This window comes from Streptomyces sp. NPDC002870 (assembly GCF_042888505.1).
GTDB lineage: Bacteria > Actinomycetota > Actinomycetes > Streptomycetales > Streptomycetaceae > Streptomyces.
This window is the reverse complement of record NZ_JBIAPW010000016.1, coordinates 70,037-127,707: the sequence shown is the minus strand read 5'-3', so window position 1 is coordinate 127,707 and position 57,671 is coordinate 70,037. Positions and strand designations below refer to the sequence as shown.

Below are 57,671 nucleotides of genomic sequence, written 5' to 3'. Positions count from 1 at the left end.
CGCTTCGTACGCCCCCTCGCCGCGCACTGGGTCATCGACGAGACCACGGCCGTAGCCCTCGCCCAGCCCACGCGGCGCGCAGCGCGCCTCGGCTTCACCGTCACCGGGCTGACGCTCTACGTCCTGTGGAACCTGACCACGCTCGGCGGGGTGCTGGGCGCCGAGGCTCTCGGCGACACCGACGCGTGGGGTCTGGACGCCGCAGGCCCCGCCGTCTTCCTCGCGCTCCTCGCGCCGATGCTCCGTACGACGACCGAGCGAGCAGTCGCCGGGCTCGCCGTGGTGCTGGGGCTCGCCTTCCTGCCGGTGCTGCCCGCCGGGGTGCCGGTGCTGGTGGCCGCGCTCGCCGCGCCCGCCGTCCTGTGGTTCAAGGGACGCTCGATCGCCCGCGGCAGCAATGCGGACCGGACGAAGGCTACGAAGGCAGACCGTGCGAAGGGTGAAGACCGTACGAAGGGTGAGGACCGTTGAGCATCTGGATCGCGATCGCGGCGACCGCCGTCGGCTGCTACCTCGTCAAACTGGCCGGCCTGCTGGTACCGGCCAACGCCCTTGAACGCCCGCTCGTCCAGCGGCTCGCTGCGCTCCTGCCCGTCGCCCTGCTGGCCGCGCTCACCGCGCAGCAGACGTTCAGCACGGACAGCTCCCTCGTCCTCGACGCACGGGCGGCAGGACTTGGGGCAGCAGCTCTCGCGCTGGTGCTGCGCGCCCCCTTCCTGGTGGTCGTCGGGGCCGCGGTGGCAGTCACGGCGGGCGTGCGCGCGCTCGGCGGCTGAGCCCGGGGACAGGCCGAGGACTGTCGGGGACTGGCGGACTGTCGGGGACAGCCGGGTACAGACCGGGCGCCTCAGGCGATCGCGCGGCCGTGCGCCCGTAGCGTACGCAGCGCCTCGACGGTCACGATCGGCCGAGCCTCCAGGGCTGTGCCGGGCGCCCATTGCCGCCAGTTGACCGGCCAGCCGCCGTCCTCACGCTGCTCGCCGGCGAGATGCTCCAGCGAGCGCGCCATCTCCTCGTCGGTGAACCAGCGGCGGGCGAGTGACTGGGGCGTACGGGCGTAGTCGTACGGGAAGTGGCGCTCGCCCGCCGCATAGCCGGGGGCGAGCGGGTACTCCTCGAGCCGGTCCGGGTCGAGGACCGCCAGGCCATGCTCGCGCACCAGTCGCCCGAGCCGGTCCGCGGCGGCCTCGGCGCGCGAGCGGTCCGGGGCCCCGTCCAGGAAGGCGACCGCGGCCTCGACCTCGTACGGATGGGACTTCTCGAGCCCTTCGACGGCGGCCCAGCAGAAGTCCGTGGCTCTGAACAGCCAGGCGTGCCACACCTGATTGCGGTGCAGCAGCCCGACCACCGGGCCCGTCGCGAGCAGCTCGCTGGGAGGGTCGTCGACGATCGGGATGAACGGCGCTGACGGATAGCCGCGCTGTGAGGGGTGGATCGCGGGCAGCGCCCCGTCGTGCGTCGACACCTCGGTGAAGTAGCGGCACATCCGCTCCACCCGCAGTCCGCCGCAGCGGCCGATGGAATCGAGAACGCGCAGGGCGTGCGCCGTGTGCAGCGGCTGGCTGACCGGGCCGCGAAGATCGGGTTCGAGGGCGTGGCCGTAGCCGCCGTCCTCATTGACGTACGCGGCCAGGGCGGTCTCGACGGTTTCCGAGCCGCCGCCCAGGAAGTGGTACTCGAACCGCCGCTGCTCCAGAACCCGGGCCGTCAGCCAGATGAACTGCTCGGCGCGGGCGAGGGGTGACGCGTGCGAGGGCGAGGGGGTTGCTCCGGTTCCAGCCATGCTTCGACCGTAGGGTGGAAAGGGCTTTCGGCGAGCGGGAGGGACAAGGCTGCACCCCAGGGGCGGGATACTGACGTCATGCGGTTGACGATTTTCTGGGAGCGGATGGCGGACCACTTCGGTCAGGCCTACGCCGACTCCTTCGCGCGCGACCATGTGATGGCCGAGCTGGGTGGCCGTACGGTGCATGAGGCGCTGGCCGCCGGCTGGGAGGCGAAGGACGTATGGCGCGGGGTCTGCGCCGCCGTGGGCGTCCCGGCCGACAAACAGTGAGACCGGTGGGCGACACTGGATCTCGTGGCCGAGACTGACAAGACCGAGCAGGAAACACCCGCTCAGGGCGTGACCCCGCCGAACGCCCCGCCTTCCGCACCGGTGGCCGGATCCCTCGGCCCGGCCCGCATGCCCCGCTGGCTGCCGCGCGCCATGGTGCTCGGGCTGGCTCTGTACGCCTGCTTCCAGCTCGGCAGCTGGGCCTTCCACCAGCTCATCGGGCTGCTGATCAATATCCTGATCGCCTTCTTCCTGGCGCTGGCGATCGAACCGGCGGTGGGCAGGATGGCGGCCCGTGGCATGCGTCGCGGCCTCGCCACCTTCATCGTCTTCCTGGGCGTGATCGCCTTTGGCGTCGGCTTCGTCGTCCTCCTCGGCTCGATGCTGGCGAGCCAGATCGTCGACATGGTCGAGGACTTTCCCAAGTACCTGGACTCGGTGATCCGCTGGATCAACAGCACCTTCAACACCGAACTCTCGCGGGTGGAGGTCCAGGACAGCCTGCTGCGCTCGGACTGGCTGCGGAGGTACGTCCAGAACAGCGCGAGCGGGGTCCTGGACATCTCCACCACCGTGCTCGGCGGACTGTTCAAACTGCTGACGATCTTCCTGTTCTCGTTCTACTTCGCCGCCGACGGGCCCCGGCTGCGCCGCACGCTCTGCTCCGTACTGCCGCCGGCCAAGCAGGCCGAGGTGCTGCGCGCCTGGGAGATCGCCGTCGACAAGACGGGCGGCTACCTCTACTCGCGCGGACTGATGGCACTGATCTCCGGCGTCGCGCACTACATCCTGCTGGAGATCCTGGGCGTCCCCTACGCCCCGGCGCTCGCTGTCTGGGTCGGTCTGGTCTCGCAGTTCATCCCGACCATCGGCACGTATCTGGCGGGCGCGCTGCCGATGCTGATCGCCTTCACCGTCGATCCCTGGTACGCGCTGTGGGTGCTCGGATTCGTCGTGGTCTACCAGCAGTTCGAGAACTATGTGCTGCAGCCCAAGCTCACGTCCAAGACGGTCGACATTCACCCCGCGGTGGCCTTCGGCTCGGTCGTCGCGGGCACGGCGCTGCTGGGGCCGGTCGGCGCGTTGATCGCGATCCCGGCGATCGCCACGCTCCAGGCGTTCCTCGGCGCGTATGTGAAGCGGTACGCCGTGACCGACGACCCGCGCGTCCACGGCCACCGGCTGCGCGACGGGGGCAAGGCGCTCGCGCGGCTGCGCGACGTGTTCCGAGCGAAACGGGACGAGGCGCCGCCCCCGGGGGACAGCGCCTGAGATGGCGGGGCGGAGTTCCGGCACCCGGTTGTGACGGAGCGCTGTAGTTGACGGGCCTCGCCAACTACAGCGCTCAGAACTCGGCTTGCTCGTCGGTCCTCGGGGGAGCGGTTCCCTTCGGCCGACGCACGAGCGTCAGTGAGCCGGAACCAGCTTGGGGTTCGGGCCGTGGCTGTTCTCGTGCGGCTTGCCTTCACTGGCCAGGAACACCAGCAGGATGATCGCGCCCACGAACGGGACCAGCGCGATGAGCAGCCACCAGCCCGACCGGTCGGTGTCGTGCAGTCGACGGACTGCGACACCGAGGCTGGGAAGGAACACGGCGAGGCTGTAGATCGACGCGATGACAGGGCTCGTGCCGGCGACAGTGTCGATGATCGTCAGCACGATGCTGACGATCACGCTGAACAGGATGAACATCCAGTACTCCTGGCGGCGTGCCCGCCCGCTGAATACCGCATATTTCTTGAGTACGTCCACATACCAGTGCACTGCGTCCCCCCAAAGGATCGCGATTTGGGCCCGTCCTCATGGACCGGCCGAGCAGAACCTATGTGGCTTGAAGTGTGCGGGTCAAACCGTTACCTAAGGACGGTCGGTGCCGGGCTGAGCGGTGCGCTTGACACCAAAATCGAACATCCATTCTCATTGGATTCCGGCCTCGGTTTCCGGGAGTTATCCACAGGCTGGATGGACGTCGGGGCCCATTGTCAGTGGCAGGGGTTAGCGTCTTTCACGTGAAGCGATCGACTCAAGCAAATCGGGTGGAACCCATGGCAGGAACCGACCGCGAGAAGGCGCTGGACGCCGCGCTCGCACAGATTGAACGGCAATTCGGCAAGGGCGCGGTGATGCGCCTGGGCGAGCGGCCGAACGAGCCCATCGAGGTCATCCCCACCGGGTCGACCGCGCTCGACGTCGCGCTCGGCGTCGGCGGCCTGCCGCGCGGCCGTGTCGTGGAGGTGTACGGACCGGAGTCCTCCGGTAAGACGACCCTCACGCTGCACGCCGTGGCGAATGCACAGAAGCTCGGCGGCTCGGTGGCGTTCATCGACGCCGAGCACGCCCTCGACCCCGAGTATGCGAAGAAGCTCGGGGTCGACATCGACAACCTGATCCTGTCCCAGCCGGACAACGGCGAGCAGGCGCTCGAGATCGTCGACATGCTCGTCCGCTCCGGCGCCCTCGACCTGATCGTCATCGACTCCGTCGCCGCCCTGGTGCCGCGAGCGGAGATCGAGGGCGAGATGGGCGACTCGCACGTCGGTCTGCAGGCGCGGCTGATGAGCCAGGCGCTCCGGAAGATCACGAGCGCGCTGAACCAGTCCAAGACCACAGCCATCTTCATCAACCAGCTTCGCGAGAAGATCGGCGTGATGTTCGGCTCGCCGGAGACCACGACCGGTGGCCGTGCGCTGAAGTTCTACGCCTCGGTGCGGCTCGACATCCGCCGTATCGAGACCCTGAAGGACGGCACCGACGCGGTCGGCAACCGCACCCGCGTCAAGGTCGTCAAGAACAAGGTCGCGCCGCCCTTCAAGCAGGCCGAGTTCGACATCCTCTACGGCCACGGCATCAGCCGAGAGGGCGGCCTCATCGACATGGGCGTGGAGAACGGCTTCGTGCGCAAGGCGGGCGCCTGGTACACCTACGAGGGCGACCAGCTGGGCCAGGGCAAGGAGAATGCCCGTAACTTCCTGAAGGACAACCCCGATCTCGCCAATGAGATCGAGAAGAAGATCTTGGAGAAGCTGGGCGTCGGCGTGAAGCCGGAGGCCTCCCTGGCGGCCGAGCCGGGCGTGGACGCAGCCGGTGCGGCGGCTCCGGCCGAGGACGCGGCGAAGTCGGCGCCCGCGCCCGCGTCCAAGGCCAAGGCGGCCAAGACGGCGGCGGCCAAGGGCTAGCACATGGCCGGGCGAACCGAATGGCCGGGCGACAGCGCCGACTCGTCGAGGTCCGAGAAGGAGCTGTCGCCCCAGGATCCGACCGAGCGGGCGCGGGCGATCTGCCTGCGGCTGCTCACCGGCACCCCGCGCACCCGCAAGCAGCTCGCGGACGCGCTGCACAAGCGTGAGATCCCCTCGGAGGTGGCCGAGGAGGTCCTCTCCCGCTTCGAGGACGTGGGGCTCATCAACGACGCGGCCTTCGCGGACGCATGGGTGGAGTCCCGGCACCACGGCCGGGGCCTCGCCCGGCGGGCGCTCGCGCGGGAACTGCGCACGAAGGGCGTGGACTCCGCCCTGATCGACGAGGCGGTCGGGCAGCTCGACTCCGAGCAGGAGGAGGAGACAGCCCGCGAGCTGGTCGCACGCAAACTCCGCTCGACCCGCGGCCTGGACCGCGACCGCCGTCTGCGTCGTCTGGCGGGAATGCTCGCCAGGAAGGGCTACCCCGAGGGCCTGGCCCTCAGGGTGGTCAAGCGCGCGCTCGAGGAAGAGGGCGAGGACACGGAGGACCTGCACGAGGACGGTGGCTTCTAGCCCTCGCCCGGGCCCGCCGTGCGAGGCCGCCCGGCTGCTGGGCAGCCGCCCGCAGCTCGCGCCGCATTGAGAGCCCGCGCGGCTGCGCATAGCCCCGGCCGCGCCGCTCCGGCGGCCTCGGGATGCCGGGCCGTCTCGCGCCGCCCCCGCCGTGTCCGCGCTCAGGGCGCGTCGCGGACTACCGTTGCACCGGCAGTCCCGCCGTCCTCCAGGCCTGGAAGCCCCCCACGAGGTCCGTCGCGCGGTGCAGGCCCAACTGCCGTAGGGACACCGCCGCCAGCGACGATGCGTAGCCCTCGTTGCAGATCACCACGACCCGCAGATCGTGGCTGACCGCCTCCGGTGCGCGGTGGCTGCCCTGGGGGTCCAGTCGCCACTCCAGCTCGTTGCGCTCCACGACCAGCGCACCCGGAATCAGGCCGTCCCGCTCGCGCAGCGCCGCGTACCGGATGTCCACCAGCAGCGCGCCGGCCCCGGCCGCCTCGAAGGCATCCTTCGGCTCGACCCGGTCCAGGTCCTCCCGTACCCGCTCCAGGAGCTCGTCGATCCCCACCCTCACCGCGCTCACTGCCAGTCCTCCGGACGCTCGACCTGCTCAAGACGGAGCACCGCGCCGGACCGGCTGAAGCGCCGGATCAGCGGCAGCGGCGGATAGTACGCATGGACCGAGACGGCATGCTCGGCGGCCGACTCGTTCAGCACTTCGTGCACATGGTGCTTCCCGAAGGCCCGGCCCTGGCCTGCCCCCAACTGCCGCTCGCGGTCGACCCCTTCGTTCAGTTCCAGGGTCTTCCAGCCGCTCGCGGGGAGCCGTACGTCGAGGGAGTACTCCTTCAACTCGCCTGCGGCCGTGGCGAACGCGCCGAACGACTCGGCGTGGTCGTGCCAGCCGGTGCCCGTGCCCGGCGGCCAGGCGATCAGCCAGGCCTCACTGCCGCCGGGCCCCTCGAGCCGTACCCACGTACGGCCCTCGGGATCGAGCGGGAGCGAGGCGATGAGGCCCTTGTCGGCGGCGGAGCGCCGCACGAAGTCGAGCAGCTCGGCGGCGGTCGGCGACGAGGCTTGCGTACGCGACGACGCTTCCGCACGCGCGGAGGCAGCAGTGACCGGGGTGGAGACAGGCTGGGACACGGAAACCGTCCTGGAAGTTCGCTGGAGGGCGCGCGGGCCCATCAGGCCACGGCACGAAGGAAAGGCGAATTCAGCAGGACGGGCGACACACGCAGCCCGCATAGCGGACGAGGTCCATATGGACCCTCCGCCACAGGCGCACATCGGTGTCGGTCACGTTCCGGAGTACACCATGTGGGCCATCGAGGGTCAATTGATGTCCGCGGTACGGTCACTGCGCGCCGCTGAGGGGGCACCGCCGCGCACAGCGTCCGCAGCCGAGTACAGCTCCGCAGGCCGCACTCCTGCAAACGAGGCGACCAGGTGCCCGTCGGGCCGCACCAGCAGCACTGTGTGCGCCGAAGCGCCCGGGTAGCTCTCCGTCACCAGCAGCTCAGCCCGCACCGGCAGCGCGGTGACCGCCGCGGCCAGCCGCGGCATCACGCCCGCGCTCACCCAGTGCCGCCTGTCCCACACCCCCGTACCCGGCGCGACCAGCAAAACCAGCAGCTGTCCTCGCCCCAGCCGGTCGCGCAGCCGCGCGCTGGTGCCGTCCGGCGCGGTCACCCGTACATCCGCGACCGGAGCGCCCGCCTCCGTGCCCACGAAGGTCTGCGAAGGGGCGTATTCGGGTGCGAGAGGGGAGTGCCTATAAACGGGGGGCGCGCCCAGGGGGCCGTGCCCCAGATGGCCGTCGGTCAGCAGAGTGTCGTGCCCGCGCGCGGCACCCGGAAGATACGTACGCAGTCCGCTGCCGCCACGCAGTATCGGCAGCGACTGGTCGGCGGCGCGCAGCCGCGAGGCGACGGCCGCCCGCCGCTCCGCCTGATAGCTGTCGAGCAGCGGCTCGGACAGGCCGTGGTGCCAGCTGTGCGCCAGCTTCCACGCGAGGTTGTCGGCGTCCCGCAGCCCTTCCTCGAGCCCCTGTGTGCCGAGCGCCCCGAGAAGGTGCGCGGCGTCGCCGGCGAGAAAGGCCCGGTCCACGCGCCAGCGCCGCGCCAGCCGGTGGTGCAGCGTGTAGACGCCGGTGTCGAGGAGCTCATACGGAGGTGTCTGGCCGCACCAGCCGGCCAGGGTGTCCCGTACGCGTGCCACCAGGGCGTCGGGGGTGACCAGTTCGCCGCGGGACGGCAGCAGCCAGTCCAGCCGCCAGACGTCGTCCGGCAGCGGCCGGGCGGTGACCTCGTCGCCGCCTGTGCGCCAAGGCGGCTGGCGGTGCAGCAACGCCTCGTCGGGCCAGGGGAGTTCGGTGCGCAGAGCGGCGACGGCGTGCCGCTCCACCGCCGTACGGCCCGGGAAGCGGATGCCGAGGAGCTTGCGGACCGTCGACCTGGCCCCGTCGCAGCCGACCAGAAAACTGCCGCGCCACCAGGTCGCTCCGGGCCCCCGGGTGTGCACGCTGATCCCGGTCGCGTCCTGCTCCAGCGAGTCGAGGCGACTTTCGGTGACGAGCCGGACCAGCTGCTGCGAGGCGACGGCGTCCCGCAGCCCGCGCGCGAGGGCGTGCTGCGGGATGTGCAGCGGCGCGGGGGCGCGGTCGTCGCCGAGGGCGAGCTGCCGTACGTCCTGCCGGCGCCGCATCGAGCGCCAGCCGGTCCAGCGGGAACCTTCGTCACGGCCAGTGGCGCAGCCGAGCCGTTCCACCATGGCTGCGGTGTCGGGCCGAAGCACGACCGTACGGGCGCGCCGCTGCTCGTCGTTGCCCGCGCCTTCGTCGAGTACGACCGAGGGAACGCCTTGTTGCGCAAGGGCCAGCGAGAGCGCGAGCCCGACAGGCCCCGCGCCCACGATGATCACCGGGTCCACGGCGTGACTCCTGGGGCCCGAAGGGTCATGCGGAAAGCTGTGGTTGGAGCCCGGTGCGCGATCACAGAACGTATGCAACCCACTGCGGGTGCTGGCGTCAAGTGACGGAGGAATGCGGCGAGGGGCGGCCGCATTGCTGCGGCCGCCCCTCCAGTAGTACCTACCGGTGTTACACGCCTCCGCCGTCAAGGCTGGCTTCGACGTCTTCCCCGTGCAGCACGGCTCCGGTGCCCTTCTTCGTCCGGCGCGCCCGGCCCTCCAGCCAGCTCGCGGCGCTGGTGAGCAGGAAGTTGAGCGCGATGTAGATCAGCGCGATCACGGTGAGCGAGGCGATGGTGTTCGCGCCGTAGTTCGCCGGGATCGTGCGGCTCTGCGACATCAGGTCGACGAGGCCGAGCAGGGCGCCGCCGAGTGCGGTGTCCTTGACGATCACCACGGTCTGGCTGACGAGAGCCGGCAGCATCGCCGTGACCGCCTGCGGCAGCAGCACGTACGACATGGTCTGGCCCTTGCGCATGCCGATCGCCTTGGCGGCGTCCGTCTGGCCGGACGGCAGCGAGAGGATGCCGGCCCGCACGATCTCGGCGATGACCGAGGCGTTGTAGAGCACCAGGCCGGTCACCACCGCGTACATCGGCCGGATCTCCGACTCGATGTCCGTGAACTGCACGAACATCGCGCTGGCGAAGAACATCAGGATCAGCACCGGGATGGCGCGGAAGAACTCGACCACGGCACCCGCCGGGACACGGATCCACCGGTGGTCCGAGAGCCGGCCGATGCCGAGCATCGCACCGAGCGGCAGCGCGATCACGATGGCGAACGCCGCAGCCTTCACGGTCACCCAGAGACCGGGCAGCAGATAGGTCGACCACACCTCGGAGTCCGTGACAAACGGACTCCACTTGTTCGCCGCCAGCTGGCCCTTGTCGGCCATGACCGACAGCGCCCACCAGATGACGAGCCCGAGAACGACCAGGAACACGATCGTGAAGAGGACGTTCCGCCGCTTGGCGCGGGGGCCGGGTGCGTCGTAGAGAACGGAGGTCATCGTTTCACCGCCACACGCTTGGCCACCCAGCCCAGCAGCAGGCCGGTCGGGAGGGTAAGAACGATGAATCCGAAGGCGATGACCGCGAAGACGGCGAAGAGCGCGTCGGCCTCGTTCTCGAGCATTTCCTTCATCAGCAGTGCGGCCTCGGCGACGCCGATCGCCGCCGCCACGGTGGTGTTCTTCGTGAGCGCGATCAGTACGTTCGCCAGCGGTGCGACGACCGAGCGGAACGCCTGCGGGAGCACGATGAGGGTCAGCACCTGGAAGAAGGTCAGTCCCAGCGCACGGGCTGCCTCTGCCTGCCCGACGGGCACGGTGTTGATGCCGGACCGAAGCGCCTCACAGACGAAGGTGCCGGTGTAGGCGATAAAACCGAGGACTGCGAGCCGGAAGCCGATGTCCTTGAAGTTGTCCCCGCCCAGCGCGAATCCCAGCGTCTGGTTCAGGACCAGCGAACAGGAGATGATGATCACTGTCAGCGGGGTGTTGCGGACGCAGTTGATGTAGACGGTGCCGAAGGCCCGCATCAGCGGAACCGGGCTGACCCGCATACCGGCCAGGATCGTGCCCCAGATCAGGGAACCCACGGCCGAGTAGAGGGTGAGCTGAACTGTCACCCAGAAGGCGCCGAGCAGGTCGTACTGCCCGGACTCAAGAAAATCGAACACGTTGCCCCGCGCTCTCCCCAGGTTGGCTGGTGGGGCGCGCCGCCGGCGTCGGCCGGCAGCGCGCCACCGCTGACTCAGCTGCCTTCAGTGATCTTCGGGGCAGGCTCGTTCTTGTAGTTGGCCGGGCCGAAGTTCGCCTTCACGTACTTCTCCCAGGAGCCGTCGTCGACCATCTTCTTGAGCGCCGCGTTGATCTTCGTCTGAAGATCCTTGTCGCCCTTCTTCAGGCCGATGCCGTAGTTCTCGTCGCTCAGGCTGAGGCCCACCAGCTTGAACTTGCCCTGGTGCTCCTTCTGCGCGGCGTAGCCGGCCAGGATGGAGTTGTCGGTGGTCAGCGCGTCGACGGCCTTGTTCTCCAGGCCGGTGAGGCACTCCGAGTAGCCGCCGAACTCCTGCAGGTCGGCCTTGGGCGCGAGCTTGTCCTTGACGTTCTGCGCCGAGGTGGAGCCGGTCACCGAGCACAGCTTCTTGGCGTTGAGGTCGGTGGCCTTGGTGATGGAGGTGTCGTCCGCGCGGACCAGCAGGTCCTGGTGGGCCAGGAAGTACGGTCCGGCGAAGTCGACCTCCGCCTTGCGCTTGTCGTTGATCGAGTAGCTGGCGACGACGAACTTGACGTCACCGTTCTTGATCAGGTTCTCGCGCTCGGCGCTGGGCGCCTGCTTGAAGGTGATGTCCTTGGCGTCGTAGCCGAGCTCCTTCGCCACGTACGTGGCGACGTCGACGTCGAAGCCGGTGAACTTGCCGTCCGGGGTCTTCAGGCCGAGGCCGGGCTGGTCGTACTTGATGCCGACGGTGATCTTCTTGCCACCGCCGTCGCCCGAGTCGCTGTCGCCACCACAGGCGGTCGCGGTCAGGGAGAGGACGAGGGCCGCGGCGGCCGCGGCGCTTGCCTTGTGCAGCTTCATGATGAACATCCCTTGTGTCGTAACTCGCCGGTCGTCAGTGGTGGGGATCGCCGGTCGTCAGTGGTGCAGGATCTTCGAAAGGAAGTCCTTGGCACGATCGCTGCGCGGGTTGCTGAAGAACTCGTCCGGCGTGGCCTCCTCGACGATCTTGCCGTCTGCCATGAAGACGACGCGGTTCGCGGCGGAGCGGGCGAAGCCCATCTCGTGGGTGACTACAACCATCGTCATCCCGTCGCGCGCCAACTGCTGCATGACCTCGAGAACCTCGTTGATCATCTCGGGGTCGAGCGCCGATGTGGGCTCGTCGAAGAGCATGACCTTGGGGTCCATCGCCAGCGCTCGCGCGATCGCGACGCGCTGCTGCTGGCCGCCGGAGAGCTGCGCCGGGTACTTCTCGGCCTGCGAGCCGACGCCGACCCGGTCGAGCAGGGTGCGTGCCTTCTGCTCGGCGGCCTTCTTGTCGGCCTTGCGGACCTTGACCTGGCCCAGCATCACGTTCTCCAGCACAGTCTTGTGTGCGAAGAGGTTGAACGACTGGAAGACCATGCCCACGTCGGCGCGCAGCCGGGCCAGCTCCTTGCCCTCCTCGGGCAGTGCCTTCCCGTCGATCGAGATCGCGCCGGAATCTATCGTCTCCAGGCGGTTGATGGTGCGGCACAGCGTGGACTTTCCGGACCCGGAGGGCCCGATGACGACCACGACCTCGCCACGGGCGATCGTCAGGTCGATGTCCTGGAGCACATGCAGCGCGCCGAAGTGCTTGTTGACGTTGCTCAGCACGACCAGGTCGCCCGCGGTGGGCACAGCGTCCTCGGCGCCCTTGGTCACTGAAACTCCGCTCATCGGCTTCTTGCTCCGTCCTCCTCGGTTGGGAGGACCTTAGTCACGCGCTGCGACCAGCGTCATTACATCTGAGGGGAAATTGAGCATAACGATCCGGCCGCAACCGGACACTATGCGTGAACGGGGTGGTGATCGGCGTACCGGGTGGGTAACGGAAACAGGCATGCAACGGGAAGGCACTTGACTGTCGGGGCGAGAATCCGACTTGATGCCCTGGTACATCGCACGAGGTATGCCATACGACCGCACGACCGGAGGGGGGCCATGAGACTGCTGCTCGTCGAGGACGACAACCACGTCGCTGCCGCCCTGTCCGCGGTGCTCGCCAGGCACGGCTTCGAGGTGGTGCACGCCCGCAACGGCGAGGAAGCGCTGAAGGCCGTGCTGCCCGCCACGCATCCCGAGAAGCCGCCCTTCGCGGTCGTACTCCTCGATCTGGGCCTGCCCGACCAGGACGGCTACCAGGTGTGCGGCAAGATCCGGAAGCTCACATCGACACCCGTGATCATGGTGACCGCGCGGGCCGACGTGCGCTCCCGGATACACGGGCTCAACCTCGGGGCCGACGACTATGTCGTCAAGCCGTACGACACCGGGGAGCTGCTTGCCCGCATCCACGCCGTGAGCCGGCGCAACGCCGCTGGTGACGACGGAGCCGGGGCCGCGTCCGAGCACGGGCTACGGCTCGGCCCGGTCACCATCGAGCTGTCCACCCGGCGCGTCAGCGTCGACGGAGCGCCGGTCCAGCTGACCCGCAAGGAATTCGACCTGCTGGCGCTGCTCGCGCAGCGGCCGGGCGTCGTCTTCCGCCGGGAGCAGATCATCAGCGAGGTGTGGCGCACCAGTTGGGAAGGCACCGGCCGCACCCTCGAGGTGCACGTGGCGTCGCTGCGCTCCAAGCTGCGCATGCCCGCCCTGATCGAGACCGTGCGCGGCGTCGGCTACCGGCTCGTCGCCCCCTCCGGCGCATAAGGCCCGTAAACCCAGGTGCGTACCCGACTTCTCCCGCTGCTCATCGTCCTCATGGCGGGCGTGCTGCTCGCGCTCGGCTTCCCCCTCGCCGTGAGTGTCGCCGCCGCGCAGCAGCAGCGGGTCGTCGTCGACCGGATCGACGACACGGTGCGCTTTGCGGCGCTCGCGCAGTTCGTCACCGAGCGCTCCGGCTCGGGCAGCCTCGACAAGCGGCGCTCGATGCTTCAGGAGCAGCTCGACCGCTACCACGACACGTACGGCATCAGGGCCGGCGTCTTCTACCGCGACGCCGACGCCATGGCGCGCGCCCCAGAAAGCTGGACGGTGCCGCAGAGCGGCAAGGGCCGCGAGGCGTTCAAGGAGGCGCTGACCGGGCGGCGCAGCCAGGACCCACAGCAGGTCTGGCCGTGGCAGAACGGCGGCCGACTGGTCGTCGCCTCACCCGTCGTACGGGACGGGGACGTCGTCGCCGTCGTGTTCACCGACTCGCCCACCAGCCAGCTGCGCTCAGGCGTACTGCGGAGCTGGCTGCTGATCGCGACGGGCGAGAGCGCGGCGATGCTGCTCGCCGTCGGCGCCGCCTTCCGCCTCACGGGCTGGGTGCTGCGGCCCGTGCGGATCCTGGACGCGGCCACCCACGACATCGCCACCGGGCAGCTGAACTCGCGCGTCGCCGCGGCCGGCGGCCCGCCGGAGCTCAGACGCCTTGCCATATCGTTCAACGAGATGGCGGACAACGTCGAAGAAGTACTGGAACAGCAGCGGGCATTCGTCGCAGACGCCTCCCACCAGCTGCGCAACCCGCTCGCGGCACTGCTGCTGCGTATCGAGCTCCTCGCACTCGAACTCCCCGCGGGGAACGAGGAGATCGCTTCGGTCCGCACCGAGGGCAAGCGCCTCGGCCAGGTCCTCGACGACCTGCTGGACCTGGCGCTGGCCGAGCATGCCGCCGCCGACCTCCAGCTCACCGACATCGGCGAGCTGGCGGCCGAGCGCGTCGCCGCCTGGCGTCCAGTCGCGGACGAGAAGGGCGTACGGCTGACCGAGCACAGGGCCGCGGTCACTGCCTGGGCCGATCCGGTCGCGCTCTCCAGCGCCCTCGACGCGGTGATCGACAACGCCCTGAAGTTCACACCGCGGGGCGAGGAGGTCACCGTCTCGGTCGCCTCGAACGGCGAGAGCTCCACCATCGTGATCACCGACGAAGGCCCGGGCCTGACCGATGAGGAGCTGGCTCGTATCGGCGACCGCTTCTGGCGCAGCGGCCGCCACCAGAACGTCAAGGGCTCGGGCCTCGGCCTGTCCATTTCGCGCGCCCTGCTGGCGGCGGGCGGTGGCTCGATCGCGTACGCCCATCACGAACCACGGGGGCTTCGGGTGACCGTAACCGTCCCGCGTACGTCCCCTACGGCCTGACTGGCCTGACTCGGCCTGACACTCCGGCCTGACTACGGCTTGGCCGAGCGGTAGTAGCGCCTGGCCCCTTCGTGCAGCGGCAGTGGGTCCGTGTAGACAGCGGTCCGCAGATCCACCAGCTGCGCCGGGTGCACCGTGTTGCCGATCCGGTCCCGGCTCTTGATCACCGTACGGGTGAAGCCCTCGGCCATCGCCGGATCCACCCGGTCGGTCGTGACCAGCAGATTCGCCACCGCCACCGTCGGCACGGGCTCTCCGTTCTGCGCCTCCAGGTAGGCGTCGGCGGGCATCACGGCGGAGCGGTAGTAGCTGGTCGCCTCGCCGGTGGCGTGCAGCTTGTCGATGAGATCGGCCTCCAGCGGCACCAGCCGGATCTGGAAGCGCTCGGACAGCTCCTCGACGGCAGCCGTGGGCAGGCCGCCCGACCAGAAGAACGCGTCCAGCTCACGTGCCTCCAGCCGCCCCGGCACAGTGTCGATCCCGGCGGCGAGCGGTGTGATGTCCCGCTTCGGGTCGATCCCGGCGGCCTTCAGCAGCCGGTCCGCGATCAGCCGCACACCGGAACCCTCCTGCCCGATGCCCACCCGCTTGCCGCGCAGATCACGCACGGACAGCACCGGTGAACCCCTGGGGACGACCAGCTGCACGTAGTCGTCGTACAGCCGTGCGCAGCCGCGCAGCCGGCCGGCTCCGGGCTTGCTGTCCCGCTTGTACTTGGCGACCGCGTCGGCCGTGGCGATAGTGAAGTCGGCCTCGCCGGCCGCCACCCGCGCGAGATTCTGCTGCGAGCCCTCGCTGGTCTTCAGATCGATCGTCACGTCCGGCAGATCGCGGGCAAGCGCCTCCTCCAGCAGCACGCCGTACCGCTGATAGACGCCGTTCTGCGACCCCGTGCTGAAGGTCAGCGCACCGCTCGGCGACGCATTCCCGATCGGCAGCAGCCACCACATCAGCAGCCCGAACAGCGTCAGTGCGACCGCCGAGCCCTTCAGGGCACGGCGGCGGCTGATGCGGGAAGGGGCCGGGAGCATGGAGCGATCCTGCCAGCTCACTCGCCGTAATGGCCAGGCCCTCCCGGACGAGGGGGCGCGGAAGGGGCGCAGGCGCTTGCGGAAGCCGACGCCGGTTCCCGGCCGCGGGACGCGGCCGGGAACTACGGTCGGCAGCGGAGAGTCACCGTGGGTATTCGGTCTCAGCCGCGTTGGCCGGGGATCGTCCCCCGAAAGCCGCTTGAGCCCAGCTGCTCGAACCGCTCCTGGACGTTGGCCGCGAATACTCGCTGCTCATTGCCGGGATAGAACTGCTGGGTGGAGTTCATGGCCACCGTCAGTACTCCGCTGACCGGTGCGTTGGGTGACGTGCGCACCGGAGTGCAGAGGAAGCTGAAGTCCTGGGGCGAGGGGGAGTCGTACGTGCTGATCGACGCCCGGGGGAGCGTGGTGCTCTGACCAGTGCGGAAGGCCTCGTCCATCGCGTTGAAGACACCGATGGCTTCGAGCCCGGTCAGGACCTGCCGCCCTGGGCTGAACTGCGGGACCATGCCGAAGGCCGCGCCCTGCTTGCCGTTGGCGTAGCGCAGCAGGTGGTCCGGTCCCTCGGTGAGCATGATGGGGAAGGGAGCGCCGTCGAAGACGGCGAACAGCTCCTGCTGCTGGGCGAGCAGGCTGTCACGCAACTTGAAGTCCGACAGCAGGGTCTCTGTGAGTTCCTGCATGCCCTCCTTCAGCTTGCGATCCCAGGTGCGGGCCACCATGTCGGCCACGCACACGGTGCCGAGGATCATGCCGGTGTTGTCCCGGAGCGGGGTGCCGAGGTAGGAGCGCACGCCCATGTCGTTGACGAGTGGGTTGCCCCTGAACCGGGGGTAGTCGAAGACGTCGTCCAGGGCCAGTTGGGACCCCTGGGCCACCACATGGGGGCAGAAGCCGTAGTTATTGGGCGCTTCGCGGGCGATGTCGCTGAGGTCGAAGACGATGCCGCGGCCGTCGGCGTTCGCCTTGTCGTCGGGCGAGGTGGGCGGGACGTACATGCCGCGGAACATCTGGCGCTCGTCGTTGATGAAGTTGACCATGGCCAGGGGTGCCTGAGTGAAGCTGGCCGCAAGCCGCGCGACACGGTCGAACGTGGCTTCTGCCTCAACGGTGTTGAGGCCGAGAACTTGTAGTCGAAGCCTCCGCTGCTCGCCCGCGCGTCGGGTCTGATCAGATGTCAGGGGATCCATGATTCCAGATGAAATCAGATCTGGGACCCGAGGATTGCCGCACTGGAATCATTTCTGTATCACTTGTCACGCCGGCAACGCCCCGGCGCCCGCGTGGCCGCCCTCGGTCCTGGCGGCGCCTGCTGCTGCCCAACCCTGAATCCTGTCCAGACTGGGCAAGGTTTCAACCTCGGGCGATCACTTCCCGCCAATCCTCGATGCTGAGACGAGCAGAAACGGTTGTGCATATGACAATCGTGCGGTGGGCAGGCTAGCCCTCGGCGATGGCGTGTGCGCTCTCCGCCGAGGCCCGCGTGGATGGATATGGAGTTGTGCCGAGTGACTTCGGGGAGGGGTACAGCGCCGTGGGTCAAGTGCGGTTCGGGCTGCGGGCATGCTGCCGGAGACGTTGGCAGCAGAGCCCTGTCGGCCATGGTGCTCTGCACGATGTCGCGCCAAGATCTGCAATCGCGGGCTTGACGCCGGGATCCGGAGCCGGCGCCCTCGCGGTCACGCCGCATGCCACCTGCACGTCGGCGCTGCCCGCCGGAGCGCGGTGCCGCAGCCTCCCACCGACCGAGTTATGGACGGCACCTCAAGTTCCGTGCTGGGCGTGGACTTCGCCGCCCGCGGGCGGCGCCTGTGCCAGTCGGTGAGGCACCGCGACAGTCGACGCGCCTGCTCGGGTTTCCGGCCCTGCACGACGACGTCAGGGCTCCTTTCGCCCAGTGACCCGTTCTCATCCGCCCCGATCCCGGGGGGCTTTCAGAGGTATGGCGGCGTGGCCGACAGCTCGGAGAGGTCCGCGGCCGAAGCACTCGGGAGCGCCATGGAGCACGTGAACTGCACCATCGCACACGGACATCGGGAAAGCATTGAAGGAGTGTTGTGATGAACAGGTCGGACGTGGACGCACGGTCGGTGGCAGTGATCGGCATGGCCTGCCGGCTCCCCGGCGCATCAGGGACCGATGAGCTGTGGGAATTGCTCCGGGACGGTGTGGACGTCACAAGCGAGACACCACCTGAACGTTACGACGTGGACGCCCTGTACTCCCCGCAGCCGAAGCCAGGGATGATCGGCAGCCGCCGCGCCGGTTACGTGGACGGAGTGGCGGAGTTCGACGCGGAGTTCTTCGAGATGTCCTCCACCGAGGCGGTGGAGCTCGACCCGCAGCAACGGCTGCTGCTGATGACGGCCTGGGACGCCCTGGAAGACGCGGGTCAGCGACCCGACGGGCTGGCAGGCAGCCGGACCGGGGTCTTCGTCGGCAACGCGCGCGCCGACTACCTGGAGATGCAGTTCCGCCAGGGTCTGGAAGCGGTGACGGCCTCGCAGTTCAACAACTTCCGCTCGCTGCTGCCGGCCCGCCTGTCCTACGTCTTCGACTTCCGCGGACCCAGCATCGTGGTGGACACGGCCTGCTCCTCCTCACTGGTGGCCGTCCACAGTGCCGTGCAGAGCCTGCGCGCACGCGAGAGCCCCCTCGCGCTGGCCGCGGGTGTGAGCCTCAAGCTCCGCCCGGATGAGGGCGTCATGATGACGCAGGCCGGTTCCCTGGCCGCCGACGGCCGGAGCAAGTTCGGCGACGCGAGCGCTGACGGCCACGCGCCGAGCGACGGAGTGGGTGTCGTCGTCCTCAAGCTTCTCGCCGACGCCCTGGCCGACGGCGACCGGATAAGAGCCGTCATCCAAGGCAGCGCGGTCAGCAACGACGGCCGCACCAGCGACTCGCTGCTGAACCCGTCGCTCACCGGGCAGATCGAGGCGCTCCGGTGGGCGTACGAGGATGCCGGAGTGACCCCGGCCGACGTGGACTACGTCGAGGCGCACGGGGTCGGCTCACCCACACTCGACCCGCTGGAGCTCAGCGCACTGGGCGAAGTCCTGGGTGAGGGACGGCCATCGGATCGACCCCTGCTCGTCGGCTCGATCAAGACGAACATCGGCCACGCGGAGGCCGCCGGCGGCATGGCCGGGCTGATCAAAGCCGTGCTGTGCATGGAACACGGTCAGATCCCACCCAGCCTCCATCTCAACACCCCACATCCCCGGATTGCCTGGGACGAGTTGCCGCTGGAGATACCGGGGAAGCTCTACGACCTGCCCGACCGCGACCGGCCGGCCATCGCGGGGATCTCCGGACAGGGCTCCTCCTCCCTCAACGCGCACGTGGTGATCCGGCAGGGCGACACCCGCCCGGCCGACGACCCGGCAGCGGAGAGTGGCACGCCGTACGTACTGATGCTCTCCGCCCGCACCCCCGCAGCGCTGGAGGCCCTGGCCCGTTCGTACACCGATTACCTCGGGCCCGACGGACAAGGCGCCACCTTCTGTCTTCGCGACATCTGCTACAGCGCAGCCACCCGCCGTCAGCACCACGAACAGCGCCTCGCAGTCATCGGGTCCTCCCACCAGGAGCTGGCGGCCGCGCTCGGCGGAGCCGGAGGAACACCGGCATCAGGCGCGACTCCCGCGGCACCGGCACCGGCACCGGCCGCGGCCGCGGACCGCTACTGCAGGGGCGAAACGGTGGCCTGGGACGAGGTGTTCGGCGAAGATGGCCGCTTCGTCCCGCTGCCCGGCTACCCCTGGCAGACCAAGCGCTACTGGCCCGGCGAGGACCGGGACGAGGACACCGGCGACCTGGCTGCCTGGGTGCTGCGCGAGCACGCACGCACCCCCTTCGACGACGGCTCCACGCTCGACGCGATCGGGATCGACTCGCTGGCGAAGCTGCGGCTCATCGTGCAGCTGTCCAAGAAGTCCGGCCGTGACGTCGACCCCGAGGATTTCGCCAAGCTGCGCACGGTGGGCGCACTGCGCGAGTGGGTCCACGCACTGGAGGCGCACGCGTCATGAGCAATCCCCAGACCGCGTATGCGTGGTTCGCCCGCTCCGCCGCCACCTTCGGTGACGACTGCACCGCCCTTGAAGTGGGCGAGGAGCGACTGACGTACAGCGAACTGCGCGACCTGGCGGAGCGGCTCGCGGCCCGGCTGGTCGCAGCCAACGGCGGCGCCGCGCCCCGCCGTGTCGGGCTGCTGGCAAGCCGCTCGGTGACCGCGTACGCCGGCTACCTCGCCATCCTGCGGACCGGCGCGGCCATCGTGCCCCTCAACCCGGAGCACCCGCCCGCCCGCACCGCCGAGATCGCCGGGGCCGCAGGTCTGGAGCTCGCCCTTGCCGATACTTCCGGAGCCGGCGCCGACCTCGGGATACCCATGCTCGTGGTGGGCCCCAAGGAGCTGGAGGCTCTGACGAGCGAGCCGCCCCCCGAACTGTCCCACCCGGAAGCGGACCCGGACGATGTCGCCTACATCATCTTCACGTCCGGGTCGACCGGCACCCCCAAGGGAGTGCCGGTCCTGCACCGCAACCTCTCCGCCTACCTCGGCCATGTGGCGTCCCGGTACGACGTCGGGCCGGGCAGCCGGCTCTCGCAGACCTTCGACCTCACCTTCGACGGCTCGGTGCACGACCTGTTCGTCGCCTGGGCATCCGGAGGCACGCTCGTGGTACCGATGCGCAGCCAACTCCTGTCACCGGTGAAAACCATCAATGCCCAACGGCTCACCCACTGGTTCTCGGTGCCGTCACTGATCACCTTCGCCTCACGCCTGGGCACGCTGGCGCCCCGCAGCATGCCCACCCTGCGCTGGAGCGTGTTCGGCGGCGAGCCGCTGCCCCGGGCGGCGGCACTGGAATGGCAGGCGGCCGCGCCCGACAGCACTCTGGAAGTCCTCTACGGCCCGACCGAGCTCACCATCTCCTGCACCGCCTACCGGCTGCCTCGCAACCGGGCGGACTGGCCGAGAACAGCCAACGGGACGCTGCCGATCGGGACTTGCTACCCGACGCTGGATCTCCTCCTGCTGGACGAGAACGGCAGACCGGCCGAGACCGGCGAGCTCTGCATCCGCGGTCCGCAAAGGTTCCCCGGCTACCTGGAACCGGCCAACAACGTCGGCCGGTTCCTGCCCTTCGACAGCGGCGTAGCCGCCCTTCCCCAAGCTCTCGGTTCCGCTCGAGCAGGGGAGACCCCGATCGACACCGCAGCCACGCCGCTGACCGATCAGCACTGGTACCGCACCGGAGACCGGGCCACCATGCACGACGGCTACCTGGTCCACCTGGGACGGACCGACCACCAGGTCAAGATCCGCGGCCACCGGATAGAGCTGGGGGAGATCGAGTCCATGCTCAGGGAGCAGCCCGGCGTACGCGACGCGATCGTCCTCGCGGTGCACGCACCTGACGGCGAACCGGAGTTGGAGGCCGCGGTCAGCGGCGCCGAGTGTGCGATCGACGAGCTGTACGCCGCACTGGGCGACCGCCTGCCGCCGTACATGCTCCCGCGCCGGATCGTCATCCTCGAAGAACTGCCGCTCAACCCGAACGGCAAAATCGACCGGCACGCCCTGCTGACCGAACTCGGGCGCCGTAACTGAACCGTCCCTCGTCCGGAGCTGCCGCCCGACGCTGCCCCCCACGCGGCATCGCGGCTTCCACCCAGTCCCGATGTCTGTGAGGCACGCACATGTTCGACGCCATCGTGGTAGGGGCGCGCTGCGCCGGAGCTCCCACAGCCATGCTGCTCGCCCGCGCGGGACACCGGGTACTCATGCTCGACCGGGCGGCGTTCCCCTCCGACACCCTCTCCACCCACCTCATCCACCAACCCGGGGTCGCGGCACTCGCCCGGTGGGGCCTGCTCGAGTTCGTACGAGCCTCGGGCTGCCCGCCCCTTGACCGCGCGGTCTACGAAGTGGCCGACATCCGCCTCGAAGGCTGCGCCCGAGGCGTGGAGGGACAGCGCGCCGGATACGCCCCCCGACGCCATGTCCTGGACGCCATCCTGGTGAACGCGGCCGCCGCGGCGGGCGTCGACTTCCGTGACCGGACCTCGGTGACCCGCCTCCTGCGCGACGACACCGGACGCGTCATCGGCGTGGAGGGCAAACACCGCGGCCGCTCCTTCAGCGAACGAGCCCACCTGGTGATCGGCGCGGACGGCATGCGCTCCACGGTCGCCAGGCTCAGCCGGGCGCGCTACACCGTTCAGGACCCGAAGCTCACGTGCGCCTACTACGCGTACTGGGAAGACGTGCCGGCCGCCCTCGAACTCTATGAAAAACCCTCGAGTTGGGTGGCCGCCGTACCGACCAACGACGACGCGACCCTCGTCCTGGCTTATTTCCCGCAGTCCCGATTCGAGGAAGTCCGCACCAATACGCGCCACGCCTACCTGGGACAGATACGCACCACCGCGCCGGCTCTGTACGAGCGGCTCCACGGAAAGCGCCGCATCGAACGTCTTCGCGGCACAGGCGACCAGCAGAACTTCTTCCGACAGGCGACCGGCCCGGGCTGGGCCCTGGTGGGCGACGCCGGACACCACAAGGACTCCATCACCGCTCGCGGGATGAGCGACGCGTTTCTCCAGGCGGAGAGCCTCGCGCGGCGTGTGGGTGGCCGGCTCTGCGGCGATCCGCAGCAGCTCGACCAAGCACTCCAGGACTACGCCGAGGACCGGGATGCCTCGCTCACCCCCGGCTACGAGTCCACGCTGGCGGTGGCGCAACTGGCACCGCACGAGCAGCGCCTCTCACTTCTGCGCGCGGTGGAGACGGACCCGGACCTCACAGCGATCTATTTCGACATGGTCGCCGGAATTGAGACCGTCAGCGCCCTTTACACCCCAAAGCTGCTGGCCCTCCTGTGACCAGCTCCCCATGCATGATGTTGACGCACGACGCATTACAAGCTTCACCCGACCGAAGCATTCATGTGAGGGGTGCGGCATGATCCTGGTACGGTTCAACCGACCGCCGTCCTTTGGTGACGGTGAGTCAGGGCGCCGCGTACGGGGGAAAGTTGGGCGTTTTTGACCGACCCTTACTGCCATCATTGTTTCGCTGCCGTACGAGGAATCAGATGCCAGGCACCCGCGACCGGCGGACAAGTCACAGGTCCGCCCCTCGCAGATCTCTCCGATTGTCGTTCGCCCTGCCCCTTGTCGTTCCAGCGCTCTTCCTCACCGGAATGTGGAGCTACACGGCGGCGGGGCTTGTCGACGAGCACATCCAGCTGCGTGCCGATGTGGACAGGGTCGCGTCCGCGGGCCGGCCCGCCCACGATGTGCTGGCCCGTCTGCAGGACGAGCGCCGGCTCACCGCCGCCTGGCAGGCCACACGCGCCAGCTCCTCCCGCGCCGCCCTGGACGACGCCCGAAGCAGTACGGACTCTGCCGTCGAGGAGTTCCGCCGCAAGTCCCCCTCCGGGCTGGACACCCCGGCGCTGAAGAGCCGGGCCAAGGAACTGAGCGACTCGCTGGACACGTTGTCCGAGCGTCGCGACGCGATCGACGGGCGCACCCTCACCGGTGCCGACGCCTTCCAGTACTTCACGGACACCATCGCTGACGGCGCGGGCCTGCTCACGGCGGCCACCCGGACCGACGACGGGCGCACCGCGCACGCCGTCGCCGCGACGTCCCTGGTGCAGGTCGCGGAGATGCTCTCACGCGAGGATGCTCTGATCTCCGCCGCGCTGCCGTCCGGCCGCATGGCCGCCACGCCCCGCGCTCAGTTCAGCCAGTACCTGGCGATCCAGCGAGAGGCCCGCAAGGGCCTGGCCACGGGTGACCTCCCCGCAGAGGATGCCACCGCCCTCGAACGCATCAACGACAGCCCGCGGTGGACCTCACTGGCATCGATCGAAGACGCTGTGGCGATCAGCGGCACGAAACTGCCCAACCAGGCCACGGCGTGGCCGGACTCCGCCGACACCGTCGTCGACGATCTGCAGAAGCTGAACTCGGACTCCCTCGAGAACTTGGCCGACACCGGCACGGAACGAGCCGACGGCCTCTTGCTGGGGCTAATTCTGGGCACCATCGCCACTCTGGCCGCCCTCGTGGTCGTCGGGGCGCTGGCGGTACGCGTCTGGCGCTCGGTGATCAGCCGGCTCTCTCAGCTCCAGCAGAAGACCGAGGACTTGGCCGGTACCCGGCTGCCCCAGCTCGTCGCCCAACTCGAGCGCGGAGAACCAGTAGACCGGACCGTACTTCCTCCTCGCAGGCACCACGCCACCGACGAGTTGGAACGGCTGGACGCGGCAATCGACCACCTGGCACACGTCGCCGCGGACACCGTCGTCCATCAGTCCCTCGGCCGTGAGGGAACGGAAAAGGTCTTCTCCAAGCTCATCCGCCGCACCCAGACCCTGATCCATCGGCTCATCTCCCTCCTGGACGACCTCGAGCGCAAGCACGAGGACTCGGACCTGCTGAAGGACATCTTCAAGGTCGACCACCTCGCCACCCGTGTGCGGCGCCATTCGGAAAACCTTGTGATCCTCGGCGGATCCCCGCCCACCCGCCGCATGACCGCGCCTGTTTCCATCACCGACGTGATGCGCAGTGCCGTGGCGGAGACCGAGCACTACACCCGGGTCAAGGTGAAGAACCTCCCCCCGGGCCGGCGGGTTTCTCTCGCAGGCCGGGCCGTCGCCGACGTCACCCACCTGCTCGCGGAGCTCATCGAGAACGGCACGAGCTTCTCCCCGCCGGACACCCAGGTGTTCGTCAGCGCGACGAAGGTCGCAAGGGGTCTGGCGCTCCATGTCGAGGACCACGGGCTCGGAATGCCGGAGGACCACCGCGTCGGCGCCAACCAGCTTCTGGCCCACCCGCCCGAGCTCGACATGATGACGCTGGGCGCGGACCCGCGCCTCGGGCACTTCGTGGTGGCCCGGCTGGCGGAGCGACACAAGATCAAGGTGGAACTGCGCGAGTCCGTCTACGGCGGGACGCTCGCCATCGTGCTCCTGCCGGCAGCTCTGCTCGAGGAGCACGAATCCCCGCTGATGGAGCAGCTCAAATCGGCGGCCTCAGCAGCCTCGGCGGCCAACGTGCTGGGCGGCAGTGCAGACGCCGCCATGCAGGCGCAACCCCAGGACAGCCACGGGTATCCGGAGTACGGAGGTGCAGGTCTGTTGCCGGCCGCATCAGCTCACCCGGGAGCGCAGGCTCCTGCGCCGCAGGAGTGGACGCCTCCGCAAGGGCATCCGGACCCCGGAGTCGGGCATCCCGACCCCGAAGTCGGGCATGCGGACCCAGGAGTCGGCCATCCCGAACCCGCCATGTACAAGGACGCACAGGATGCATCAACCCCACCACTGGTGACCCCTCGTGTCCTGCCACAAAGGACACGAGGAGCGAGCCTCGCGCAGCAGTTGCGCAAGGAGGCGGCGCATGCGCAAACCCAGCAGGATGACGAGAGCGAGCCCGGCGCAATCTCCCCCGGCGAGTCAGCCCGCACCATGATGGCTATCCAACAAGGGATGAAGCGGGCCCAGATCTCTGAGCCCGACGAGTCGGGCGGTGCGGACAGTCAGGCGGAGTCGCGTGGCCGCAGCGCCAACTAGCCGGAGCGCCAACTAACTGTGAGGGAACATTCAGTAATGACTGAGCAGGTACACGCCGCTCCCCAGCTGGACTGGCTTCTGGACAGCCTCGTGGACCAGATTCCAGAGATTCGCTGCGCCATCGTGCTGTCCGGGGACGGCCTCCTCATCGGCAAGTCGAAGGACCTCGGCCGGGACGACGCCGAGCACCTGTCCGCGGTCGGATCGGGGATGCACAGCCTCGCCCGTGGCGCTGCGCGCCACTTCCACGGCGGAGAGGTGCAGCAGACGGTCATTCAGATGGAAAAAGCGTTCCTCTTTGTCACCGCCGCCGGCCGGGGAGCGCGGCTGGCCGCGATCGCCTCCGAGGAAGTGGACGTCGGGATGATGGCCTTCGAGATGGGCACGCTCGTCAAGCAGGTGGGCAAGTACCTCAGTGCCGCGCCCCGCGTACAGGCCCCCTCCCGCGGTCACATTCAGGATGCCTGACTCGCGATGGTTCGACGACGAAGGGGCCGGACGCCACGTCCGGCCGTACGCCATTACCGGCGGACGTACCCGCCACAGTCAGCACACTTTCACGCTGATCACGCTGGTTGTCACACGGTCCCTCGATGAGGTCAACCAGGAGCCCCTGGAGCCGGAGTCGGCCGAGATCCTGCATTTCTGCCGGGATCGCGCGGTGGCAGTCGCCGAGATAGCCGCCCACCTGGACCTTCCGGTGAGCGTGGTCAAGGTTCTCTGCGGGGACCTGCTCAACGACTCGATGATCTTGGTCCAGGCGCCGCCTTCGGAGGCGGACAAACCGAGCGTGGAACTCATCGAAAGGGTGATGGATGGTATCCGCCAGCTCTGAGCCGGTCATGCCGACAGCAGTGAAGATCCTCATTGCGGGCGGCTTCGGCGTGGGCAAGACCACCATGGTGGGCTCGGTGAGCGAGGTGCCGCCGCTGGAGACCGAGGAGCGCATCACAGAGGCGAGCCTGGGGATCGACGATCTGGCAGGTGTGGAAGGCAAGTATTCGACCACCGTCGCCATGGACTTCGGCCGGATCACCATCGCCCCGGAGCTGGTGCTCTATCTGTTCGGAACGCCCGGCCAGGACCGCTTCTGGTTCATGTGGGACGACTTGGCTCTCGGCGCCCTGGGAGCCGTGGTCCTCGCCGATACCCGACGTCTGGATGCCTCCTTCGCCTCAGTGGATTTCTTCGAGGAGCGTGACATCCCCTTCGCCGTGGGCGTCAATTGCTTCGACGGCAGACGGGAATGCACGAGCCGGCAGGTGCGCGAGGCACTGGCCCTCGAACCCACCACACCCGTCCTCCTGTGCGATGTCCGCGATCGCCGCTCCAGCAAAATGGTGCTCCTTTCCTTGCTGGAAGTGGCGAGAGCACAGGCATCCGCCCGCCTGGCGCCTGTGCCGGCGGCCGACCCGGCCGCATGGAGGCCGATGTAGGGCTGCGGCCCTGGCCGGTGATGCATTCAGCGCTGTGGCCCGACCGGAGCCCTGCCCCTGGACGGGCGAGCGATAGCGACGTGGTCGGCGTAGCAGTGGACGGTTTGGACCGGCCGCACGGATGCGGTTGAAGCGGCCCTCGAACTCGTCCGCACGGCGACCGCACGGCGACCGCACCGGACTTCTCGGCTTCAGTGGCGCCCTCCACGGCATGACCGCCGGCGCTCTCGACGCGGCGATCATGACCGGGCCGCTCATCAGATTCCGCAGTCTCACCGGAATGTGATTGATCGTCAGATGCGGGGCTGGAGCTGCTCCGGACGGGTGCTTCTGGCGGGGATCCCGGTGAATTCCGGTGATTCGACCCCGGGGATTTCCGGGCGAGCGGCAGCACGGTGCGACAGTCGGCGCGCGAGAAGCGCAGGCCGCCATTGGTGACGGTGTCAGCTCCGCTGCAGTCACCCGCATCCACCCGACGGTGAAGGCGCGCGGCCGGGCCAGAAGGAGTGGGATGAGCAGAATCAGAGAGCGGGACGCATGCTGAACAACCGCATTCAACGGCGTGCCCTCACCCTCGTCAGCAGCATTCTCCTCGTGCTGCAGACGCTTGTGTTCCTCGGACCCGCGCCGGCATGGGCGGGCGAAGACCAAGCGGTCGACACCGGCTTCGAGCCGCACAACGCGACGGCCAATCCCCGCATGCCGTCGCAGGTCGCCGTCATGCGGGGATGTACGGTCCGCATCGACAACAACTTCGGCACGGACGGCTTCCCGATCACGCGGACGTCGACCCTCCCATGCTTCGGCGACCCGTCCCTTGCCTTCGACTCACAGGGGCGCCTGTTCGTCACCCATCTCTCATCGAGCTTCAACACCACCCCCAATCGCTTCGGGGTGGGGGTCGCTCGGATCAACGACCTGACGACGACGGGGAACCAGACCTACACCCCCGTCCAGGTGAGCGGGAACAGCCCGAACAACCATGACAAGCAGTGGCTGGTGGCCGACGCCAACCCCACCAGCCCCTACCGGGACAACCTCTACATCGTCTGGTCGCACCTCGGCGCTCCGTGGCAGATCCAGTTCTCCCGATCCGTGAACGGCGGCACGAACTGGTCGGCGCCGAGCGTCCTCTCCGCGGCCGGAGAGGGGAACGTCTGGCCCTCCCACGCGGCCGTCGGCCCGAACGGCGACCTCTATGTCGCCTACCACGCCGACACGTGCGCCGAAGGGACCGACGGGGCGGCCGGCCAGGGCACCGTACAGCTCCTCCGCGACGGTTCCGGCGGGGCCGACTTCGCCGCCGGCACTGTCCCGCAGAAGACCACGGCGTTCGGGCTCGGAGAGGCGAGCGTCTCCTGCAACGTGCAGGACGCCTCGGGCGGTGAGATCCCGGGGACCGACTTCTGGCTCCAGGGCACGATGCAGCCATGGGTGCTGCCCGACCCGGCCCGGCCCGGCAACGTCTACGTCGTCGCCAACGACGACCCCAACAACAACTTCGGGAACGGTGACGACGGTGACGTCCGCGTCGCCCGCTCCACGGACAACGGCGTCACCTTCGGCACACCCGTCAGGGTCGACAACGGGCCGGGTCAGACCCTTGCGGTGATGCCCACCGCGCACATCGACCAGGACGGGAATATCGTCGCCCACTGGTACGACAACCGCAGCGGCAGGCGGAACGGCGGCACCGGGCCGAACGGGAACAACAACTTCCTGCTCGAGCTCTACGGGACGACGAGCCGGGACGGCGGAGTGACCTGGGCGCAGGACTTCAGGATCAGTGACGCCCCCTTCGACCCCGACCTCAACGCCCGGTGCCGTTTCGGGAACAACCCGAACTGCGGCACCGTGACCGCATCCACCGAGCAGACCCTGCGCATCGGCGAGTACAACGGCGTGTGGACAGTCAACGGAATCGGCTACGCGACCTGGACCGGGAACGCCACCCCGCCTACCGGCGCAAACCCGGCCCAGGGAGCGCAGACCACCTACTACGACACGTTCTCGCTGCTCGGGGCCTTCCCCGACACATTCGAACCGAACGAGTCGACCGACACCGCCGTCGCCGCCGCACTCGGCTCGAACGACAGGTTCAACAAGGGGCGGCTCACCCTGCACAGCGCGACCGACGTCGACTTCTTCAGGATCGAGCCCCGCCACACCGGACACCTGCACGCCGAAATCGCCTTCAACGAGGTGATCTCCGAGCTACAGGTCCGCGCGTACGACAAGTTCGGCAACGAGGTCGCCACCGGAACCATCGCGGAGACCAGGCCGGGCAGTTCGACCAGCAAGCTCGCGATCCCGGTCGTCAAGGACCGGCCGTACTTCATCGCGGTCAGCGACAGCGGCATCAGCGACCCGACCGAGCCGGGTCAGGCGTCGCCGACCGATCCGCCGGAAGCGACCTATGACCTCGCCGTCGTCAACCGCGCGGCCCCCGAACCCTTCGGCCTCGACCTCAAGCGCGCGTCGGACTCGGGCCGGGTCGACAATGACGATGTCACCAATGTCACCGGACCGGAGATCCTCCTCAGAGTCGACGACTCGGAGTTGCGAGCCGCGGGCATCGAGCTGTCGCCGGAGAACGGCACAGCCGCCCTCGAGGACGACGCTCCCGGCTACAAGGTGTCCGTCGAGCTTGACGGACAGCGCGTCGGCCTCGCACAGCCGGTGGACCCGACGCTAAAGCCAGGGGCGTACGAGATCGACCTGGACCCCGTCCTGGTGGAAGGGGAGCATCTGATCACCGCCGAGGTACTGATCGTCGACCCGTCCGACGACCCGGACAGCGCCGGCATCCTCCACGAGACCGGCTCGGGCAAGGAGAGCGCGAACGCGTTGGCGATCACGCTCGACACGACCGCACCGGCCGCACCGCTCAGCGCCCCCGACCTGTTGTCGTCGAGCGACACCGGTGGCAACGAGATCGACAACATCACGACGATCACCAAGCCCGCCTTCCAGGGCTCGTCGGTCGAGCCGAACGCATTGGTGCGGCTGACGGCCGATCCGCCGGCCGGGGGGCCGTCCGTGGTCGGCAAGGACACCGTCACCTCGGGCGGCGACTACGAGGTCGTCAGCGATCCGCTCGACGACGGGACATACGACATGGCCGTGCGGTTCGAGGACCTCGCCGGCAATGTGAGCCCGGCGTCACCGTCCCTCCAGGTGACCATCGCCAACCAGTCGCTCACGCTCCCGGGCGCGACCGAGGACGTGCTCGTCGACGTCGACCAGGGCACTGTTACGGGCTACCCCGGCATCCCGGGCGGCTTCGTCGGTATCCGTGGGATCCCGGTGGTCAACCTCGACGCAGCCGGTAACGGCCTGGCCGTTCAGGGCGGAGCAGGCGACGAGTCGCTGACGTTCACACCGACGAGCGCCAATGGCGGGCGTCTGACCCGGACGAACTCGTCGCAGGTGCTGAACCTCTCCGGAGTGACGGGCGACGTGGCGATCAACCCCAAGGGCGGCGACGACGAGGTCACCATTGTGGGCACCACAGGAGCCGATTCGGTCCTCGGCACCGTGGACCTGCTGACCCTGCTCCGGGTCGAGGGGCTGCTGGGCCTCGCGATCACCACGGGCGAGACCGAGCGGATCGGCGTCACCGCGCGCGGCGGCAAGGACACGGTGGACCTCACCGTCATGGACACGGTCAGCGCCCTGCTGTCCGTCGACTCGGGTCCCCCGACCACGGCCGCGCCGCCGCAGGGGGACAAGCTGGTCGTGCGCAGGGGCTCCCCCTGGGGCTTGCTCAGCCACGCGCCCGGCGGGCCGAACACAGGAGCGGGCTCCGTATTCGTCAGATACCCGCTGACGACCGGAGCCGAGACGCGCATCGACTACGCGGAGACGGAACGCGTGACGCTGGAGCACTAGAGCACGCAGCCGAACGCGCAGCGGCCCTCGTGGCCGTCATGAGCTGCGCCCTGCCTTGATCACCGGGCAGGGCGCAGCGTGCGCTCCGCCTAACCGGCAGGACATCGCGGCCGCGTACCGATGCAGGACTGCGCCCCTGGCCGGCAGCGAGGCATTCAGCGCTGTGGCCCGATCGGAGCCCTTACCCTGGACGGGTGAGCGGTAACGACGTGGTTGGCGGAGTAGTGGACGGTTTGAAGACGTACGAGGTGCGCACCTACGGGTGCCAGATGAACGTTCACGACTCCGAGCGGCTGTCGGGCCTGCTTGAGGACGCCGGCTATGTCCGGGCGCCCGAGGGTGCCGACGGTGACGCCGACGTCGTCGTCTTCAACACCTGCGCGGTCCGGGAGAACGCCGACAACAAGCTGTACGGCAATCTCGGCCGGCTCGCGCCGATGAAGACCAAGCGGCCCGGGATGCAGATCGCCGTCGGCGGCTGCCTGGCCCAGAAGGACCGCGACACCATCGTCACGAGGGCGCCGTGGGTCGACGTCGTTTTCGGCACGCACAACATCGGCAAACTGCCGGTGCTGCTGGAGCGCGCCCGTATCCAGGAAGAGGCGCAGATCGAGATCGCGGAGTCGCTCGAGGCCTTCCCCTCGACGCTGCCGACCCGCCGTGAATCCGCGTACGCCGCGTGGGTCTCCATCTCGGTCGGCTGCAACAACACCTGCACCTTCTGCATCGTCCCGGCGCTGCGCGGCAAGGAGAAGGACCGCCGGCCCGGCGACATCCTGGCCGAGGTCGAAGCGCTCGTCGCGGAGGGCGTCTCCGAGATCACGCTGCTCGGCCAGAACGTCAACGCGTACGGCTCCGACATCGGGGACCGCGAGGCATTCAGCAAGCTGCTGCGCGCCTGCGGAAACATCGAGGGCCTGGAGCGGGTCCGCTTCACCTCGCCGCACCCGCGCGACTTCACGGACGACGTGATCGCCGCGATGGCCGAGACGCCGAACGTCATGCCGCAGCTGCACATGCCGCTCCAGTCGGGCTCGGACCCGATCCTGAAGGCAATGCGCCGCTCGTACCGGCAGGAGCGCTTCCTCGGGATCATCGAGAAGGTGCGCGCCGCGATTCCGCACGCCGCCATTTCCACCGACATCATCGTGGGCTTCCCCGGCGAGACCGAGGAGGACTTCGAGCAGACCATGCACGCGGTGCGCGAGGCCCGCTTCGCGAACGCGTTCACCTTCCAGTACTCCAAGCGCCCCGGCACCCCGGCGGCGGAGATGGACGGCCAGATCCCCAAGGAGGTCGTCCAGGAGCGCTATATGCGCCTGGTCGCCCTCCAGGAGGAGATCTCCTGGGAGGAGAACAAGCAGCAGGTCGGCCGGACGCTGGAGGTCATGGTCGCGGAGGGCGAGGGCCGCAAGGACGGCGCCACGCACCGGTTGTCGGGGCGCGCCCCGGACAACCGTCTCGTCCACTTCACGAAGCCGGACGAGGACGTGCGCCCGGGCGATGTGGTGACCGTCGAGATCACCTACGCCGCCCCGCACCACCTGCTGGCGGAGGGCGCCGCGAAGTCCGTACGACGCACCCGCGCCGGCGACGCTTGGGAGAAGCGCAATGCCGCCGAGGCGGCGAAGCCGGCCGGAGTGATGCTGGGACTGCCCAGGATCGGTGTGCCGGAGCCGCTGCCGGCGGCTGCGGCTCCGGGGTGCGGCTGCGACTGACGGACGGACGCGGCGTGCGGCGCATGCCCGTCGCCCGGGCCGGGACCTGGGCACGGACGCCGCCTGACTATGGACGCAGGCCTGACTATGGACGCCGGCCTGACCGCGGACGCCGGTCTGACCACGCATTAGGCTGGCGATCATGCTTGTCGCCGCCGCCGTGTGCCCCTGCCCGCCGCTGCTCGTGCCCGACGTCGCCGCGGGTGCCGCGCCCGAACTCGACGCGGCGCGGAGCGCGTGCGCCGACGCCCTCGGGGTGCTCGCTGCCGCCCGGCCCGACTCGCTGTTCGTGGTCGGCCCCGCCGGGCAGGACGGCCGCGGTACGCACCTCGCGGGCGCGACCGGGTCCTTCCACGGCTTCGGTGTGGACGTCGATGTACGGCTCGGAGTCGGCCCGGGTCAGGAGCGCCCGCTGCCGCCGTCCCTGGCTGTCGCCGCCTGGCTGCTCGGCCGCGCGCAGTGGGCGGATGCCCCGGTGGAGGGTCTCGGCGTCGGCGATCCCCTCGCCGGTGACCGCTGCCTGGCCCTCGGGCGGGAACTGGGCGCCCGGGCGGAGCGCGTCGCGCTGCTGGTGATGGGCGACGGCAGTGCGTGCCGCACGCTCAAAGCCCCCGGCTATCTGGACGAGCGGGCGGCCGACTTCGACCGGGAGGCGGCCCGGGTACTGGGCGCGGCCGATGTCGATGCGCTCAAGGCGCTGGACGAGTCGCTGGCGTACGAACTCAAGGCGGCGGGCCGGGCTCCCTGGCAGGTGCTCGCGGGAGCCGCCGAGGGGGCGGGCCTGGCCGGGCAGCTGCTCTACGAGGACGCCCCGTACGGCGTCGGCTATTTCGTGGCCGCCTGGTCCTAGCGGTTCCCGTTCCGGTGGCGGAATCCGCTCCGGCGGAATGTGTACCGGCGGAATCCGGTCTGGCGGACCCATGACGGCGGAAGGCCGCGGAACGAGTTGTTCCGCGGCCATCCGCCGGTGAATGTCAGGAAGCCGGCGGCGTAGCGCCGTCGTCCTTGTGGGTGCCGTCGTCCTTGTGGGCAATGCGGCCCAGGGCATCCTTGGCCTTGCCGGTGCCAGACTCGATCTTGCTGCTGTACTTGCCCTTGGTCTTTGCGTCGACCGTTTTCGCGGCCTTCTCCAGACCGTGCTCGATCTTGCCCCCGTGCTGCTGCGCGAGGTCAGAGACCTTGTCCTTGGCCGGGGCGAGCTTGGCCTTCAACGTATCCATGAAGCCCATGGGGCACCTTCCCTCGGGGACTATTTGCGGGCGCCCTCGCCGGCTTCGTTGTCCGCCGCCTCCTCGGCCGACTGCTGCTTCGGAATCTCCACGCCTTCGGCGGCCGCGGTCTCGGAGACCCCGGCATCCGCGGTTTCTGTGACCTCATCCGCAGCGCCCTTCGACGCCTCCGCCTCGGAACCGCACTCAACCGGGGAGTCGGCCGTCAGAGTACTGGCGGTCTCCTCCTCGGTTGACGCCTCGGCGGTCGTCTTGGGCTTACGAAGAAACCGTGAAAAAACGCCCATATCTGCTCCATAGCCTACTCGTGTGGGCGAAGTTCCGCGTCGCCCCGAGCGTCCCATTGCGCCGCCCGCGGGCACCGGTCGAGAAACCGGCGTTCGGAACCTCGCAACAGCCAACGAACCCGCACTCGTGCCGTCACCTCGCTCGTTCGGGGACATGTCCGCGGGTTTGCGAGACTGGGGCAGTGAGAAGCGCAGCTCCCGCCCCGCGGGTCATCGCAGTTGTCGGCCCCACCGCGGCCGGAAAGTCCGATCTGGGCGTTTTCCTCGCCCGGCGGTTGGGCGGCGAAGTCGTCAACGCCGACTCCATGCAGCTCTACCGAGGGATGGATATCGGCACCGCAAAACTGACGACCGACGAGCGCGGCGGGATCCCGCACCAGCTCCTCGACATCTGGGACGTCACCGAGACCGCGAGCGTCGCCGAGTACCAGAAGCTGGCCAGAGCGGAGATCGACCGCCTTCTCGCCGAAGGCCGTACGCCCGTCCTCGTCGGCGGCTCCGGGCTCTACGTACGCGGCGCCATCGACGCCCTCGAATTCCCCGGCACCGACCCCGTGATCCGCGCCCGGCTCGAGGAGGAGCTGACGGGGCACGGCTCCGGCGCCCTGCACGCCCGCCTCGCCGCCGCCGACCCCGAGGCCGGCAAGGCGATCCTGCCCAGCAACGGCCGCCGCATCGTCCGGGCCCTCGAAGTCATCGAGATCACCGGCAAGCCCTTCACCGCCAATCTTCCCCGCCATGACGCCGTCTACGACACGGTCCAGATCGGCGTCGACGTGGCCCGCCCCGAGCTCGACGAACGCATCGCGCTGCGCGTGGACCGGATGTGGGAAGCGGGCCTCGTCGACGAAGTGCGCGCGCTGGAGGCGCAGGGTCTGCGCGAGGGGCGCACGGCATCGCGTGCGCTCGGCTACCAGCAGGTGCTCACGGCGCTCGCGGGGGAGTGCACCGAACAGGAGGCGCGCGAGGAGACCGTGCGCGCCACCAAGCGCTTCGCGCGCCGCCAGGACTCATGGTTCCGCCGGGACCCGCGTGTGCACTGGCTGAGCGGCGCGGCCGGGCACCGGACGGAACTTCCGCATCAGGCGCTGACGTTGGTCGAACGAGCGGTCACAGCCTGATCACGTGATGGCATCGGGACGCTCTGCCCGTCATTCCGGCGCCCTGGAGCGTGCCATCATCGAGCATCGATCGACGTGGAGTCCGAGTTGGGAGGGCGCGTGGCGATGGAGGCCGGCCCTCGCGACACAGAACAGGAACGGCGAGACGCAGCGGACAGCGCGTCCCGTCTGAGTCCGGACGGGCCTGACGAACAGGACGTGTTGGCGGACGAGGTCGAGGTCGAACTGCGACCGCAGCGCAGGCTGCGGATCTGGCAGCTCGCTCCCATCGTGATGCTCGCTGCCGTCGGCTCCCTGATGTTCGCCTTCCCGCTCGCCTTCGGCACCGGCGACGGCGGCGCGGTCGTCGCCATGCTGGGCCTGCTGATCAGCTGCTGCGCCGCGGGCTGGGGTGTGATGGCCGCCCGCCGCGTGGGCCACACCTGGCCGGGACTGCCGCCCCGCGGCTCCGGCGAGCGCGCCGACTGGCGAGTCATCGCCCTGTACGTCGGCGTGGGCGCGGTGCTCGTCGCGCTCGCCGTCTGGCGAGTGGCCCGGCTCCGCTGACTGCGGGTCGAGTGGCCGGGCTCCGCCGAATGCGAGTCGATCGGCCCCGCCGACCATGGGGCGAGCCGCCCGGCCCTGCCGAGTGTCCGAGGGGCCTCGTACGATGGACCGCGTGAGCACCTCGCAGACCTCGCCGATCGCCTTCCTCAAGGGCCACGGGACCGAGAACGACTTCGTGATCGTCCCCGACCCGGACAACGCCGTCGACCTGCCCGCCCCCACCGTCGCCAAGCTGTGCGACCGCCGGGCCGGCATCGGCGGCGACGGTCTGCTGCGTGTCGTACGGTCCGCTGCGCACCCCGAGGCGCGCACGATGGCCGAAGAGGCCGAGTGGTTCATGGACTACCGCAACGCAGACGGATCGATCGCCGAGATTTGCGGCAATGGCGTACGCGTCTTCGCCCGCTATCTTCAGCGCGCGGGCCTCGTCGAGGTGGGTGACCTCGCGGTGGCCACCCGCGGCGGCGTCAAGAAGGTGCACATCGCCAAGGACGGTGACGTCACGGTCTCCATGGGCCGCGCGCTGTTGCCCGAGTCGGGCGTCACGGTCACCGTCGACGGCCGCAGCTGGCCCGCCCTGAATGTGAACATGGGCAACCCCCACGCGGTCGCCTTCGTCGAGGACCTGGACCACGCCGGGAACCTTCTCTCCGTGCCCCCCTTCAGCCCGGCGTCCGTCTACCCGGACGGGGTGAACGTCGAGTTCGTCGTCGACCGCGGCGAGCGCCATGTCGCCATGCGTGTGCATGAGCGTGGCTCCGGCGAGACCCGCTCGTGCGGCACGGGCGCGTGCGCCGTGGCTGTGGCGGCCGCCCGCAGGGACGGCGCGGACCCTTCGGTCACCGGCGCCCCCGTCACGTACACCGTGGATCTGCCCGGCGGGCGTCTGGTGATCACGGAGCGGCCTGACGGCGAGATCGAGATGACCGGCCCCGCCGTGATTGTCGCCGAGGGACACATCGACCCCGTCCTCTTTACCTAGATCACCCCGGTAAGGACCGAAACCGTGATCGCTTAGAGCTTCGCTCGAATGGGTGATCCGTTTCACGCTGAGCGAGAGCCGGACTGCGCCACGTGGTGGGCTCGGTAGCATCAAGCACCGGCCCGGAGGGCGCGCCTGTCCTTCCCACCGCCGGTCGAAGCTGCCGGAGGTGCCCCATGAGTGCAGAGGCCGCCAACCCTGGTGCCCACAGTCGCAGACGTGGGCGTCCCAGGATCGACCTCCGCAGGCTTGGCCGTGCCGCGCTCCTCGGGCCCGCGTCCCGCGACCGGCTGCCCGACGCGATCGGGCACGTGGCAGAGGCGCATCGGGCACACCACCCGGAGGCCGACCTCGCCATCCTGCACAAGGCGTATGTCCTGGCCGAGACCTCCCACCGCGGACAGTTCCGCAAGAGCGGCGAGCCCTACATCACGCACCCGCTCGCCGTCACGCTCATCCTCGCCGAACTGGGCGCGGAGACCACGACCTTGACCGCCTCACTCCTTCACGACACAGTCGAGGACACCGAGGTGACGCTCGATCAGGTACGGACGGAGTTCGGCGCCGAGGTCTGCTATCTGGTCGACGGCGTCACCAAGCTGGAGAAAGTCGACTACGGCGCGGCAGCCGAGCCCGAGACCTTCCGCAAGATGCTCGTCGCCACCGGCAACGACGTCCGCGTGATGTCGATCAAACTCGCCGACCGGCTGCACAACATGCGCACCCTCGGCGTGATGCGCCCCGAGAAGCAGGCTCGCATCGCCAAAGTCACCCGCGACGTCCTCATCCCCCTCGCCGAGCGGCTCGGAGTCCAGGCGCTCAAGACCGAGCTGGAGGACCTCGTCTTCACGATCCTCCACCCGGAGGAGTACGAACGCACGCGCGCCCTCATCGCGGACAACGCGACCGCCTGGGACGCTCTCGACGCCATCGCCGAGAAATTCAGGACAGTGCTGCGGGACGCCGACATCGCGGCCGAAGTCCTCATCAGACCCCGCCACTTCGTCTCCGTGCACCGCGCGCGGCTCAAGCGCGGCGGGCTGCGCGGCACGGACTTCGGACGGCTGCTCGTGCTGGTCGGCGAGGACGCCGACTGCTATGGCGTGCTGGGCGAACTGCACACCTGCTTCACCCCGGTGATCTCGGAGTTCAAGGACTTCATCGCCGCCCCGAAGTTCAACCTGTACCAGTCGCTGCACACCGCCGTCGCAGGGCCGGACGGCGCGGTCGCCGAAGTCCTCATCCGTACCCACCAGATGCACAAGGTCGCCGAGGCCGGAGTGATCGCCCTCGGCAATCCGTATGTGCCCCCGGAAAGTGCAGCGGGGACCGAGCCGGCCGACGGCGAGCGCGCCGACCCCACCAGGCCCGGCTGGCTCTCCCGCCTCCTGGACTGGCAGCAGTCCACCCCCGACCCCGACACTTTCTGGACCTCCCTGCGCGCGGATCTGGCGCAGGACCGCGAGATCACCGTCTTCCGCGCCGACGGCGGCGCGCTCGGTCTGCCGGCCGGTGCGAGTTGTGTGGACGCCGCCTACGCGCAGTACGGCGACGAGGCGCACGCCTGCATCGGCGCGCGCGTCAACGGCCGTCTGGCGACGCTCAGTACGGTGCTGAGCGACGGCGACACCGTGCATCTGCTGCTCGCGCAGGACGTCCAGGACGCCGCTTCCGGCCCGTCGCCCGAGTGGCTCGACCATGCCCGCACACCCGCCGCGCGCATCGCCATCACCACCTGGCTCGCAGCGCATCCGGAGGGCGCGAACGTCGCGGCGGCCGCCCCCCGCAGACCCGCGCCGGTCACCGCCGACCGGCCCGCCGCCGCGAACGCTGTCGTCGACCTGCCGGACGCGACCGTACGACTCGCGGGCTGCTGTACGCCGGTGCCGCCCGACGCCGTCACCGGCTTCGCGGTACGCGGCGGCACCGTGACGGTCCACCGGAAGGAGTGTCCCGCCGTGGCCCGTATGAAGTCCCTCGACCGCGAGCCCATCCCGGTGCGTTGGGGCGACGCCGCCGAGTGTCGCGTCACCCTGATCGCGGAGTCCTTCGGCAGGCCGCGACTGCTCGCCGACCTCACCGAGGTCATCGCCACTGAGGGCGCGGCGATCGTGTCGGCGACCGTCGAGCCGCCGAGCGAGCAGCGCGTACGGCACACGTACACCCTTCAACTCCCGGACGCCGCAGGCCTTCCCGCCCTGATGCGCGCCATGCGTGATGTGCCGGGGGTGTACGACGTGAGCCGCGCCCAGCATCCGGCGGCCACCGCCTGACCTCGTTCGGGTGGGCACGGCGCGCGCCGTCATGGTCATCGCCGGGCGCGCTGATAGCCGTAGGGCATGCTGCTCACCTCTCGGCGCCTGCGGGCCGCCCTGCTGGCCACCGCCTCGGCAACCCTCGTCGCCGCGACCCTGCCACCGCCCGCACCGCTCGGCATCGGTGACCCCCTCTTCCCGCACCTGGGCAATCCCGGCTTCGATGTCCTCGCGTACGACATCGCCTTCACCTATCGCGGCAGCAACACCACGCCGCTGGACGCCGTCACCAGGATCGACGCCAGGGCGGACCAGCGGCTGGAGCGCATCAACCTCGACTTCTCGCACGGCACCGTCCGTACGGTCCAGGTGAACGGCCGTCCCGCTGAGTTCAACACCGCCGGAGAGGATCTGGTCGTGGAGCCGGCCGCCGCCGTCGAGCAGGACTCGCGGATGCAGATCACGATCACCCACACCAGCGATCCGAGTGGCACGGATGGCGCGGGGGGCTGGGTGCGTACCCGCGACGGGCTGGCGATGGCGAACCAGGCAGACGCCGCGCACCGGGTATTCCCGTGCAACGACCACCCCGCCGACAAGGCGTACTTCACCTTCCGTATCACCGCCCCCAAGGAGCTCACAGCGGTGGCCAACGGCGTACGGAGGCTGAAGGTATGGACGGGTGGTACCACCACGACATGGAAGTACCAGACAAAGCACCCCATGGCCACCGAGCTCGCGCAGGTGTCGATCGGCCGCTCGGCCGTCATTCAGCGCCAGGGGCCGGGCGGACTGGTCGTGCGTGATGTGGTGCCTGCCGTGGACCGCGAGAAGCTGGAGCCCTGGCTGAAGAAGACCCCCGAGCACCTGGAGTGGATGGAGAGGCGCGTCGGCCGCTACCCCTTCGAAACGTACGGAGTGCTGATCGCCGACGCCGACACCGGATTCGAGCTGGAGACGCAGACGCTGTCGCTGTTCGAGCGCTCGATCTTCGTCGACGGCGTACTGCCCGAGTGGTACGTCGACTCGGTGATGGTGCACGAACTGGCCCACCAGTGGTTCGGCAACAGCGTCTCGCCCCGCACCTGGTCCGATCTCTGGCTCAACGAAGGGCACGCCACCTGGTACGAGGCGACGTACGCCGAGGAGAAGGCGCAGCAGCCGCTGGAGACGCGGATGCGCGAGGCGTACAGGCGGTCCGACCAGTGGCGGGCGGACGGCGGGCCGCCCGCGGCGCCCAAGCCGCCGACGCCGGACAAGAAGATCAGCCTCTTCCGGCCGGTGGTGTACGGCGGCAGCGCACTGGTCCTGTACGCGCTACGTCAGACCATCGGCAAGGACGCCTTCGCGGAGCTCGAGCGGGCCTGGGTGAGGGAGCACCGGGACGGGACGGCGACGACCGCCGACTTCACGGCGCTGGCTTCGCGGATCGCGGGGCGTGACCTGTCGGCGTTCTTCGCCGAGTGGCTGTACGCGGACCGGACGCCGCCGATGCCCGGGCACCCGGACTGGCGGAGCACCGCTCCCATGGCCCCCCAGGCCCGCTGAAGGCGCCGCGCAGCCCAGTGAAACCTGGGTGACGGCCCTGGCAGGACCGTGCGACCATCAACGGGTCGGCGACGCGGGCGGGGCCGGAACCCTTTCGGGGAATCATCCGGGGCCATTACGCGTTGTGACTGAGGTACCGGAATTCTTCTCCGGGACCTTTCAGCGGTTTTCAGCGATTTTTCAATCGACGTAAGGATCCAATGACCTCCTCTTCATCCCCTTCCCAGGACGAGCAGAGCTTCGCGGAGACGCGCACCGAGAGCCTTCGGGCCGATGCCCTGATGGAAGAGGACGTCGCCTGGAGCCACGAGATCGACACAGAGCGGGACGGCGATCAGTTCGACCGCTCCGAGCGCGCAGCGCTGCGGCGTGTGGCGGGCCTGTCCACCGAGCTCGAGGATGTCACCGAGGTCGAGTACCGGCAGCTGCGCCTCGAGCGTGTTGTGCTGGTCGGCGTATGGACCACGGGGACGAGCCAGGACGCGGAGAATTCCCTCGCGGAGCTTGCGGCGCTTGCGGAGACCGCCGGCGCGCTGGTGCTCGACGGCGTCATCCAGCGCCGCGACAAGCCGGACCCGGCCACGTACATCGGCTCGGGCAAGGCGCAGGAGTTGCGTGACATCGTGCTCGAGACCGGAGCCGACACCGTCGTCTGTGACGGTGAGCTCAGCCCCGGCCAGCTGATCCACCTCGAGGACGTCGTCAAGGTCAAGGTGGTCGACCGCACGGCCCTGATCCTCGACATCTTCGCCCAGCACGCCAAGTCCCGAGAGGGCAAGGCGCAGGTCGCGCTGGCACAGATGCAGTACATGCTGCCGAGGCTGCGTGGCTGGGGTCAGTCGCTGTCCCGTCAGATGGGCGGCGGCGGCAGTGGCGGCATGGCCACCCGTGGTCCCGGTGAGACCAAGATCGAGACTGACCGGCGTCGGATCCGCGAGAAGATGGCGAAGATGCGCCGGGAGATCGCGGAGATGAAGACGGGCCGCGAGATCAAGCGCCAGGAGCGCCGGCGCAACAAGGTGCCCTCGGTCGCGATCGCCGGTTACACCAACGCTGGAAAGTCGTCGCTGCTCAACCGCCTCACGGGCGCCGGCGTCCTGGTGGAGAACGCGCTGTTCGCCACCCTGGACCCGACCGTCCGCCGGGCCGAGACTCCGAGCGGCCGGCTCTACACCCTCGCCGACACCGTCGGGTTCGTCCGGCATCTGCCGCACCACCTGGTCGAGGCGTTCCGCTCCACGATGGAGGAGGTCGGGGAATCCGATCTGATCCTGCACGTCGTGGACGGATCGCACCCGGCGCCGGAGGAGCAGCTGGCCGCCGTGCGTGAGGTGATCCGCGATGTGGGTGCGCTCGACGTGCCCGAGATCGTGGTGATCAACAAGGCGGACGCGGCCGATCCGCTCGTACTGCAGCGGCTGCTGCGCATCGAGCGGCACGCGATCGCGGTGTCGGCGCGGACCGGCAGGGGCATCGACGAGCTGCTCGGGCTGATCGACGTCGAACTGCCGCGGCCCGAGGTCGAGATCGAGGTCCTCGTGCCGTACACCCAGGGCGGGCTGGTCTCGCGGGTGCATGCGGACGGCGAGGTTCTCTCCGAGGAGCACACCACCGAGGGCACGCTGCTCAAGGCGCGGGTGCACGAGGAGCTGGCAGCGGCGCTGGCGCCGTATGTACCGGCGACTCGCTGATCGCGTCGCCGATCCGGCTCAACTGATCAAGGCGGAAGGCCCGTACCCCTCGCGAGGGGTACGGGCCTTCTACGCACTTGTGCATGATCGCGCCGTTGTCGAGGGCGACGCCCACCGACTCCGCCAGCGACTTGGCGCCTTTCTCCGGCCTTCCGGGGCCACCCCTACTGCGGCACCACTCTTTGGCGGTGCCTGATTGCGGAGTCGAGACAGGGCCTCACTTGGACGGAGTCTCCAGGAGGAAGGAAGAGGGACCCTGCCGCCGACCGGCCGCAAGCCCCCACCTTCCGTCAGTCACACGGACTTGCCCGCGCCGCGCCTACCGGCCCGCGAACTTCTTGCTGACCGCGTCGTAGATGCCCTTGGCCTCGTCGCCCAGGCGCGGACCCGCAAGCCAGCCGGCCGTGACCGGGCCGATAGAGGTGTTCGACACCAACGCGGGCTTGCCGTCCTGGCCCTTGGCGACCCAGCCGCCGCCGGAGGAACCTCCGGTCATGGTGCAGCCGATCCGGTACATCGTGGGGTCGTTGGCCTTGATGGACAGCCGGCCCGGCTGGTCCGAGCATTCGAAGAGCTTCTGGCCGTCGAACGGCGGCGCCGCCGGGTAGCCGGTGGCGGTCATGTTGTCGATCTTCGTCACGGCCGGAGCGTTGAAGTCCACCGGAAGCGCCGAACCGACCGTCTCCTCCAGCGACTTGCCCGTACCGCCCTTCTCGGGGGTGACGTGGATCACGGCGTAGTCGTACGGAGCGCCCTGGCCGCCGGTCGCCGCGCCCTGGGAGATCCACTGCTCGGAAGTCTGGGCCCAGTCGCCCCACCACACGCCGTACGGAGCGATCTCTTCCTTCGGCGTGGTCTCCAGCTCGGAGGTGGACTTGGCGCTGTCGTTGTACGACGGGACGAAGGCGATGTTGCGGTACCAGCCGCCCTTCTTGCCGGCATGCACACAGTGGCCCGCCGTCCACACCATGTTGGACTTACCGGGGTTGGCCGGGTCCTTCACCACGGTCGCGGAGCAGACCATCGAACCCTCCGGGCCGTCGAACAGGACCTTCCCGGCCTCGGCGGCGTTGGAGTGGTACGGAGCGTTCACGGCCTGCGCCTTGACCGGCGCGGGAGTCGGGTCCGTGACACCCTCGTCGCCCGATATGTCATTGTCGACGGGCTTCTCCGGCGGCTTACTGGCATCGCGCATCCGGTCCGGGTCCCAGTGGTCCTCGATGATCGGGTTGACGAAGTCCTGAGCCTCACGCAGCCACTGGTCCTTGTCCCAGTTCTTCCACTCGCCGTTCTTCCACTTGTCCAGGTCGATCCCGTGCTCCTTGAGCCGGTCCTTGAGATCGTCCGGGATGGTGATCTTCCCGTCGGTGGACTGGCCGGCGGGCGGGCTCGGCTTGTCGCCCGCGTTGTCCTCGCTCGGACCGCAGGCGGTGGCAGCCAGCGCGAGCACGGCGGCGATGGAAGCCGCGGCCAGCGTCGGGCGAATGGGTCGCATGTCGTGATCCCCCTGGGACTTCGGTACTTCTGCACTGTCTGAAATCTGTTGGAACTGCCGGAACTGCTGGAACTGCCGCAACTCCGCAAAGGCGTTGCTCGCCCCGGCCGCTGTGCCGGGCCGGAGTGCGGCCCCCACTATGCCGGTGCCGATGGGGACGGCGTGCACCAGGTCCGCGGTTCCGTCACCGCAACGATCTTCCGATGGCCCGTGATCCCCGGCTTCCGGCGTCGTTGGTACGTACGGGGTGCCCACGGTCAGCGTTCAGCCGGGCTCGGCGGCGTACGAACGCGATACCGACGTGCAACGCAACTGTGACAGCGGGAGGACCAACAGCCGTGGCCGTGACCGAACCTGCTCCGGTGGTGCTGTCCGCCGCGCACGAGGGGATTCTGCGCCGCCAGTCGCTCCGCGAGTCCGCGGCCCGAACCTATGCGCGCTCGCTGCCCATCGTCCCCGTACGGGCCAGGGGGCTGACGATCGAGGGCGCGGACGGCCGGCGCTATCTCGACTGCCTCTCCGGGGCGGGGACTCTGGCACTCGGGCACAACCACCCCGTGGTCCTCGAGGCGATCAAGAAGGTCATCGACTCGGGGGCACCGCTGCACGTGCTCGACCTCGCCACCCCGGTCAAGGACGCCTTCACCACGGAGCTGTTCGCCACGCTGCCGCGGGAGTTCGCCGATGACGGACGGATCCAGTTCTGCGGGCCCGCGGGCACCGACGCAGTCGAGGCCGCCCTCAAACTCGTCCGCACGGCCACCGGCCGAAGCGGCCTTCTCTCGTTCACCGGTGCGTACCACGGGATGACGGCCGGCGCCCTGGACGCTTCGGGCGGTGCCACCGATGTACGCGTGACCCGGCTGCCCTTCCCGCAGAACTACCGCTGCCCCTTCGGGGTCGGCGGCGAGCGCGGCGCCGAACTCGGCGCCCGCTGGACCGAGAACCTTCTGGACGACCCCAAGGGCGGGGTGCCCAGGCCGGCCGGGATGATCCTGGAACCGGTGCAGGGGGAGGGCGGGGTGATCCCGGGCCCCGACGCCTGGATGCGAAGGATGCGAGAGATCACCGCGGCCCGCTCCATCCCGCTGATCGCCGACGAAGTGCAGACGGGCGTCGGGCGGACCGGCACCTTCTGGGCGGTCGAGCACAGCGGAATCGTGCCCGATGTGATGGTGCTCTCCAAGGCGATCGGCGGCTCCCTTCCGCTTGCCGTGGTCGTCTACCGGTCCGAACTCGACGCCTGGCAGCCCGGTGCCCATGCGGGCACGTTCCGCGGCAACCAGCTCGCCATGGCAGCGGGAGCGGCCACCCTCGCGTTCGTACGCGAGAACCGGCTCGCCGACCGCGCCGCGATCCTCGGCGCCCGCATGCTGGGCCGCCTCCAGGGACTGGCCGCGGCACACCCCTGCATCGGGGACGTACGCGGCAGGGGCCTCATGATCGGCGTCGAACTCGTCGACCCGGACGCCGCATCCCCGGACGCTCTCGTCCCGCCGCCCGCTCCCGCCCTCGCCGCCGCCGTCCAGCAGGCGTGCCTGGACCGCGGGCTCATCGTCGAACTCGGCGGACGCCACTGCGGCGTGGTGCGGCTGCTCCCTCCTCTCACCCTCACCGACGAACAAGCCGTGGCCGTCCTCGACCGTTTTGCCGATGCCCTGGCCGCCGCCGAGCGCTCCCTGCAACGCCGTACCGACAGCGGGCAGTCCTACTGACCCGTACAAATCACAAGGAAGACCTCTGTGAACCCCACCCCCGCACCCGATGTGCCCGAGGCCGACGGCCGTCCCACCGCCCAGCACCAAGGAAAGGACGGAGTGCGCGGCCCCCTCACGATCGAGGCGGCTACGGTGCCGCGCCAACAGGCCGAGGGCCATGGTGAACAGCACACCGCGGACACGCCTACGGGCGGCGCGGGAGCCGTCGAACTCCTCGACCACCCGGATCCATGCCGCGCTGCGGACGCGGCCGCGGTCGAGAGTCTGCTCCGCTGCTGGGTGCGGGAGAACAACCTCGACAGGCCCGACGGACACACCTTGCGCATCCCGCTGCACGCCAGCGGCACCGCACTGCTCGTCCCCATCCGCTACTGGTCGGCCAGTGGATGGCACCGCTTCGGTCTGCCGGCCCTCGAAGGAGGGCCGCGGGACGCGCCCGGTGCCGACGCCGTCACCGTCGCCGCCCTCCTCGGCAGGGAAGCGGGTCAGAGCGAAGGAGCCGACCTGGTCGGCCGGGTCGCCGACTCCGTACGGCGCACCGCCGACTTCATCACCGACCGCCGCGCTCGCCCCGCCCCCGACCCCGAGGCGGATCTCTTCCTCACTGCCGAGCAGTCGCTCCTGCTCGGCCACCCTCTGCACCCGACACCCAAGAGCCGCGAAGGACTGTCCGAGGCCGAAGTCCGGCTCTACTCACCTGAGTTGCGCGGCTCCTTTCCGCTGCACTGGATGGCCGTAGACCGGTCCGTTCTGGCCACCGAATCGGCCTGGACGGAACACGGCCGCACCGTGCCGGCCGAACAACTCGCCGCCCGCCTCTGCGGAGACCTCCAACTCCCCGACCACTCCGTACCCTTGCCGCTCCATCCTTGGCAGGCCCGCGAACTGAAGCACCGCCCCGTGGTCGTCGAACTCCTCGACGCCGGTCTCCTGCATGACCTCGGCCCCTGTGGAGACCCCTGGCACCCCACCTCCTCGGTCCGCACCGTGCACCGTCCAGGCGCCCCGGCCATGCTCAAGCTCTCCCTCGGCGTACGCATCACCAACTCCCGTCGTGAGAACCTCCGCAAAGAACTCCACCGCGGCGTGGAGGTCCATCGGCTGCTCCGCACCGGCCTCGCCGAGCAGTGGCGGGCAGCCCACCCCCGCTTCGACATCGTGCGGGACCCCGCGTGGCTCGCCGTCGACACCGCTGCGGGCGGGCCCGTGCCCGGGCTCGACGTCATGGTGCGCCACAACCCGTTCGGCCTCGGCGACGACGCCGTCTGCATCGCCGGACTGACCGCGCTCCGCCCCTGGCCGGGCCGTGCTGGGATGCACTCGCGCCTCGCCGACGTCGTGGCCCGGCTCGCCGCCCGCACCGGCAGGCCCACCGGAGCCGTCGCCGCCGAGTGGTTCCTGCGCTACCTCGACCACGTCGTACGCCCGGTGCTCTGGCTGGACGCCACAGCAGGCATCGCACTCGAAGCCCACCAGCAGAACACCTTGGTGATCCTCGACCCCGACGGCTGGCCCGTCGGCGGCCGCTACCGCGACAACCAGGGCTACTACTTCCGCGAGTCTCACCGTGCCGAACTGGAACGCCGCCTTCCCGGCATCGGCTCCGCAAGCGACACCTTCGTCTCCGACGACGTCACCGACGAGCGCTTTGCCTACTACCTCGGCATCAACAATGTCTTCGGCCTGATCGGAGCGTTCGGAGCGCAGCACCTCGCCGACGAGCGCGTACTCATCGCCGCTTTCCGGCAGTTCCTCAAGGCGACCGCCGACCTCGGCTCGCCACTGCCCGCGCAGCTCCTCGACGCCCCCACGCTCCGGTCCAAAGCCAATCTGCTCACCCGGCTCCGAGGTCTCGACGAGCTCATCGGCCCGGTCGACACCCAGTCCGTCTACGTCACGATCACCAACCCCCTTCGTCCCTGAGACGACACAACCTGACCGAACTGCGAGAGGAGAGCCCCGCTGTGCCTCACATCGATGCGAGCACCGACGCCGGAGCCGGCCCCGCCCCCCAGCTCGGCGGGAGCGTCGAGGACACCCTGGATCTGCGGCTCCCCGAGGAACTCCTCGCGCTGTTCCCGGAGGACGAGCGATCCGGCGACCCCGAGCAGGGGGACATCACCGTCGTCGGCGATCTGCTGGACAATCCCGCCGACTGGGGCTCCGCCGCCACCCCCGCAGGGGACTTCCATCTCGTCCCCGTACGCATCGAACGCGATCTGGCACGGATCAGCCGCTGGATGAACGACCCGGCAGTGGCTGCTTTCTGGGAACTGGCGGGACCTGACTCCGTCACCGCCGCCCATCTGCGCGCCCAGGTCGACGGCGACGGACGCAGCATCCCCTGCCTCGGCGTGCTCAGCGGCATCCCCATGAGCTACTTCGAGATCTACCGCGCCGATCTCGACCCCATGGCGCGGTACTACCCGGCCCGTCCGCATGACATCGGTATCCACCTCCTGATCGGGGGCGTCGCCGACCGCGGCCGCGGTGTCGGTTCCACCCTCCTCAGAGCTGTCGCCGATCTCGTACTCGACAATCGGCCCCGATGCGCACGCGTCATCGCGGAACCCGACCTGCGCAACACCCCCTCCGTCTCCGCCTTCCTGAGCGCCGGCTTCCGCTTCTCCGCCGAAGTCGACCTCCCTGACAAACGGGCCGCCCTCTTGGTCCGCGATCGCGCGCTTCGCAACCTGCTGTGAACGACCCGCTGCCTTACATACACCGCTCGACCCGCATCGGTTCCACTCGAGGAGTCCCCGTGCCGAAGGCCCCTGCCGCCCATGACTCCGAACAGCCGCCCGCCGTCCCCTTCACCCCGCCCGGACTGAACGCACAGGCCTGGGACCGTGCGGCCGTGCGGCTCCTCGCCAAGATGCTCGGCGAGTTCGCCTACGAAGAGATCATCGAGCCGGTCCCGGCCGGACCCTCGGCACCGGACCCCCTCCCGCCCACATCCCGCGGCCGGCAAGCCGCCCCCGGCCGACCTGCGGACGCCACCCGTGGCTGCGACCAGTACGCCCTCACGCTCGACGACGGCAGCAACCTGACCTTTCTGGCCCGGCGCGGAGCATACGGAAGCTGGCGCGTCGATCCGGACTCCATCGAGCACGAGGGCCGGCCCTTCGCCGACCCGCTCGCCTTCCTCGCCCGCGCCCGCCGTCTTTTAGACCTCGACGGAGCCACCCTCGGCCACCTCGTCCGCGAGCTGACCGCCACCCTTGTCTGCGACACGGGATTCGGTCACTGCGCGCCGGCCGCGGGCGAGCTCGCCGACCTCGGCTATGCCGAGCTCGAAGGCCACCAGACCGGCCACCCGTGGCTCGTGCTCAACAAAGGCCGCATCGGATTCTCCGCCACGGACACCGCCCGCTGGTCGCCCGAGGCCCGCAGGCCCGCCCGGCTCCCCTGGATCGCGGTCAGCTGCACCCTCGCCGCCTACCGAGGAGTCCCAGGGCTCGCCGGACCCGACGACCTGTACGCCCGTGAACTCGAGGGGCCCGTCCGCGACTCCTTCGCCGCCTCGCTGCGTGCCAGGGGCTTCGACCCCGACACGTACCTCTTCCTCCCCGTACACCCCTGGCAGTGGGACGAGGTACTCCTGCCGCTCTTCGCGCCCGCCGTCGCGCGGGGCGACATCGTCCCGCTCCCCACGGACGGTGATCTACGGCTGCCGCAGCAGTCCATCCGTACCTTCGTCAACGTGGACCGCTCAGACCGGCACACAGTGAAACTGCCGCTGTCCATCCTCAACACCCTGGTCTGGCGCGGCCTGCCCACCGAACGCACCCTCGCCGCCCCCGCCGTCACCTCCTGGGTCCACGGACTGCGCGACGGGGACCCTTTTCTTCGCGACGAATGCGGTGTGATCCTCCTCGGGGAAGTCGCATCAATCACCGTCAAACACCCCCTCTACGACCACCTCCCCGAGGTGCCGTACCAGTACAAAGAGCTCCTCGGCGCGATCTGGCGCGAGCCGCTGCAGTCCCGGCTCGCGCCCGGCGAGCGGGCCCGCACCCTCGCCTCGCTGCTGCACACCGACGCCCAGGGCCGCGCTTTCACCGCCGAGCTGGTCGCACGATCCGGCTTCGCCCCCGCCGTCTGGCTCCAGCGGCTCTTCTCCGCGCTGCTGCCGCCGCTGCTGCACTTCCTCTACCGCTACGGCACCGTCTTCTCCCCGCACGGCGAGAACGCCATCGTCGTCTTCGACGACCAGGACGTCCCAGTACGCCTGGCGATCAAGGACTTCGTCGACGATGTGAACGTCAGCGCCCAGCCGCTGCCCGAGCACGACTCGATGCCCGACGACGTACGGAAGACCCTTCTTGCCGAGGAGCCCGCCTTCCTCACGCAGTTCATCCACTCAGGGCTCTTCGTCGGCGTCTTCCGCTTCCTCGCCCCCCTCTGCGAGGAGCAACTGGGCGTACCGGAGGAGCAGTTCTTCTCGCTCGTACGGGCTGAGATTCTGCGGCACCAGGCCCGTTTCCCGGAGCTCAAGGAGCGTTACGAGACGTTCGACCTGCTCACGCCACGTATCGAGCGGCTCTGTCTCAACCGCAACAGGTTGCATCTCGACGGCTACCGCGACCGCCCGGACCGCCCCCACGCCGCCGTCCACGGCACGGTCCCCAACCCGCTGAGCGCCCCTTGAAGGGACGAGGTGTGATGGCGTGGATGCGACGAGGTGTGATCGGGCTGTCATTGGTGCCCCGTAGGCTGGTCGAGCTATGACTAAGCCATCCCTCCCCGAGCTCCTGCACGCCGCCGTCACCGCCGTCGGCGGTGTGGAACGGCCTGGCCAGGTCACCATGGCCGAGGCCGTCGCCGAGGCTGTCGACGACAATTCCCACCTGCTGGTCCAGGCCGGCACCGGAACCGGAAAGTCGCTCGGCTATCTCGTGCCCGCCCTGGCGCACGGTGAGAGGGTCGTCGTGGCCACGGCCACCCTGGCCCTTCAGCGGCAGCTCGTGGAGCGTGATCTTCCGCGTACGGTCGAGGCACTGCACCCGCTGCTGCGCCGTCGGCCGGAGTTCGCGATGCTGAAGGGGCGTTCCAACTACCTCTGTCTGCACCGCCTGCACGAGGGTGTGCCGCAGGAGGAGGAAGACGGCCTCTTCGACCAGTTCGAGGCTGCCGCGCCCACCAGCAAGCTCGGTCAGGATCTGCTGCGGATGCGCGACTGGTCGGACGAGACTGAAACCGGGGATCGCGACGATCTCACTCCCGGAGTCTCCGACCGTGCCTGGGCACAGGTATCCGTCTCTTCACGGGAGTGCCTCGGGGCCACGAAATGCGCGTACGGCGCCGAATGCTTCGCAGAAGCGGCCCGTGAGCGCGCGAAGCTCGCGGATGTCGTCGTCACCAACCACGCGCTTCTCGCGATCGACGCGATCGAGGGCGCCCCGGTGCTTCCGCAGCACGAGGTACTGATCGTCGATGAGGCGCATGAGCTGGTCTCGCGGGTCACCGGCGTCGCCACCGGCGAGCTCACCCCCGGCCAGGTCAACCGTGCCGTGCGGCGCGCCGCCAAGCTGGTCAACGAGAAGGCCGCGGACGCTCTCCAGACCGCCTCCGAGACCTTTGAGCGCGTGATGGAGCTCGCCCTCCCCGGCCGCCTCGAGGAGATCCCCGAGGATCTCGGATACGCGCTTATGGCGCTGCGCGACGCCGCTCGCACGGTCATCTCTGCTCTCGGCAGCACCCGCGACAAGTCCGTCCAGGACGAGGACGCCGTACGCAAGCAGGCCCTGGCCTCCGTCGAGAACATCCATGACGTCGCCGAGCGCATCACCCAAGGCTCCGAGTACGACGTCGTCTGGTGCGAGCGCCACGATCGCTTCGGCGCGTCACTGCGGGTGGCACCGCTCTCCGTATCCGGTCTGCTGCGCGAAAAGCTCTTCACCGAGCGCTCGGTGGTGCTGACCTCTGCCACGCTCAAGCTCGGGGGTGACTTCAACGGAGTGGGGGCGTCGCTCGGGCTGGCCCCCGAGGGCACCGACGGTGAGGACATTCCGCAGTGGAAGGGGCTCGACGTCGGCTCGCCGTTCGACTATCCGAAGCAGGGCATCCTCTATGTCGCCCGCCATCTGTCGACGCCCGGCCGTGAAGGCTCCCGCGGCGACATGATGGACGAGCTCGCCGATCTGGTGGAGGCTGCCGGTGGCCGCACGCTGGGCCTCTTCTCCTCCATGCGAGCCGCCCAGGCGGCGGCCGAGGAGCTGCGCGGCAGGCTCGACATGCCGATCCTGCTCCAGGGCGAGGAGACCCTCGGTGAATTGATCAAGTCCTTCGCCGCCGACCCCGAGACCTGTCTGTTCGGCACGCTCTCGCTCTGGCAGGGCGTCGATGTTCCGGGAGCCAGCTGCCAGTTGGTGGTGATGGACCGGATTCCGTTCCCGCGCCCCGACGATCCGCTGATGAGCGCCCGCCAGAAGGCGGTGGAGGAGGCGGGCGGCAACGGCTTCATGGCTGTCGCCGCGACGCATGCCGCCCTGCTGATGGCCCAGGGCGCGGGCCGTCTCGTCCGGGCCATGGGGGACCGCGGGGTCGTCGCCGTGCTCGATCCGCGGCTGGCCAACGCCCGGTACGGCAGCTATCTGCGCGCCTCGCTGCCCGATTTCTGGTACACCACGGACCGCAACCAAGTGCGTCGCTCGCTGGCCGCGATCGACGCCGTAGCCAAGACGGACGGCAAGTAGCCGGACGGCATTCCGTCCGGGCGAAATGCTGTCCGGGCGAAATGCTTGCCGGAGGGAATGCTGTCCGGAGGGAATGCCGTCAGGGCAGAGCAGGGCCCCGGGACCGGCGCAGTGGGTCCCGGGGCCCGGTCAGAGCCGGCGGGTCGGTCACACCCGCCGCAGCACCGCTACCACCTTGCCGAGGATGGTGGCTTCGTCGCCTGGAATCGGCTGGTACGCCGCGTTGTGCGGGAGCAGCCACACATGGCCGTTCTCCCGCTTGAAACGCTTGACCGTGGCCTCCCCGTCCAGCATCGCTGCCACGATGTCGCCGTTCTCCGCGACGGGCTGGCGGCGCACGGTGACCCAGTCGCCGTCGCAGATCGCGGCCTCGATCATCGAGTCGCCGACGACCTTCAGCACGAACAGCTCGCCGTCGCCGACGAGCTGGCGGGGGAGCGGGAACACGTCCTCGACCGATTCCTCGGCGAGGATGGGGCCACCGGCCGCGATCCTGCCGACCAGGGGTACATACGACGCTGCCGGCTTGCCCGTCGTGTCGGTCGGCTGCGTGCTCGGCTGGTCGGAGCCACGCACCTCGTACGCCCTGGGCCGGTGCGGGTCCCGGCGCAGGAAGCCCTTCCGCTCCAGCGCCATCAGCTGATGCGCGACGGAGGAGGTGCTGGACAGTCCGACCGCTTGGCCGATCTCGCGCATCGACGGCGGGTATCCCCGCCGCTGCACGGAGTCACGGATCACCTCGATGACGCGCCGCTGCCGATCCGTGAGACCGGAGCTGTCCGCCCTGATCCCTGGAGGTCGGCCGGGCAGCGAACGCGTGGGCTTGGGTCCCTCGGGACTCGTGGCTGCGTCATTCATGGCATGCACCGGCTCGAATCGGTTCTGGGAGCGGTCCTGGGCAGTGATGGTGGCACTGTCTGCGGTGGTGGTCACGTCGGCCCCTCTCGAATGGTCTCCCTAGCTGGACAACGGTAGTGGGTTTCGAAAGGTTGCGCCAAACACACGTTCGAGTGAAAAATCGCAGATTGTCTGACGTGGGCGCCTGCCTGGGTGTATGTGCGAACGCTCGGACCGTAGGGCGACTGTGGCCATTAGAGCAACGTCCACCGCCGGAGTCGGCGGGGGCGGGGTGACGCCGACCGATTCCGGGGCGCTTTCCAGTCTTGCACCCGGCGGCCCGGAATCCACGGAACCGCGCGTCTCCCGTACCCTCGTGGCCGGTCCCGCGCCGCGTTCGTGTCGCTGCGTCATCACTCGTATGCCGCCCGTACGGTGCTCCCGCCGCGCGACACGCGTTGAGACGCAAAAGTGCGACCAAAACCCCAGATCTAGTGGTTGGATTGTGTCAGCCGCCCAGAAGTTGTGGTCCCTGGTCCTTCAAGACCCTGGCCATCGCCTATGCTTGGGGCTGCTTCGTAGGGGCCTCGACCGGCCTGTCGAGGCTATTCAGTCGTGCTGTGAAGGAGGGTTGGGAGCCATGCACTGCCCCTTCTGCAGGCACCCCGACAGCCGAGTCGTCGACAGTCGCACCACTGACGACGGAACGTCGATCCGGCGTCGCCGGCAGTGTCCAGACTGCTCCCGCCGCTTCACGACGGTGGAAACCGCCTCGCTGATGGTGATCAAGCGCAGCGGAGTGACCGAGCCCTTCAGCCGTACCAAGGTCATCTCCGGCGTGCGCAAGGCATGCCAGGGGCGGCCGGTCACCGAGGACGCCCTCGCCAAACTCGGCCAGCGGGTCGAGGAAGCGGTGCGCGCCACCGGCAGTGCCGAGCTGACCACTCATGACGTGGGTCTGGCCATACTCGGTCCCCTGCAGGAACTCGACCTCGTCGCGTACCTGCGTTTCGCGTCCGTGTACCGGGCTTTCGACTCACTCGAAGACTTCGAGGCCGCCATCGCGGAGCTCCGCGAGCAACGGCCTCCCGCAGAAGGATGCGGGACCGGCGAGACCCTCGAGGTCCCCGTGCCCGCCACCGCCGCCGACTGAGGAACACCGGCTGAGCGGCTTGGGCCCGCCCCATCGGCCCGCCGATCGGCAGCAGGGCGGCATAAGACCTGCCATGGGCGCTGTGCGCGGCGTCCGCGGCATCAGACACAGACTGTGCCACGGGAAGATCTGGGCACTTCAGGGCGTTTTTGCCCATGTATGGGAGGCGGCATGACCGAGACGACGAGCGGCCCGGCACGAGGGGGGTCCCGCGCCAAGGGACCCAAGGCGAGCAAGGGTCTGCGTATCGAGCGAATCCACACCACCCCCGGCGTGCATCCGTACGACGAGGTGGTCTGGGAGCGTCGTGACGTCGTCATGACCAATTGGCGCGACGGCTCGGTCAACTTCGAGCAGCGTGGCGTCGAGTTCCCCGACTTCTGGTCGGTGAACGCGGTCAACATCGTCACCAGCAAGTACTTCCGCGGGGCCGTCGGCACTCCGCAGCGCGAGACCGGTCTCAAGCAGCTGATCGACCGGATCGTGAAGACGTACCGGAAGGCCGGCGAGGACAACAGCTACTTCGCCTCGCCCGCCGACGCCGAGATCTTCGAGCACGAGCTGGCTTACGCTCTCCTGCACCAGATCTTCAGCTTCAATTCGCCGGTGTGGTTCAACGTCGGCACGCCCCAGCCGCAGCAGGTCTCCGCCTGCTTCATCCTGGCCGTCGACGACTCCATGGAGTCGATTCTCGACTGGTACAAGGAAGAGGGCATGATCTTCAAGGGCGGCTCCGGCGCCGGCCTGAACCTCTCCCGGATCCGTTCCTCCAAGGAGCTGCTCTCCTCCGGTGGCAACGCCTCTGGTCCTGTCTCGTTCATGCGTGGCGCCGACGCGTCCGCAGGAACGATCAAGTCGGGCGGCGCCACGCGCCGCGCGGCCAAGATGGTCATTCTCGACGTCGACCACCCCGACATCGAGAACTTCATCGAGACCAAGGTCAAGGAAGAGGAGAAGATCCGCGCCCTGCGTGACGCGGGCTTCGACATGGACCTGGGCGGCGACGACATCACGTCCGTCCAGTACCAGAACGCCAACAACTCGGTCCGTGTGAACGACGAGTTCATGAAGGCCGTCGAGAACGGCGGGAAGTTCGGCCTGCGCGCCCGCATGACCGGCGACGTCATCGAAGAGGTCGACGCCAAGTCGCTCTTCCGCAAGATGGCCGAGGCCGCCTGGGCCTGTGCCGACCCCGGCATTCAGTACGACGACACCATCAACAGCTGGCACACCTGCCCCGAGTCCGGCCGGATCAACGGCTCGAACCCGTGCAGCGAGTACATGCACCTGGACAACACCTCGTGCAACCTGGCCTCGCTGAACCTGATGAAGTTCCTCAAGGACGACGGCGAGGGGCACCAGTCCTTCGACGTCGAGCGCTTCGCCAAGGTCGTCGAGCTGGTCATCACCGCGATGGACATCTCCATCTGCTTCGCGGACTTCCCGACCCAGAAGATCGGCGAGAACACCCGCGCCTTCCGTCAGCTGGGCATCGGTTACGCCAACCTCGGCGCGCTGCTGATGGCCACGGGTCACGCGTACGACTCGGACGGCGGGCGCGCGCTCGCCGGTGCCATCACCTCGCTGATGACGGGTACCTCGTACAAGCGCTCCGCAGAGCTCGCCGCGGTCGTCGGTCCGTACGACGGCTACGCCCGCAACGCCGCTCCGCACAAGCGCGTCATGAAGCAGCACTCCGACGCCAACGCCGTGGCCGTCCGCATGGACGATCTGGACACGCCGATCTGGGCCGCCGCCACGGAGGCCTGGCAGGACGTGATCCGTCTCGGCGACAAGAACGGCTTCCGTAACTCCCAGGCGTCCGTCATCGCCCCGACCGGCACCATCGGTCTCGCGATGTCCTGCGACACCACCGGCCTGGAGCCCGACCTCGCCCTGGTCAAGTTCAAGAAGCTGGTCGGCGGCGGCTCGATGCAGATCGTCAACGGCACGGTCCCGCAGGCACTGCGCCGTCTCGGCTACCAGCCGGAGCAGATCGAGGCGATCGTCGCCCACATCGCCGAGCACGGCAATGTCGTCGACGCACCCGGCCTGAAGACTGGGCACTACGAGGTCTTCGACTGCGCCATGGGTGAGCGCTCCATCTCCGCGATGGGTCACGTCCGCATGATGGCCGCCATCCAGCCGTGGATCTCGGGCGCGCTCTCCAAGACGGTCAACCTCCCGGAGACCGCCACGGTCGAGGACGTCGAGGAGGTCTACTTCGAGGCATGGAAAATGGGCGTCAAGGCGCTCGCGATCTACCGCGACAACTGCAAGGTCGGCCAGCCCCTCTCCGCCAAGACCAAGGGCAACCAGAGCCCCGAAGCCACCGCAGCCGCCGAGAAGGCCGAGGGAACGATCCGGGCCGCGGTCGAGAAGGTCGTGGAGTACCGTCCCGTCCGCAAGCGCCTCCCCAAGGGCCGTCCCGGCATCACCACCTCCTTCACGGTGGGTGGCGCCGAGGGCTACATGACCGCCAATTCCTACCCGGACGACGGTCTCGGCGAGGTCTTCCTGAAGATGTCGAAGCAGGGTTCCACCCTGGCGGGCATGATGGACGCCTTCTCGATCGCCGTCTCTGTGGGCCTGCAGTACGGCGTCCCGCTGGAGACGTACGTCTCGAAGTTCACCAACATGCGCTTCGAGCCGGCCGGCATGACGGACGACCCGGATGTGCGGATGGCGCAGTCGATCGTCGACTACATCTTCCGCCGCCTGGCGCTGGACTTCCTGCCCTTCGAGACGCGCTCCGCGCTCGGCATCCACTCGGCCGACGAGCGCCAGCGTCACCTGGAGACCGGTTCGTACGAGCCGTCCGACGAGGACATGGACGTCGAGGGCCTGGCCCAGTCCGCCCCGCGATACCAGGAGACCCTGAAGGCCGTCGCCGCCCCGAAGGCGGAGGTTCCGGCTCCGAAGGAGGCGCACACCTCGGCGGAGCTCGTCGAGATGCAGCTGGGCATCAGCGCGGACGCGCCGCTGTGCTTCTCCTGCGGGACGAAGATGCAGCGGGCCGGCTCCTGCTACATCTGTGAGGGCTGCGGCTCGACCAGCGGTTGCAGCTGAATGTGAGCGCCCTTCGGGCGTGAAGTGACTGCTTGAGTGGGGAGTCGGCGAAATATCGGCTCCCCACTCGGCTGTCGTGGTTATCGGGGCTTTATGTCGCCCGGTTCCCCAAGTGTTCTTACAATCAGGTCGGTATCGCAGTATTCGGTCAGCTCTCGCAGTTTTCCATCCTTGATATGGCAAACCCAGCAGTACGTATTGTGATAGGGGTTCCCCTCCGTGGTGGTGACGCGACCTCTGCACTCCACGACGACGTAGTCGCCGGCAGCGATGAAACGTTGTGGGGTGTTCGTGTACGTATCCGCGAACTGGGCGGCCAGAGGCCGAAGTAGCTCGTTGAGGACGGTCTGTTTGCCCTCATAGGTCCCAGACCATTTCGTCGTACCGATGATCGTCCAGCGGAAGTCGTCGGCGAGACTCTTGGTGAGAGGCCTGCCGTCGCCTTCCGCCAGCCCGGCGAAGATGCGCTGCATCAGTCGCGTGTTCTCGGTCTCGCCCATGGCTCCTCCGTCATCTCATGCCTTGAAGATCCGGCCTGCCATTCAACAGGCCGGAGTGCCGTCGCGGGCGGCCTTTCTTGAGAGAGGCCGGGCACGGCGCAGGCACCCGGGTGGTCGGAACCGACTGGCCGGAGTTGGGGAATAGCGCACACCAGGAATAAGTGCTCTGCGCCAGTACACCGCCTGATGGAGAGGGGGGGGGGGGGGGGGGGGGGGGGGGGGGCGCGCGCGCGGGGGGGGGGGGGGGGGGGGGGGCGGGCGGCCGGGGGGGGGGGGGGGCCGCGC

At 69.1% G+C, this 57,671-nt stretch carries 48 protein-coding genes (1 of these 48 cut by a window edge); 31 read left to right on the top strand and 17 right to left on the bottom strand.

Translation table 11 applies throughout. From position 1 onward, the window contains the following. Both ACFYWY_RS21270 and ACFYWY_RS21265 read left to right on the top strand, forming a co-directional pair. Positions 1-471: the 3' portion of an AzlC family ABC transporter permease gene (locus ACFYWY_RS21270; RefSeq protein ID WP_389188784.1), read on the top strand. 372 nt of this gene lie to the left of the window's left edge; 471 of the gene's 843 nt are visible here — the last part of the coding sequence; its start codon lies beyond the left edge, outside the window; its stop codon occupies positions 469-471. Then, the gene (locus tag ACFYWY_RS21265; protein WP_389188782.1) at positions 468-776 is read left to right on the top strand and encodes an AzlD domain-containing protein; all 309 of its coding nucleotides are present in this window, start codon (positions 468-470) and stop codon (positions 774-776) included. Before ACFYWY_RS21270 ends, ACFYWY_RS21265 begins: the two co-directional genes overlap by 4 nt. Before the next feature lie 71 nt (positions 777-847). Here the strand turns inward: ACFYWY_RS21265 and ACFYWY_RS21260 are convergent, their stop codons facing one another. Continuing rightward, on the bottom strand, positions 848-1,783 hold the full coding sequence (locus ACFYWY_RS21260; protein WP_389188779.1) for a hypothetical protein: 936 nt from the start codon (positions 1,781-1,783) through the stop codon (positions 848-850). A gap of 78 nt (positions 1,784-1,861) precedes the next feature. On the opposite strand from ACFYWY_RS21260, the gene ACFYWY_RS21255 reads away from it, so the two are divergent. After that, positions 1,862-2,056: a DUF3046 domain-containing protein gene (locus ACFYWY_RS21255; protein ID WP_307660730.1), complete on the top strand. Its 195-nt coding sequence runs from the start codon at positions 1,862-1,864 to the stop codon at positions 2,054-2,056. 24 nt (positions 2,057-2,080) lie between these two features. After that, positions 2,081-3,328: an AI-2E family transporter gene (locus ACFYWY_RS21250; protein WP_389188776.1), complete on the top strand. Its 1,248-nt coding sequence runs from the start codon at positions 2,081-2,083 to the stop codon at positions 3,326-3,328. Between the two features lie 135 nt (positions 3,329-3,463). On the opposite strand, the gene ACFYWY_RS21245 is transcribed toward ACFYWY_RS21250, so the two are convergent. Then, positions 3,464-3,820: a DUF805 domain-containing protein gene (locus tag ACFYWY_RS21245; RefSeq protein WP_389188773.1), complete on the bottom strand. Its 357-nt coding sequence runs from the start codon at positions 3,818-3,820 to the stop codon at positions 3,464-3,466. Between the two features lie 281 nt (positions 3,821-4,101). Between ACFYWY_RS21245 and recA the strand changes: the two genes are divergently transcribed. Then, positions 4,102-5,232 carry a recombinase RecA gene (recA, locus tag ACFYWY_RS21240; protein ID WP_389188770.1) on the top strand — a complete coding sequence of 377 codons (1,131 nt, stop codon included), beginning with the start codon at positions 4,102-4,104 and terminating at the stop codon, positions 5,230-5,232. A 3-nt stretch (positions 5,233-5,235) separates the two neighbouring features. After that, on the top strand, positions 5,236-5,808 hold the full coding sequence (recX, locus tag ACFYWY_RS21235) for a recombination regulator RecX (RefSeq protein WP_389188767.1): 573 nt from the start codon (positions 5,236-5,238) through the stop codon (positions 5,806-5,808). A gap of 178 nt (positions 5,809-5,986) precedes the next feature. Here the strand turns inward: recX and ACFYWY_RS21230 are convergent, their stop codons facing one another. From ACFYWY_RS21230 to ACFYWY_RS21195, 8 genes are all read right to left on the bottom strand, one after another. Beyond that, positions 5,987-6,376 (bottom strand): rhodanese-like domain-containing protein, encoded by a 390-nt coding sequence (locus ACFYWY_RS21230; RefSeq protein WP_389188764.1) that lies wholly within the window; start codon positions 6,374-6,376, stop codon positions 5,987-5,989. After that, positions 6,373-6,981, bottom strand: coding sequence for a cysteine dioxygenase (locus tag ACFYWY_RS21225; RefSeq protein WP_389188761.1), 609 nt, complete (start codon positions 6,979-6,981; stop codon positions 6,373-6,375). Before ACFYWY_RS21225 ends, ACFYWY_RS21230 begins: the two co-directional genes overlap by 4 nt. Positions 6,982-7,009: 28 nt before the next feature. Further along, the gene (locus tag ACFYWY_RS21220) at positions 7,010-7,081 is read right to left on the bottom strand and encodes a putative leader peptide (RefSeq protein ID WP_309544753.1); all 72 of its coding nucleotides are present in this window, start codon (positions 7,079-7,081) and stop codon (positions 7,010-7,012) included. 47 nt (positions 7,082-7,128) lie between these two features. After that, a complete protein-coding gene (locus ACFYWY_RS21215; protein ID WP_389188759.1) occupies positions 7,129-8,724 on the bottom strand; it encodes an FAD-dependent monooxygenase in 1,596 nt (531 codons plus the stop codon). 169 nt (positions 8,725-8,893) lie between these two features. Continuing rightward, positions 8,894-9,775: an amino acid ABC transporter permease gene (locus ACFYWY_RS21210; protein WP_389188756.1), complete on the bottom strand. Its 882-nt coding sequence runs from the start codon at positions 9,773-9,775 to the stop codon at positions 8,894-8,896. Beyond that, the gene (locus ACFYWY_RS21205; RefSeq protein WP_389188753.1) at positions 9,772-10,446 is read right to left on the bottom strand and encodes an amino acid ABC transporter permease; all 675 of its coding nucleotides are present in this window, start codon (positions 10,444-10,446) and stop codon (positions 9,772-9,774) included. Before ACFYWY_RS21205 ends, ACFYWY_RS21210 begins: the two co-directional genes overlap by 4 nt. A gap of 74 nt (positions 10,447-10,520) precedes the next feature. Continuing rightward, on the bottom strand, positions 10,521-11,351 hold the full coding sequence (locus ACFYWY_RS21200) for a glutamate ABC transporter substrate-binding protein (RefSeq protein ID WP_389188750.1): 831 nt from the start codon (positions 11,349-11,351) through the stop codon (positions 10,521-10,523). 57 nt (positions 11,352-11,408) lie between these two features. Next, positions 11,409-12,194: an amino acid ABC transporter ATP-binding protein gene (locus ACFYWY_RS21195; protein ID WP_389188747.1), complete on the bottom strand. Its 786-nt coding sequence runs from the start codon at positions 12,192-12,194 to the stop codon at positions 11,409-11,411. A gap of 264 nt (positions 12,195-12,458) precedes the next feature. Here ACFYWY_RS21195 and ACFYWY_RS21190 point away from each other — a divergent pair, with 264 nt between their 5' ends. Together ACFYWY_RS21190 and ACFYWY_RS21185 are read left to right on the top strand one after the other, a co-directional pair. Next, on the top strand, positions 12,459-13,166 hold the full coding sequence (locus ACFYWY_RS21190; protein WP_389188744.1) for a response regulator transcription factor: 708 nt from the start codon (positions 12,459-12,461) through the stop codon (positions 13,164-13,166). A gap of 15 nt (positions 13,167-13,181) precedes the next feature. Further along, positions 13,182-14,582 (top strand): ATP-binding protein, encoded by a 1,401-nt coding sequence (locus ACFYWY_RS21185; RefSeq protein WP_389188741.1) that lies wholly within the window; start codon positions 13,182-13,184, stop codon positions 14,580-14,582. A gap of 32 nt (positions 14,583-14,614) precedes the next feature. Here the strand turns inward: ACFYWY_RS21185 and ACFYWY_RS21180 are convergent, their stop codons facing one another. Together ACFYWY_RS21180 and ACFYWY_RS21175 are read right to left on the bottom strand one after the other, a co-directional pair. Continuing rightward, complete coding sequence (locus ACFYWY_RS21180) at positions 14,615-15,613, bottom strand: TAXI family TRAP transporter solute-binding subunit (protein WP_389188738.1); 999 nt, start codon at positions 15,611-15,613, stop codon at positions 14,615-14,617. A 161-nt stretch (positions 15,614-15,774) separates the two neighbouring features. Continuing rightward, positions 15,775-16,803: a GAF domain-containing protein gene (locus ACFYWY_RS21175; RefSeq protein WP_389188735.1), complete on the bottom strand. Its 1,029-nt coding sequence runs from the start codon at positions 16,801-16,803 to the stop codon at positions 15,775-15,777. 870 nt (positions 16,804-17,673) lie between these two features. Between ACFYWY_RS21175 and ACFYWY_RS21170 the strand changes: the two genes are divergently transcribed. The 10 genes from ACFYWY_RS21170 to ACFYWY_RS21125 all read left to right on the top strand — a co-directional run bounded on the left by ACFYWY_RS21170 (position 17,674) and on the right by ACFYWY_RS21125 (position 33,107). After that, positions 17,674-19,644: a beta-ketoacyl synthase N-terminal-like domain-containing protein gene (locus ACFYWY_RS21170; protein WP_389188733.1), complete on the top strand. Its 1,971-nt coding sequence runs from the start codon at positions 17,674-17,676 to the stop codon at positions 19,642-19,644. Continuing rightward, on the top strand, positions 19,641-21,233 hold the full coding sequence (locus ACFYWY_RS21165) for an amino acid adenylation domain-containing protein (protein ID WP_389188730.1): 1,593 nt from the start codon (positions 19,641-19,643) through the stop codon (positions 21,231-21,233). Before ACFYWY_RS21170 ends, ACFYWY_RS21165 begins: the two co-directional genes overlap by 4 nt. Positions 21,234-21,322: 89 nt before the next feature. Then, a complete protein-coding gene (locus ACFYWY_RS21160; protein ID WP_389188727.1) occupies positions 21,323-22,507 on the top strand; it encodes an NAD(P)/FAD-dependent oxidoreductase in 1,185 nt (394 codons plus the stop codon). Between the two features lie 272 nt (positions 22,508-22,779). Continuing rightward, positions 22,780-25,212, top strand: coding sequence for a nitrate- and nitrite sensing domain-containing protein (locus ACFYWY_RS21155; RefSeq protein ID WP_389188724.1), 2,433 nt, complete (start codon positions 22,780-22,782; stop codon positions 25,210-25,212). 36 nt (positions 25,213-25,248) lie between these two features. Then, positions 25,249-25,680 (top strand): roadblock/LC7 domain-containing protein, encoded by a 432-nt coding sequence (locus ACFYWY_RS21150; RefSeq protein ID WP_389188721.1) that lies wholly within the window; start codon positions 25,249-25,251, stop codon positions 25,678-25,680. Next, positions 25,673-26,047, top strand: a complete 375-nt coding sequence (locus ACFYWY_RS21145; RefSeq protein WP_389188718.1) for a DUF742 domain-containing protein — start codon at positions 25,673-25,675, stop codon at positions 26,045-26,047. Before ACFYWY_RS21150 ends, ACFYWY_RS21145 begins: the two co-directional genes overlap by 8 nt. Continuing rightward, on the top strand, positions 26,028-26,648 hold the full coding sequence (locus ACFYWY_RS21140; RefSeq protein WP_389188715.1) for an ATP/GTP-binding protein: 621 nt from the start codon (positions 26,028-26,030) through the stop codon (positions 26,646-26,648). Before ACFYWY_RS21145 ends, ACFYWY_RS21140 begins: the two co-directional genes overlap by 20 nt. A gap of 594 nt (positions 26,649-27,242) precedes the next feature. Beyond that, on the top strand, positions 27,243-30,539 hold the full coding sequence (locus ACFYWY_RS21135; RefSeq protein ID WP_389188712.1) for an Ig-like domain-containing protein: 3,297 nt from the start codon (positions 27,243-27,245) through the stop codon (positions 30,537-30,539). 224 nt (positions 30,540-30,763) lie between these two features. Beyond that, positions 30,764-32,257: a tRNA (N6-isopentenyl adenosine(37)-C2)-methylthiotransferase MiaB gene (gene miaB / locus ACFYWY_RS21130; RefSeq protein ID WP_389188837.1), complete on the top strand. Its 1,494-nt coding sequence runs from the start codon at positions 30,764-30,766 to the stop codon at positions 32,255-32,257. A gap of 142 nt (positions 32,258-32,399) precedes the next feature. Next, entirely contained in the window at positions 32,400-33,107 is a 708-nt protein-coding gene (locus ACFYWY_RS21125; RefSeq protein WP_389188708.1) for a class III extradiol dioxygenase subunit B-like domain-containing protein, read from the top strand. 124 nt (positions 33,108-33,231) lie between these two features. On the opposite strand, the gene ACFYWY_RS21120 is transcribed toward ACFYWY_RS21125, so the two are convergent. After that, positions 33,232-33,486 carry an antitoxin gene (locus ACFYWY_RS21120; RefSeq protein ID WP_389188705.1) on the bottom strand — a complete coding sequence of 85 codons (255 nt, stop codon included), beginning with the start codon at positions 33,484-33,486 and terminating at the stop codon, positions 33,232-33,234. Positions 33,487-33,506: 20 nt separating this feature from the next. Then, on the bottom strand, positions 33,507-33,773 hold the full coding sequence (locus ACFYWY_RS21115) for a hypothetical protein (protein ID WP_389188702.1): 267 nt from the start codon (positions 33,771-33,773) through the stop codon (positions 33,507-33,509). A gap of 182 nt (positions 33,774-33,955) precedes the next feature. On the opposite strand from ACFYWY_RS21115, the gene miaA reads away from it, so the two are divergent. From miaA to hflX, 6 genes are all read left to right on the top strand, one after another. Further along, entirely contained in the window at positions 33,956-34,894 is a 939-nt protein-coding gene (miaA, locus tag ACFYWY_RS21110) for a tRNA (adenosine(37)-N6)-dimethylallyltransferase MiaA (RefSeq protein WP_389188699.1), read from the top strand. A gap of 99 nt (positions 34,895-34,993) precedes the next feature. After that, positions 34,994-35,440, top strand: coding sequence for a hypothetical protein (locus ACFYWY_RS21105; protein ID WP_389188691.1), 447 nt, complete (start codon positions 34,994-34,996; stop codon positions 35,438-35,440). Between the two features lie 103 nt (positions 35,441-35,543). Beyond that, positions 35,544-36,422 (top strand): diaminopimelate epimerase, encoded by an 879-nt coding sequence (gene dapF, locus ACFYWY_RS21100; RefSeq protein ID WP_389188688.1) that lies wholly within the window; start codon positions 35,544-35,546, stop codon positions 36,420-36,422. Positions 36,423-36,598: 176 nt separating this feature from the next. Continuing rightward, complete coding sequence (locus tag ACFYWY_RS21095; protein ID WP_389188685.1) at positions 36,599-38,695, top strand: RelA/SpoT family protein; 2,097 nt, start codon at positions 36,599-36,601, stop codon at positions 38,693-38,695. A 66-nt stretch (positions 38,696-38,761) separates the two neighbouring features. Then, positions 38,762-40,225 carry a M1 family metallopeptidase gene (locus ACFYWY_RS21090; protein WP_389188682.1) on the top strand — a complete coding sequence of 488 codons (1,464 nt, stop codon included), beginning with the start codon at positions 38,762-38,764 and terminating at the stop codon, positions 40,223-40,225. A 200-nt stretch (positions 40,226-40,425) separates the two neighbouring features. Further along, positions 40,426-41,916 carry a GTPase HflX gene (hflX, locus tag ACFYWY_RS21085; RefSeq protein ID WP_389188679.1) on the top strand — a complete coding sequence of 497 codons (1,491 nt, stop codon included), beginning with the start codon at positions 40,426-40,428 and terminating at the stop codon, positions 41,914-41,916. A 319-nt stretch (positions 41,917-42,235) separates the two neighbouring features. Here hflX and ACFYWY_RS21080 read toward each other — a convergent pair whose 3' ends face one another. After that, the gene (locus tag ACFYWY_RS21080) at positions 42,236-43,411 is read right to left on the bottom strand and encodes a trypsin-like serine peptidase (protein WP_389188676.1); all 1,176 of its coding nucleotides are present in this window, start codon (positions 43,409-43,411) and stop codon (positions 42,236-42,238) included. 338 nt (positions 43,412-43,749) lie between these two features. Here ACFYWY_RS21080 and ACFYWY_RS21075 point away from each other — a divergent pair, with 338 nt between their 5' ends. From ACFYWY_RS21075 to ACFYWY_RS21055, 5 genes are all read left to right on the top strand, one after another. Next, positions 43,750-45,126 (top strand): diaminobutyrate--2-oxoglutarate transaminase family protein, encoded by a 1,377-nt coding sequence (locus ACFYWY_RS21075; protein ID WP_389188673.1) that lies wholly within the window; start codon positions 43,750-43,752, stop codon positions 45,124-45,126. A gap of 27 nt (positions 45,127-45,153) precedes the next feature. Next, positions 45,154-47,052 (top strand): IucA/IucC family protein, encoded by a 1,899-nt coding sequence (locus ACFYWY_RS21070; RefSeq protein WP_389188670.1) that lies wholly within the window; start codon positions 45,154-45,156, stop codon positions 47,050-47,052. 41 nt (positions 47,053-47,093) lie between these two features. Beyond that, positions 47,094-47,831 carry a GNAT family N-acetyltransferase gene (locus tag ACFYWY_RS21065; protein WP_389188667.1) on the top strand — a complete coding sequence of 246 codons (738 nt, stop codon included), beginning with the start codon at positions 47,094-47,096 and terminating at the stop codon, positions 47,829-47,831. A gap of 59 nt (positions 47,832-47,890) precedes the next feature. Beyond that, a complete protein-coding gene (locus ACFYWY_RS21060; RefSeq protein ID WP_389188664.1) occupies positions 47,891-49,780 on the top strand; it encodes an IucA/IucC family protein in 1,890 nt (629 codons plus the stop codon). Positions 49,781-49,856: 76 nt separating this feature from the next. Beyond that, complete coding sequence (locus ACFYWY_RS21055; protein WP_389188661.1) at positions 49,857-51,827, top strand: ATP-dependent DNA helicase; 1,971 nt, start codon at positions 49,857-49,859, stop codon at positions 51,825-51,827. A gap of 147 nt (positions 51,828-51,974) precedes the next feature. Here ACFYWY_RS21055 and lexA read toward each other — a convergent pair whose 3' ends face one another. Continuing rightward, entirely contained in the window at positions 51,975-52,760 is a 786-nt protein-coding gene (lexA, locus tag ACFYWY_RS21050) for a transcriptional repressor LexA (protein ID WP_307660694.1), read from the bottom strand. 544 nt (positions 52,761-53,304) lie between these two features. On the opposite strand from lexA, the gene nrdR reads away from it, so the two are divergent. Beyond that, entirely contained in the window at positions 53,305-53,817 is a 513-nt protein-coding gene (gene nrdR / locus ACFYWY_RS21045) for a transcriptional regulator NrdR (protein WP_307660693.1), read from the top strand. A gap of 171 nt (positions 53,818-53,988) precedes the next feature. Then, on the top strand, positions 53,989-56,886 hold the full coding sequence (locus ACFYWY_RS21040; RefSeq protein WP_389188656.1) for a vitamin B12-dependent ribonucleotide reductase: 2,898 nt from the start codon (positions 53,989-53,991) through the stop codon (positions 56,884-56,886). A gap of 80 nt (positions 56,887-56,966) precedes the next feature. Here the strand turns inward: ACFYWY_RS21040 and ACFYWY_RS21035 are convergent, their stop codons facing one another. Beyond that, on the bottom strand, positions 56,967-57,386 hold the full coding sequence (locus ACFYWY_RS21035; protein ID WP_389188653.1) for a nuclear transport factor 2 family protein: 420 nt from the start codon (positions 57,384-57,386) through the stop codon (positions 56,967-56,969). Between the last annotated feature and the right edge of the window lie 285 nt (positions 57,387-57,671).

Coding starts and splice junctions, on each gene's coding strand:
- ACFYWY_RS21260 (WP_389188779.1), bottom strand. CDS start 1,783: ATGGCTGGAACCGGAGCAACCCCCTCGCCCTCGCACGCGTCACCCCTC.
- ACFYWY_RS21255 (WP_307660730.1), top strand. CDS start 1,862: ATGCGGTTGACGATTTTCTGGGAGCGGATGGCGGACCACTTCGGTCAG.
- recA (WP_389188770.1), top strand. CDS start 4,102: ATGGCAGGAACCGACCGCGAGAAGGCGCTGGACGCCGCGCTCGCACAG.
- recX (WP_389188767.1), top strand. CDS start 5,236: ATGGCCGGGCGAACCGAATGGCCGGGCGACAGCGCCGACTCGTCGAGG.
- ACFYWY_RS21225 (WP_389188761.1), bottom strand. CDS start 6,981: ATGGGCCCGCGCGCCCTCCAGCGAACTTCCAGGACGGTTTCCGTGTCC.
- ACFYWY_RS21210 (WP_389188756.1), bottom strand. CDS start 9,775: ATGACCTCCGTTCTCTACGACGCACCCGGCCCCCGCGCCAAGCGGCGG.
- ACFYWY_RS21200 (WP_389188750.1), bottom strand. CDS start 11,351: ATGAAGCTGCACAAGGCAAGCGCCGCGGCCGCCGCGGCCCTCGTCCTC.
- ACFYWY_RS21195 (WP_389188747.1), bottom strand. CDS start 12,194: ATGAGCGGAGTTTCAGTGACCAAGGGCGCCGAGGACGCTGTGCCCACC.
- ACFYWY_RS21190 (WP_389188744.1), top strand. CDS start 12,459: ATGAGACTGCTGCTCGTCGAGGACGACAACCACGTCGCTGCCGCCCTG.
- ACFYWY_RS21180 (WP_389188738.1), bottom strand. CDS start 15,613: ATGCTCCCGGCCCCTTCCCGCATCAGCCGCCGCCGTGCCCTGAAGGGC.
- ACFYWY_RS21175 (WP_389188735.1), bottom strand. CDS start 16,803: ATGGATCCCCTGACATCTGATCAGACCCGACGCGCGGGCGAGCAGCGG.
- ACFYWY_RS21170 (WP_389188733.1), top strand. CDS start 17,674: ATGAACAGGTCGGACGTGGACGCACGGTCGGTGGCAGTGATCGGCATG.
- ACFYWY_RS21165 (WP_389188730.1), top strand. CDS start 19,641: ATGAGCAATCCCCAGACCGCGTATGCGTGGTTCGCCCGCTCCGCCGCC.
- ACFYWY_RS21160 (WP_389188727.1), top strand. CDS start 21,323: ATGTTCGACGCCATCGTGGTAGGGGCGCGCTGCGCCGGAGCTCCCACA.
- ACFYWY_RS21150 (WP_389188721.1), top strand. CDS start 25,249: ATGACTGAGCAGGTACACGCCGCTCCCCAGCTGGACTGGCTTCTGGAC.
- ACFYWY_RS21145 (WP_389188718.1), top strand. CDS start 25,673: ATGCCTGACTCGCGATGGTTCGACGACGAAGGGGCCGGACGCCACGTC.
- ACFYWY_RS21140 (WP_389188715.1), top strand. CDS start 26,028: ATGGTATCCGCCAGCTCTGAGCCGGTCATGCCGACAGCAGTGAAGATC.
- ACFYWY_RS21125 (WP_389188708.1), top strand. CDS start 32,400: ATGCTTGTCGCCGCCGCCGTGTGCCCCTGCCCGCCGCTGCTCGTGCCC.
- ACFYWY_RS21120 (WP_389188705.1), bottom strand. CDS start 33,486: ATGGGCTTCATGGATACGTTGAAGGCCAAGCTCGCCCCGGCCAAGGAC.
- ACFYWY_RS21115 (WP_389188702.1), bottom strand. CDS start 33,773: ATGGGCGTTTTTTCACGGTTTCTTCGTAAGCCCAAGACGACCGCCGAG.
- dapF (WP_389188688.1), top strand. CDS start 35,544: ATGGACCGCGTGAGCACCTCGCAGACCTCGCCGATCGCCTTCCTCAAG.
- ACFYWY_RS21095 (WP_389188685.1), top strand. CDS start 36,599: ATGAGTGCAGAGGCCGCCAACCCTGGTGCCCACAGTCGCAGACGTGGG.
- ACFYWY_RS21090 (WP_389188682.1), top strand. CDS start 38,762: ATGCTGCTCACCTCTCGGCGCCTGCGGGCCGCCCTGCTGGCCACCGCC.
- hflX (WP_389188679.1), top strand. CDS start 40,426: ATGACCTCCTCTTCATCCCCTTCCCAGGACGAGCAGAGCTTCGCGGAG.
- ACFYWY_RS21080 (WP_389188676.1), bottom strand. CDS start 43,411: ATGCGACCCATTCGCCCGACGCTGGCCGCGGCTTCCATCGCCGCCGTG.
- ACFYWY_RS21055 (WP_389188661.1), top strand. CDS start 49,857: ATGACTAAGCCATCCCTCCCCGAGCTCCTGCACGCCGCCGTCACCGCC.
- nrdR (WP_307660693.1), top strand. CDS start 53,305: ATGCACTGCCCCTTCTGCAGGCACCCCGACAGCCGAGTCGTCGACAGT.
- ACFYWY_RS21040 (WP_389188656.1), top strand. CDS start 53,989: ATGACCGAGACGACGAGCGGCCCGGCACGAGGGGGGTCCCGCGCCAAG.
- ACFYWY_RS21035 (WP_389188653.1), bottom strand. CDS start 57,386: ATGGGCGAGACCGAGAACACGCGACTGATGCAGCGCATCTTCGCCGGG.